At 36.9% G+C, this 57,188-nt stretch carries 61 protein-coding genes and 1 pseudogene (1 of these 62 running past the window's edge); 44 read left to right on the top strand and 18 right to left on the bottom strand.

Annotated elements, in window-relative coordinates; translation table 11 throughout:
• From nuoK to cpu_RS11145, 7 genes are all read left to right on the top strand, one after another.
• Positions 1-47 carry the 3' end of an NADH-quinone oxidoreductase subunit NuoK gene (gene nuoK, locus cpu_RS11175; protein WP_075860053.1) on the top strand. It extends 262 nt beyond the left edge of the window, so only the last 47 of its 309 coding nucleotides appear in the window; the start codon falls outside the window, past its left edge; it ends in the stop codon at positions 45-47.
• A 23-nt stretch (positions 48-70) separates the two neighbouring features.
• A complete protein-coding gene (nuoL, locus tag cpu_RS11170) occupies positions 71-2,002 on the top strand; it encodes an NADH-quinone oxidoreductase subunit L (protein WP_075860052.1) in 1,932 nt (643 codons plus the stop codon).
• The gene (locus cpu_RS11165; protein WP_075860051.1) at positions 2,002-3,522 is read left to right on the top strand and encodes a complex I subunit 4 family protein; all 1,521 of its coding nucleotides are present in this window, start codon (positions 2,002-2,004) and stop codon (positions 3,520-3,522) included. Before nuoL ends, cpu_RS11165 begins: the two co-directional genes overlap by 1 nt.
• On the top strand, positions 3,523-4,953 hold the full coding sequence (locus tag cpu_RS11160; RefSeq protein ID WP_075860050.1) for an NADH-quinone oxidoreductase subunit N: 1,431 nt from the start codon (positions 3,523-3,525) through the stop codon (positions 4,951-4,953). It begins immediately after the preceding gene.
• A 46-nt stretch (positions 4,954-4,999) separates the two neighbouring features.
• Positions 5,000-5,356 carry a YraN family protein gene (locus tag cpu_RS11155; RefSeq protein WP_075860049.1) on the top strand — a complete coding sequence of 119 codons (357 nt, stop codon included), beginning with the start codon at positions 5,000-5,002 and terminating at the stop codon, positions 5,354-5,356.
• 200 nt (positions 5,357-5,556) lie between these two features.
• Entirely contained in the window at positions 5,557-6,243 is a 687-nt protein-coding gene (locus tag cpu_RS11150; RefSeq protein WP_075860048.1) for a response regulator transcription factor, read from the top strand.
• Positions 6,236-7,702, top strand: a complete 1,467-nt coding sequence (locus cpu_RS11145; RefSeq protein ID WP_075860047.1) for a sensor histidine kinase — start codon at positions 6,236-6,238, stop codon at positions 7,700-7,702. Before cpu_RS11150 ends, cpu_RS11145 begins: the two co-directional genes overlap by 8 nt.
• Here the strand turns inward: cpu_RS11145 and cpu_RS11140 are convergent.
• Genes cpu_RS11140 through cpu_RS11130 form a run of 3 tightly spaced genes read right to left on the bottom strand, consistent with a single transcriptional unit; the run spans position 7,656 to position 10,712 of the window.
• Positions 7,656-8,606, bottom strand: a complete 951-nt coding sequence (locus cpu_RS11140) for an acyl-CoA dehydratase activase (protein WP_075860046.1) — start codon at positions 8,604-8,606, stop codon at positions 7,656-7,658. The genes cpu_RS11145 and cpu_RS11140 overlap by 47 nt on opposite strands.
• A complete protein-coding gene (locus cpu_RS11135) occupies positions 8,584-9,723 on the bottom strand; it encodes an acyl-CoA dehydratase activase-related protein (protein ID WP_075860045.1) in 1,140 nt (379 codons plus the stop codon). Before cpu_RS11135 ends, cpu_RS11140 begins: the two co-directional genes overlap by 23 nt.
• Positions 9,720-10,712: an acyl-CoA dehydratase activase-related protein gene (locus cpu_RS11130; protein WP_077177322.1), complete on the bottom strand. Its 993-nt coding sequence runs from the start codon at positions 10,710-10,712 to the stop codon at positions 9,720-9,722. Before cpu_RS11130 ends, cpu_RS11135 begins: the two co-directional genes overlap by 4 nt.
• Before the next feature lie 218 nt (positions 10,713-10,930).
• Between cpu_RS11130 and cpu_RS11125 the strand changes: the two genes are divergently transcribed.
• The 3 genes from cpu_RS11125 (at position 10,931) to cpu_RS11115 (ending at position 12,316) form a co-directional block, all read left to right on the top strand.
• Entirely contained in the window at positions 10,931-11,116 is a 186-nt protein-coding gene (locus cpu_RS11125; protein ID WP_075860044.1) for a hypothetical protein, read from the top strand.
• A 73-nt stretch (positions 11,117-11,189) separates the two neighbouring features.
• Entirely contained in the window at positions 11,190-11,774 is a 585-nt protein-coding gene (locus cpu_RS11120) for a DUF3786 domain-containing protein (protein WP_075860043.1), read from the top strand.
• 11 nt (positions 11,775-11,785) lie between these two features.
• A complete protein-coding gene (locus cpu_RS11115) occupies positions 11,786-12,316 on the top strand; it encodes an NUDIX domain-containing protein (RefSeq protein WP_075860042.1) in 531 nt (176 codons plus the stop codon).
• Here the strand turns inward: cpu_RS11115 and cpu_RS11110 are convergent.
• Entirely contained in the window at positions 12,300-12,929 is a 630-nt protein-coding gene (locus cpu_RS11110; protein ID WP_159434007.1) for a septum site-determining protein MinC, read from the bottom strand. The genes cpu_RS11115 and cpu_RS11110 overlap by 17 nt on opposite strands.
• 85 nt (positions 12,930-13,014) lie before the next feature.
• Between cpu_RS11110 and cpu_RS11105 the strand changes: the two genes are divergently transcribed.
• Positions 13,015-14,082, top strand: coding sequence for a GerAB/ArcD/ProY family transporter (locus cpu_RS11105; protein WP_075860040.1), 1,068 nt, complete (start codon positions 13,015-13,017; stop codon positions 14,080-14,082).
• Here the strand turns inward: cpu_RS11105 and cpu_RS11100 are convergent.
• Positions 14,077-14,856: an NAD(P)-binding protein gene (locus cpu_RS11100; RefSeq protein ID WP_075860039.1), complete on the bottom strand. Its 780-nt coding sequence runs from the start codon at positions 14,854-14,856 to the stop codon at positions 14,077-14,079. The two genes, cpu_RS11105 and cpu_RS11100, sit on opposite strands and share 6 nt — an antisense overlap.
• Positions 14,853-15,920 (bottom strand): NAD(P)/FAD-dependent oxidoreductase, encoded by a 1,068-nt coding sequence (locus cpu_RS11095; RefSeq protein ID WP_075860038.1) that lies wholly within the window; start codon positions 15,918-15,920, stop codon positions 14,853-14,855. Before cpu_RS11095 ends, cpu_RS11100 begins: the two co-directional genes overlap by 4 nt.
• A 27-nt stretch (positions 15,921-15,947) precedes the next feature.
• Between cpu_RS11095 and cpu_RS11090 the strand changes: the two genes are divergently transcribed.
• Complete coding sequence (locus cpu_RS11090; protein WP_075860037.1) at positions 15,948-16,388, top strand: hypothetical protein; 441 nt, start codon at positions 15,948-15,950, stop codon at positions 16,386-16,388.
• Here the strand turns inward: cpu_RS11090 and cpu_RS11085 are convergent.
• Both cpu_RS11085 and cpu_RS11080 read right to left on the bottom strand, forming a co-directional pair.
• Complete coding sequence (locus cpu_RS11085) at positions 16,365-16,589, bottom strand: hypothetical protein (RefSeq protein ID WP_075860036.1); 225 nt, start codon at positions 16,587-16,589, stop codon at positions 16,365-16,367. The genes cpu_RS11090 and cpu_RS11085 overlap by 24 nt on opposite strands.
• A complete protein-coding gene (locus tag cpu_RS11080; RefSeq protein ID WP_075860035.1) occupies positions 16,580-16,807 on the bottom strand; it encodes a hypothetical protein in 228 nt (75 codons plus the stop codon). The genes cpu_RS11085 and cpu_RS11080 overlap by 10 nt, the downstream gene beginning before the upstream one ends.
• Positions 16,808-16,897: 90 nt before the next feature.
• Here cpu_RS11080 and miaB point away from each other — a divergent pair, with 90 nt between their 5' ends.
• Genes miaB through hfq form a run of 6 tightly spaced genes read left to right on the top strand, consistent with a single transcriptional unit; the run spans position 16,898 to position 24,490 of the window.
• Positions 16,898-18,217 carry a tRNA (N6-isopentenyl adenosine(37)-C2)-methylthiotransferase MiaB gene (gene miaB / locus cpu_RS11075; protein ID WP_075860034.1) on the top strand — a complete coding sequence of 440 codons (1,320 nt, stop codon included), beginning with the start codon at positions 16,898-16,900 and terminating at the stop codon, positions 18,215-18,217.
• A gap of 1 nt (position 18,218) precedes the next feature.
• Positions 18,219-20,744, top strand: a complete 2,526-nt coding sequence (mutS, locus tag cpu_RS11070) for a DNA mismatch repair protein MutS (protein ID WP_075860033.1) — start codon at positions 18,219-18,221, stop codon at positions 20,742-20,744.
• 1 nt (position 20,745) lies between these two features.
• On the top strand, positions 20,746-22,470 hold the full coding sequence (mutL, locus tag cpu_RS11065; RefSeq protein ID WP_075860032.1) for a DNA mismatch repair endonuclease MutL: 1,725 nt from the start codon (positions 20,746-20,748) through the stop codon (positions 22,468-22,470).
• A gap of 18 nt (positions 22,471-22,488) precedes the next feature.
• On the top strand, positions 22,489-23,262 hold the full coding sequence (locus tag cpu_RS11060) for a class I SAM-dependent methyltransferase (RefSeq protein WP_075860031.1): 774 nt from the start codon (positions 22,489-22,491) through the stop codon (positions 23,260-23,262).
• The gene (miaA, locus tag cpu_RS11055; RefSeq protein ID WP_075860030.1) at positions 23,259-24,194 is read left to right on the top strand and encodes a tRNA (adenosine(37)-N6)-dimethylallyltransferase MiaA; all 936 of its coding nucleotides are present in this window, start codon (positions 23,259-23,261) and stop codon (positions 24,192-24,194) included. The genes cpu_RS11060 and miaA overlap by 4 nt, the downstream gene beginning before the upstream one ends.
• Before the next feature lie 38 nt (positions 24,195-24,232).
• A complete protein-coding gene (hfq, locus tag cpu_RS11050) occupies positions 24,233-24,490 on the top strand; it encodes an RNA chaperone Hfq (protein WP_075860029.1) in 258 nt (85 codons plus the stop codon).
• On the opposite strand, the gene cpu_RS11045 is transcribed toward hfq, so the two are convergent.
• A complete protein-coding gene (locus cpu_RS11045; protein WP_075860028.1) occupies positions 24,487-25,827 on the bottom strand; it encodes a divergent polysaccharide deacetylase family protein in 1,341 nt (446 codons plus the stop codon). The genes hfq and cpu_RS11045 overlap by 4 nt on opposite strands.
• A gap of 74 nt (positions 25,828-25,901) precedes the next feature.
• On the opposite strand from cpu_RS11045, the gene spoVK reads away from it, so the two are divergent.
• The 12 genes from spoVK (at position 25,902) to cpu_RS10985 (ending at position 35,591) form a co-directional block, all read left to right on the top strand.
• Complete coding sequence (gene spoVK / locus cpu_RS11040) at positions 25,902-26,810, top strand: stage V sporulation protein K (RefSeq protein WP_075860027.1); 909 nt, start codon at positions 25,902-25,904, stop codon at positions 26,808-26,810.
• A gap of 18 nt (positions 26,811-26,828) precedes the next feature.
• Positions 26,829-28,043: a methionine gamma-lyase family protein gene (locus cpu_RS11035; protein WP_075860026.1), complete on the top strand. Its 1,215-nt coding sequence runs from the start codon at positions 26,829-26,831 to the stop codon at positions 28,041-28,043.
• A 92-nt stretch (positions 28,044-28,135) separates the two neighbouring features.
• The gene (locus cpu_RS11030) at positions 28,136-29,053 is read left to right on the top strand and encodes a hypothetical protein (RefSeq protein WP_075860025.1); all 918 of its coding nucleotides are present in this window, start codon (positions 28,136-28,138) and stop codon (positions 29,051-29,053) included.
• Between the two features lie 4 nt (positions 29,054-29,057).
• Entirely contained in the window at positions 29,058-29,471 is a 414-nt protein-coding gene (locus cpu_RS11025; RefSeq protein WP_075860024.1) for a cytochrome c maturation protein CcmE, read from the top strand.
• A gap of 19 nt (positions 29,472-29,490) precedes the next feature.
• Positions 29,491-31,485 (top strand): heme lyase CcmF/NrfE family subunit, encoded by a 1,995-nt coding sequence (locus tag cpu_RS11020; protein ID WP_075860023.1) that lies wholly within the window; start codon positions 29,491-29,493, stop codon positions 31,483-31,485.
• Positions 31,486-31,487: 2 nt separating this feature from the next.
• Positions 31,488-31,865 (top strand): hypothetical protein, encoded by a 378-nt coding sequence (locus tag cpu_RS11015; RefSeq protein WP_075860022.1) that lies wholly within the window; start codon positions 31,488-31,490, stop codon positions 31,863-31,865.
• Positions 31,866-32,840, top strand: coding sequence for an SHOCT domain-containing protein (locus cpu_RS11010; protein WP_075860021.1), 975 nt, complete (start codon positions 31,866-31,868; stop codon positions 32,838-32,840).
• A 9-nt stretch (positions 32,841-32,849) separates the two neighbouring features.
• A complete protein-coding gene (gene ccmA, locus cpu_RS11005) occupies positions 32,850-33,551 on the top strand; it encodes a heme ABC exporter ATP-binding protein CcmA (protein ID WP_075860020.1) in 702 nt (233 codons plus the stop codon).
• Positions 33,548-34,225 (top strand): heme exporter protein CcmB, encoded by a 678-nt coding sequence (locus cpu_RS11000; RefSeq protein ID WP_075860019.1) that lies wholly within the window; start codon positions 33,548-33,550, stop codon positions 34,223-34,225. The genes ccmA and cpu_RS11000 overlap by 4 nt, the downstream gene beginning before the upstream one ends.
• A 2-nt stretch (positions 34,226-34,227) precedes the next feature.
• A complete protein-coding gene (locus cpu_RS10995; protein ID WP_075860018.1) occupies positions 34,228-34,923 on the top strand; it encodes a cytochrome c biogenesis protein in 696 nt (231 codons plus the stop codon).
• A gap of 11 nt (positions 34,924-34,934) precedes the next feature.
• Entirely contained in the window at positions 34,935-35,078 is a 144-nt protein-coding gene (locus tag cpu_RS10990; RefSeq protein WP_077177320.1) for a CcmD family protein, read from the top strand.
• A 3-nt stretch (positions 35,079-35,081) separates the two neighbouring features.
• On the top strand, positions 35,082-35,591 hold the full coding sequence (locus cpu_RS10985; RefSeq protein WP_075860017.1) for a hypothetical protein: 510 nt from the start codon (positions 35,082-35,084) through the stop codon (positions 35,589-35,591).
• A gap of 23 nt (positions 35,592-35,614) precedes the next feature.
• On the opposite strand, the gene lexA is transcribed toward cpu_RS10985, so the two are convergent.
• Positions 35,615-36,235 (bottom strand): transcriptional repressor LexA, encoded by a 621-nt coding sequence (lexA, locus tag cpu_RS10980; protein ID WP_439951477.1) that lies wholly within the window; start codon positions 36,233-36,235, stop codon positions 35,615-35,617.
• A 135-nt stretch (positions 36,236-36,370) separates the two neighbouring features.
• On the opposite strand from lexA, the gene cpu_RS10975 reads away from it, so the two are divergent.
• From cpu_RS10975 to cpu_RS10910, 14 genes are all read left to right on the top strand, one after another.
• On the top strand, positions 36,371-37,885 hold the full coding sequence (locus cpu_RS10975) for a sigma-54 interaction domain-containing protein (RefSeq protein WP_234970245.1): 1,515 nt from the start codon (positions 36,371-36,373) through the stop codon (positions 37,883-37,885).
• 110 nt (positions 37,886-37,995) lie between these two features.
• Positions 37,996-38,838 (top strand): fumarate hydratase, encoded by an 843-nt coding sequence (locus cpu_RS10970; RefSeq protein WP_075860015.1) that lies wholly within the window; start codon positions 37,996-37,998, stop codon positions 38,836-38,838.
• 9 nt (positions 38,839-38,847) lie between these two features.
• Positions 38,848-39,399 (top strand): Fe-S-containing hydro-lyase, encoded by a 552-nt coding sequence (locus cpu_RS10965; protein WP_439951480.1) that lies wholly within the window; start codon positions 38,848-38,850, stop codon positions 39,397-39,399.
• 21 nt (positions 39,400-39,420) lie between these two features.
• Positions 39,421-41,139 carry a succinate dehydrogenase/fumarate reductase flavoprotein subunit gene (locus cpu_RS10960; RefSeq protein WP_075860013.1) on the top strand — a complete coding sequence of 573 codons (1,719 nt, stop codon included), beginning with the start codon at positions 39,421-39,423 and terminating at the stop codon, positions 41,137-41,139.
• A gap of 16 nt (positions 41,140-41,155) precedes the next feature.
• Positions 41,156-41,575 carry a succinate dehydrogenase, cytochrome b556 subunit gene (sdhC, locus tag cpu_RS10955; RefSeq protein WP_075860012.1) on the top strand — a complete coding sequence of 140 codons (420 nt, stop codon included), beginning with the start codon at positions 41,156-41,158 and terminating at the stop codon, positions 41,573-41,575.
• Positions 41,576-41,590: 15 nt separating this feature from the next.
• Complete coding sequence (locus cpu_RS10950; protein WP_075860011.1) at positions 41,591-41,935, top strand: succinate dehydrogenase/fumarate reductase transmembrane subunit; 345 nt, start codon at positions 41,591-41,593, stop codon at positions 41,933-41,935.
• A gap of 6 nt (positions 41,936-41,941) precedes the next feature.
• Positions 41,942-42,733: a succinate dehydrogenase iron-sulfur subunit gene (locus cpu_RS10945; protein WP_075860010.1), complete on the top strand. Its 792-nt coding sequence runs from the start codon at positions 41,942-41,944 to the stop codon at positions 42,731-42,733.
• A 23-nt stretch (positions 42,734-42,756) separates the two neighbouring features.
• Complete coding sequence (locus cpu_RS10940) at positions 42,757-43,995, top strand: NAD(P)-dependent malic enzyme (protein WP_075860009.1); 1,239 nt, start codon at positions 42,757-42,759, stop codon at positions 43,993-43,995.
• 114 nt (positions 43,996-44,109) lie between these two features.
• Complete coding sequence (locus cpu_RS10935; RefSeq protein WP_075860008.1) at positions 44,110-45,666, top strand: ATP-binding protein; 1,557 nt, start codon at positions 44,110-44,112, stop codon at positions 45,664-45,666.
• A complete protein-coding gene (locus cpu_RS10930; RefSeq protein ID WP_234970244.1) occupies positions 45,656-46,321 on the top strand; it encodes a response regulator in 666 nt (221 codons plus the stop codon). Before cpu_RS10935 ends, cpu_RS10930 begins: the two co-directional genes overlap by 11 nt.
• Before the next feature lie 113 nt (positions 46,322-46,434).
• Positions 46,435-47,733 carry a dicarboxylate/amino acid:cation symporter gene (locus cpu_RS10925; RefSeq protein ID WP_075860007.1) on the top strand — a complete coding sequence of 433 codons (1,299 nt, stop codon included), beginning with the start codon at positions 46,435-46,437 and terminating at the stop codon, positions 47,731-47,733.
• Positions 47,734-47,858: 125 nt separating this feature from the next.
• On the top strand, positions 47,859-48,875 hold the full coding sequence (locus tag cpu_RS10920; RefSeq protein WP_159434006.1) for a TRAP transporter substrate-binding protein: 1,017 nt from the start codon (positions 47,859-47,861) through the stop codon (positions 48,873-48,875).
• Between the two features lie 63 nt (positions 48,876-48,938).
• Entirely contained in the window at positions 48,939-50,141 is a 1,203-nt protein-coding gene (locus tag cpu_RS10915; RefSeq protein ID WP_075860006.1) for a Coenzyme F420 hydrogenase/dehydrogenase, beta subunit C-terminal domain, read from the top strand.
• A 74-nt stretch (positions 50,142-50,215) separates the two neighbouring features.
• Positions 50,216-50,686, top strand: a complete 471-nt coding sequence (locus cpu_RS10910; RefSeq protein WP_075860005.1) for a cytochrome c-type biogenesis protein — start codon at positions 50,216-50,218, stop codon at positions 50,684-50,686.
• 97 nt (positions 50,687-50,783) lie between these two features.
• On the opposite strand, the gene lepB is transcribed toward cpu_RS10910, so the two are convergent.
• The 8 genes and pseudogenes from lepB to cpu_RS14365 all read right to left on the bottom strand — a co-directional run.
• On the bottom strand, positions 50,784-51,344 hold the full coding sequence (gene lepB, locus cpu_RS10905) for a signal peptidase I (protein ID WP_075860004.1): 561 nt from the start codon (positions 51,342-51,344) through the stop codon (positions 50,784-50,786).
• Between the two features lie 32 nt (positions 51,345-51,376).
• Positions 51,377-53,098, bottom strand: a complete 1,722-nt coding sequence (locus tag cpu_RS10900) for a sigma-54 interaction domain-containing protein (RefSeq protein WP_075860003.1) — start codon at positions 53,096-53,098, stop codon at positions 51,377-51,379.
• Between the two features lie 2 nt (positions 53,099-53,100).
• Complete coding sequence (gene ppaX, locus cpu_RS10895; protein ID WP_075860002.1) at positions 53,101-53,739, bottom strand: pyrophosphatase PpaX; 639 nt, start codon at positions 53,737-53,739, stop codon at positions 53,101-53,103.
• 13 nt (positions 53,740-53,752) lie between these two features.
• Positions 53,753-54,631, bottom strand: a complete 879-nt coding sequence (locus cpu_RS10890; RefSeq protein ID WP_075860001.1) for a radical SAM protein — start codon at positions 54,629-54,631, stop codon at positions 53,753-53,755.
• Between the two features lies 1 nt (position 54,632).
• Positions 54,633-55,064 carry a 2-thiouracil desulfurase family protein gene (locus tag cpu_RS10885; RefSeq protein WP_439951479.1) on the bottom strand — a complete coding sequence of 144 codons (432 nt, stop codon included), beginning with the start codon at positions 55,062-55,064 and terminating at the stop codon, positions 54,633-54,635.
• A gap of 79 nt (positions 55,065-55,143) precedes the next feature.
• Positions 55,144-56,325 carry an acetyl-CoA C-acetyltransferase gene (locus cpu_RS10880; RefSeq protein WP_075860000.1) on the bottom strand — a complete coding sequence of 394 codons (1,182 nt, stop codon included), beginning with the start codon at positions 56,323-56,325 and terminating at the stop codon, positions 55,144-55,146.
• Between the two features lie 162 nt (positions 56,326-56,487).
• Positions 56,488-57,015, bottom strand: a complete 528-nt coding sequence (locus cpu_RS13850; protein WP_234970243.1) for an electron transfer flavoprotein subunit alpha/FixB family protein — start codon at positions 57,013-57,015, stop codon at positions 56,488-56,490.
• A pseudogene (locus cpu_RS14365) lies at positions 56,948-57,188 on the bottom strand (hypothetical protein); the annotation flags it as partial. The gene cpu_RS13850 and the pseudogene cpu_RS14365, both read right to left, overlap by 68 nt.

The following is a 57,188-nucleotide window of genomic DNA, read 5'->3' as shown; positions in this document are numbered from 1 at the left end:
ATAAAGAAACTATATCTTTAGATGATTTTAATTTCTTAAAATGGTAGCCTTTTAGAGGGTAGGTGAAAATATGGTAGAGTTTGCAATGCACAACGCGTGGTTGATTCCACTCCTCCCAGCATTATCGTTTGCGGTTATTGCCATTTTACTCTGGCCCTGGCCCAAAGCAAGTTCGACTTTTTCCATATTAATGATTCTAACCTCCTTTGTTTTAGCTTTAGCAGTAGTTTATGGAGTTTATACGCAACCGGAACTTATTGAAAAATCGATGATTTATTCTACCCGTTGGTTTTCAATGCCTGGGCTTAGGATAGATGTTGGAATAATGCTGGACCCGACTTCGGCAATGATGCTGTGGGTGGTAACTTTAGTGGCGTCATTGGTGCAAATTTATTCTCTGGGCTATATGGAAGGAGATCCGGGCTTTTCAAGTTTTTATGCTTATCTTTCCTTATTTGCCGCTTCAATGTTAGGGCTTGTTCTTTCGAGTAATTTATTACAGATGTTTGTGTTCTGGGAACTAGTTGGCCTTTGTTCCTATTTGTTAATTGGTTTTTGGTTTTATAAAGATTCTGCCCGGGAAGCTGCAAAAAAGGCTTTTATTACAACCCGGGTTGGGGACTTTGGTTTATTGATTGGACTTTTGTCTTTACAAATTATATTTGGAACTTTAAACATCAATGAACTTGCCGAAAAAGCAGCTCACTTTCAAGATTATGTTTCCGCTGGAACTTTAACCTTAGTTTTAGTGGTATTATTTTTAGGGCCTATCGGAAAGTCCGGACAGTTTCCCTTACATGTGTGGCTTCCCGATGCTATGGAAGGCCCTACCCCGGTCAGTGCATTAATTCACGCTGCAACTATGGTTGTGGCAGGGGTTTATCTGGTAGGTCGGATTCTCTTCCTCTTTAAAGCTGTGCCCACAGCTATGCATGTGGTAGCAATAATTGGTGGATTTACTGCTTTCTTTGCAGCAACTATCGCTCTGACCCAAACGGAAATGAAACGAATCTTAGCTTATTCAACCATAAGTCAGCTGGGTTATATGATGTTAGCGTTAGGGGCAGCTAGCTTAACAGCTTCAATGTTCCACCTGATGACCCATGCTTACTTTAAAGCTTTAATGTTTTTAGGAGCAGGTTCCGTGCTCCATGCTTTACACGATAAGGCACATATCCACGAAATGGGTGGTCTTTACAAGAAAATGCCCTGGACTACCTGGACCTTTGTTATTGGAGCCTTAGCTATAGCTGGCATACCACCTTTTGCTGGTTTTTGGAGTAAAGATGAAATTTTGCTGGTAGTTAAGGAAGCAGCCCACGAAGCTCCAGGTATTTACACACCTTTATTCTGGTTAGCCCTAATAACTGCCTTTTTAACGGCCTTTTACATGTTCAGGCAAGTTTTCACGGCTTTTTTTGGGCCCGAGAAACCGGAAAATCATCCTCATGAGGCTCCTTGGAATATGCGTCTACCTTTAATTGTTCTGGCTTTCTTTTCCATCGTTGGTGGCTGGGTTGGTCTTCCCTGGTTGGAAAGAGGGTTTGGTTACTGGGTCAGAATGGGTGAATATCACCATGCAGAACCGGACTACATCTTAATGGGAGTTTCAGTTTTGGTGGCCTTGGCTGGTATTTGTCTTGCTTACCTGATGTATCTGAAAAAAGCTATTGATCCTGATAAAGTGGCTGAGAGAGCCGGAATACTTTATAAACTTTCCTATAACAAGTATTACATTGACGAAATTTATTTATGGTTTAACCAAATGGTTGTAGATGGCTTAGGCAAGCTTTTATACTGGTTTGACCTATATATTGTGGATGGAATTGTTAATGGTATTGGTGCTTTAACCCGGGGGTCTGGAGCAGTGTTACGTTTTACCACTACCGGAAGCCTCCAGAATTATGCCTTAGTTATTTTCCTGGCGATTTTGGTAATTACCCTTTATTTTGCCTTTGGTGATGCCTCCTATGCATCGCTATTTTTAGGAGGTGGTAAATAATGCATTTCCCGTTATTAACAACGACGCTTTTTGCCCCGGTAATTGGTGCTCTGGTAATAGCTTTTATTCCCAAAGACGAGCATAAAACCATTAAAGCTGTTGCGGCTTTTGCTATGTTTATTTCACTATCCTTATCCCTTTATGCGTTCTTTGGTTATGATATTGCCAAAGGTGGTTTTCAGTTTGTGGAAAAATACAACTGGATTCCTGATTTAGGGGTACAGTATTACTTGGGCGTTGACGGCTTAAGCTTGCCGATGCTAGTATTAACTAATCTTTTGGGCTTTGCAGCAATTTTTGCATCGTGGAACGTCAATAATCGTCCCAAAGACTTCTTTATACTATTTTTACTTCTGATAACTGGGGTAATGGGTACTTTCATTGCCCAAGACCTGTTTATATTCTTATTATTCTATGAAGTAGTGGTTATACCAATTTATATTATGGTAGTAATCTGGGGAAGTTCAAAAAGGGTTACAAAAGAATACGCTGGTATGAAACTTACCATTTACTTATTAATTGGTAGTGCGTTCTTGCTCTTTGGTTTAATTTCCCTTTATGTGAAGAGCATCGACCTGTTGGGCTACCCAACAATGAATATTGAGGCTCTATCAAAGGTGGTCTTTCCCAAAGAGTTTCAAATCACTATTTTCCCCTTTTTACTGTTTGGTTTTGGTTCGCTTCTTTCGATGTGGCCGTTCCACTCCTGGTCTCCAGACGGTTATGCTGGGGCACCAACGGCGGTTTCGATGATCCACGCTGGGGTCTTAAAAAAGATTGGTGGCTACGGCTTAATTAGAATTGGGCTTTTCTTACTTCCGGATGGGGCAAAATACTGGGCACCAATTATTGCTATTCTTGCTACTATAAACGTTGCCTACGCAGCTTTAGTGGCTTTGGCCCAAAAAGATTTGAAGTATGTGGTTGGTTATTCCTCGGTTAGCCATATGGGGTACGTGCTTTTAGGTATTGCTTCCCTCAATATTATTGGGATTAACGGAGCAGTTGCTAACATGTTTGCCCATGGTGTAATGGCAGCTTTATTCTTTTCGATGATTGGATTTGTTTATGAAAAAACTCATACCCGTTATATTCCAGATTTAGGCGGGCTTGCTCATCAAACTCCGAAATTAGCAATAGGTCTTGTAATGGCTGGGATGGCATCTCTTGGCCTTCCGGGATTAATTAGCTTTGTTCCTGAATTTACAGTGTTTGTTGGTATATGGAAAAGTGATGTAATTGTTCCCAAGGTTCTTGCAGTAATTGCTATCGCTGGGGTTATTATCACTGCCCTCTACGTGTTGCGGGCGCTGGCGTATTCCTTATTTGGTCCGCGGCGGGAAGAATATGACCACCTGAAGGATATTCGGGGTGCAGAACTTGTTCCTTTGGTGGTTTTAGGTTTTGTCTTAATAGCTGGTGGCGTGCTACCGTTTTTAATCATGGATATGGTTAATAGCGGAGTCGCTCCTATCCTGGCCAAGTTAGGTGCAACAATGGCGATAGGGGGGAAGTTTTAAATGAGCGTTAATATAAATTATCTCTTACTTGTTCCTGAAATTTTAGTTTTATCACTGGGAATACTTCTCTTTGTGTTAGCGTTAATTACCCCCCGGAATTTACAAAAAGGTATCGGTTATTTATCGACTATTGGACTTTTAGGTATTTTGCTGTATATGCCTGTTGCCTGGAAATATACGGGAATGGCCATTGAAGGCATGTATCAGGTTGATAAAGTTTCCCTGTTTTTTAAGGCCTTAGCCTTATTATCCGGGGTGTTTGTAACAGCCATTGCCCCAAGGTATATGGAAAAAATAGGATATTACAGTGAGTTTTTCGTCTTTGCTGTATTCACAGTTTTAGGTATGATGGTTTTGGTGTCCGCTACTGATTTCCTGACGCTATACCTTGGCCTTGAGCTTATGACTATTTCCTTTATAATTCTCGCTTCCTACAAACGAGACTCGGCTATTGGGGCTGAAGCGGGAATTAAATATCTCATTTTGGCGGGAGTATCGTCAGCAGTTCTGCTTTATGGTTTGTCCCTTTTCTACGGTCTCACCAAAACTCTAAACATAGCTGATATTGCCTTAATGGTTAAAACTAATGGTGTAACCCCAGCCTTTGTTTTGGGGATGGTTTTGGTACTGGCTGGATTTGCCTTTAAAATTTCTGCAGTACCTTTTCATATGTGGGCACCGGACGTTTATCAAGGAGCTCCAACCCCTGTTACTGCCTTTTTAGCAACTGGGTCTAAAGCAGCATCCTTTGCTATCTTCATACGGTTTTTCTACTTAGCATTCCCTGGAATACGGGAACATTGGGTTGGACTTTTGGCAACCCTGGCTGCTCTTACCATGGTGGTTGGAAACTTGGTAGCGATTCCACAGACTAATTTAAAGCGCATGCTTGCCTATTCAAGTATTGCTCAGGCAGGGTATATTTTGGTGGGTTTTTTAGCTGTAGATTTTGCCGGTATTAAAGCAATGATGTTTTATTTAGCTGTCTATCTTATAGCCACTATTGGGGCTTTTACGGTTGTAACGGTTTATGAAAATGTAACAGGAAAAGAAGAAATTCGGGAATTTGCTGGCCTTGCCCAACGTTCACCGATTATGGCAGCGGTCTTAGTTGTTTCGCTCCTTTCTATGGCTGGGATACCACCACTAGCAGGGTTTGCCGGAAAGTTTTATTTATTCTTCCCGATAATTAAGAACTGGGGCTGGCTTGCTTTGCTGGCGTTAGTTATGAGTATGGTATCAGTGTATTATTATTTGCGGGTAGTATTAGTGGTGTTTCGGGATGAACCGGAAGATAAAACTCCAATACCACTCTCAAATTCAATTTATTTTACATTGATCATTACAATGGTTGCTACCATTATCCTGGGATTTTACCCAACTCCGTTGGCAAAAATAGCCCAGGAAGCGGCCAAATTGTTTATTAAGTAAACGGAAAGCCTTTTGGCTTTCCGTTTATTACATTTTGGAGGGAAAAATGAATCGAAGAGAGTTAGGTCAAAAGTGGGAAGAGTTAGCCGAACAGTATTTGGAAAGAAAAGGTTATCAAATTCTCAACAGAAATTATCAAATTCGCGGTGGGGAAATAGATATCATTGCCCAAGAGGGAGAGTTTTTGGTATTTATTGAGGTAAGATATCGTTCGGATATTTCTTATGGTACACCATCGGAAACGGTAAGTAAGAAAAAAAAAGCTGCTTTAAAAAAAGCAATTAAAGTTTACATTCACCAAAATTATCTTTATCATTTACAACCTCGAGTAGATTTAATTGGGATAGAGCGAACGGCAAAGGGTTTTTTGCTAAATCATTACCAAAATGTTATAGACTTTTAGTCTTAATGAAAAAAACAGGTGGATGGTAAATTGGAAAAACTAAAAACAGGAATTTTTAGCTAGAAATTTTATTTATGATTTGATAAAATAAACAAAAATCTAAAGCACATTTAAATATTATCCTGTTTGCCTAACTCGCTTTCGCGAGGTTTTTTTTATGCTATAATGAAAGAAAAGTAGAATTTTACGGGAGGATGGCAATGAAAAAAATTTTGCTGGTTGATGATGAAGAAAAAATCCGGAATGTATTAAAACTTTACCTAGAAAAAGAAGGGTTTACAGTTATCGAAGCTCAGGATGGAGAAGTGGCTTTAAAACGCTTTTCCGAGAGCAATGTAGACTTAATTATTCTTGACTTGATGCTTCCGGGACTTGATGGTATGGAGGTAGCAAAAGAAATACGTAAAAAATCCATGGTTCCAATCATCATGTTAACTGCCCGGGGAGAGGAAATTGATAAAATTTTAGGATTAGAACTGGGGGCAGATGATTATGTGGTTAAACCCTTCAGTCCCAGGGAAGTAATTGCCAGAATTAAAGCGGTACTAAGACGAACAATTACTAACCCTGAAATGGAGCCAAATTCAGCCCTCAAGTTTGGGATTTTAGAAATTTATCCCGAGGCCCGGGAAATAAGAGTTAACGGGGAGGAAATATTGGTAACTCCATTAGAATTTGAGCTCCTACTATATTTGGTTAACAATCGCGGAAAAGCACTTTCCCGGGAACAGCTTTTGACCAATGTTTGGGGCTATGATTATTTTGGTGAGGCGCGAACAGTAGATACTCACATAACCCGCTTAAGGGAAAAACTAAAAGATGCAGCTTCGTATATTAAAACTGTCTGGGGAGTAGGGTATAAGTTTGAGGTGAAAAATAGTGACTAATTCTCTAAAGCTAAAATTCTGGCTGGCTTTAGTATTGCTGGTGGTCGCAGCCACCAGCTCTATTTTATGGGCAACCACTATTTATATGGGACAAAAGTATTTTGCTCAGCAGCAAGAAAGTTTGTTTCGGGCTGGTGAAAAACTAAGCGAGTATGTGGTAGCCGAACGAGATTTAGGGAAAATATACCATCAAATGGAAATCATGGGAAGCTATTTAAATGCCAATATATCACTGGTGGATCCTCAAGGGAGAATCTTAATTTGTAGTGGGCGCGAGGGTATTCCCAGGAGCAGTTGCCAGATGTGGGCAGCAGATATGATTCCTCAGGAGTTGGTTAAAAATTTACTAGCGGGAAAAAAGGTAGCGGTTAGAGTAGAAAGCAAATTATTAAAACAGGATGTTTTATTTACAGGTGTGCCGGTGGTGTTTCAAGGGCGGGTATTATTTGCAATATTACTGCAAGCACCGGTTAGGGAAATTAGTGGTAACTTTTTTGAGTTGATAAAAATTAATATTTTATCTACAATTATTGGGGTTATTTTGGCTACAATACTGGCCTTCTGGTTATCGATCTCAATTACCAAACCTCTTATTCAAATAAAAACTGCGGCGCAAAAAATTGCAAACAAAGATTTTAGCCACCGTATATCCTATCAAGGTAAGGATGAGTTGGGAGATATAGCTCAAACTATAAATCAAATGGCTGCTCAATTAGAAAAATATATTGATGCTTATCAAAAAAGAGAGCAAAATCGTCGGGAATTTTTGGCTAATGTTTCTCATGAGTTGCGAACTCCTTTAACAATTATCCAGGGATACACCGAGGCTCTTCTGGATGGAATGGCAGATGATGCGAAAATAAGTGAAGAATATTTAAAAAATATTCTTATAGAAGCGGAAAGACTAAAAACTATGGCTAATGAACTTTTGGATTTAGCCAGCATTGAAGAGGGAAGAGAGAAGTTAAAATTAGAAAACATTGATTTAGCCGAATTTGCCGAGGAGTGCATCAATACCTTTAAAAATCAATTTTCCGAAAAAGGAATTAATCTCGAGCTCGAAATAAGAGTAAGAGAAGGAAAAGTTATAGGTGATAGAAATAAACTATTTCGAGTAATAGAAAATCTTTTAAGCAATGCCTTAAAGTATACCCCTTCCGGGGGTAAGGTAAAATTAGCAGTTCTCGAAAGGGAAAAAGATTTTCAAATAATTACCTCTGATACAGGTCCTGGAATCCCGGAGAAGGATTTAGGAAAAATATTTGAAAGGTTTTATAAAGTAGATAAAGCCCGAAGTAGCAAGGGCTTCGGGCTGGGATTGGCAATAACTAAATCAATTGTGGAAGCTCACGGAGGGAAGATTTACGCCCAAAATAATCCTGAAGGAGGGGCTAATTTTATGGTGATCTTACCTAAATTACCTCCCAGCGGGGACAACGGCCTCCCCAACGGCCAATAACCTTGCCTTCTTCGGAAATTTCCGCAATTTCACAGTGGTTTGGGCAGTGGTTACATTCAAAACTACGGGTTTCATAGTTAAAATCGGCGACCATAAAACCTTTAAAGTTTGTCTTTTGACCGTTGGTGGCTTCACGAGCTAAAATTGCGGCACCAATTGCTCCCATAACATTAAAATGTTTTGGAACTATAATATCCTGTCCTAACGCCCTGGCGAAAGCCTCTCGGATTCCCCGGTTGGCAGCAACACCGCCCTGAAAGACAATAGGGGGTAAGATTTCTTTGTTTTTGCCAACGTTGTTTAAATAGTTTCTTACTAAGGCTTCACATAAGCCATTGATAATGTCTTCAATTTTATATCCTAATTGCTGTTTATGGATCATATCCGATTCGGCAAAAACAGTGCAGCGGCCGGCAATGCGCACGGAAACGGTGGATTTTAAGGCTAAATCTCCAAACTTTTCAATAGGAATATTTAAACGCGAAGCCTGTTGATCTAAAAAGGAACCGGTTCCGGCAGCACAAACAGTATTCATTGCAAAATCAGTTACAACACCGTCCCGAATAATAATTATTTTTGAATCTTGTCCTCCTATTTCAATTATTGTTTGAACCTCGGGGACAAAAGTAGTGGTAGCTATGGCATGGGCGGTAATCTCATTTTTTATGATATCGGCACCGACAATAACTCCAGCTAAATAGCGACCGCTACCGGTGGTACCTACTCCTTTAATGGTTACTTTATCTTCATATTTTTCCTTAAGGAGCTGCATTCCTTCCTTTATTACCTGGATAGGTTGCCCTTTGGTTCTTAGATATAAGCTTTCATAAACATTGTTGTCTTCGTCTATTAAAACAAGATTGGTACTAACCGAACCAACGTCAATTCCAAGATAAAGTTCCATTTAATTTGCCTCCCTTTTCAGCTTTTTCTAATTTGTGGAGTTTTTTTCTTTTTAAAAGGTCAATAAAAGCTTCTAAACGAGTTTCCATACCGGCTTTCCCCGTTTGTTCATCTAAGAAAAAGGTTAAGATGGGAAAGTTATTTTCCTGACTAATCCTGGTCAAAATTGTCCGGGCTACAATTTCAGGAATGCAAGTAAAAGGAGCAAGCTGGATTAATCCATCAAACCCTTGTTTAATATAAAGAATGGCATTTCCAATAGAATCTTGTCCGTGACCGCCAATTAATTCCGGTAGATAAGGTTTTGCTGCATCCTTGACACTTAATAAATCTTCGCTTTTTCCTGGCATCGTGTTGTCCCGAGTCCAGCCGGTTAAAAACATGGAACGTTTTACTTCTGCTCCTAAATGGCCAATGGTTTCTTCAATTTCAAAGTTACTGCTGGGTTCCAATAAAACGTAAATTTCGCCTACCATGCCAACTTTAACGACTAATCTATTTAAATCTACCGGAACTTTTTCTAATTCTTTTAAGGCTTCATATTCGGCTTCTGCAATTTCTTTTTCGGAATAGGCATTTATAATATACTGTAAAACTTCTTTGTATCTAGCCGAGACACTTCCTTTAGTAAGCTCCCGGGGTCTTAAAAATAAAGCTTTTTGCTCTACGGTATCTAAAGCTTTTATTTTTCGCCAGTTTCTTTTAATAGTTTTATAAATATACCATAATGAATAATTTTTATAATTTAAGTGTTGTACAGTTTTATAAAAACCCTTTAAATCGACCAAAGGAGGTTCTAAAACAATCATTTCAAACTGGTAGCCCAATTTTTTCAAAATTTTTTCATGTAAGCTTGCATACAAGCCTGCACGACAAGGTCCCACTCCTCCACTGGTAACAATACGGTCTACTCCCTTGGGTAATGTCTCAAGATAAGTACCAAGAACAATTTTGTAAGGGAGACAGGAAAATTCCGGGGCGTATTTAACTCCTAAGTCCAGAGTACGTTTTGACGGTTTTACAGGCATGACTACTTCATAACCAAGGTCTTCTAATAATCCCCGAAAAGCGTGGACATAGTTTCCCATGTAAGGAAAAGTTATTCTTAGAGTTTTCATTGGCTCACCTCGGAACGGGTTTTACGTTTTATCATATCGAGAAAAGCTTCAACCCGAGTTAATAATCCAGCTTCTCCGGTATGTTCATCAATTGTAAGGGTTAAATAAGGAATTTGTCTTTCTCCAGCATCTATTTCCATAATCCGGTCCACTATAAAATCCGGACCACAACCAAAAGCGGTTAAATGAATTATGCCCTTTAAATCTGGGACGTTTTTAAGATAATATTGAAAACTACTTAAAACTCGGTCACTAAAAGTCCAGAAGACACGCTTTTTGTTGGTAAAAGGAGCGTATTGCTTTCTAACTGCTAAAGGTACTTGTTCGGCGGTTAAAATTTGAACTTCGTTTTGATTAAAAAATTCAAGAACCTTGAAATTGATATAATTATCATATACCAGGTAGGGGTAACCTAAAAGGGCGATTTTAAAAGGTGACTTAACCGAAAAATGTTTGGGTTTTTTTACATTTACTTCGTTTATTGGTAAATAACCTTTGGCTAAAAGGTTTTCATAGAGTTGTTGTCGCTTTAAGCCTTCTTGATAAGCTTTTACGCCTTTTAACTTGGAAAAACCTAATTTAGTTGCTAATTTTAAGGAAGCTATTAATAAACCGTCATGAAAAGTTCTGTTATCCACTCGAATATCGATAATTGGTGGAAGGTCATCATATGAATATTTAATCATATCTGGCAGTCCAAGAAATTTAGGGCAATAAACTGTTTTTTTATTTAAATTTACTATTCGGGGAATGAAAAGATAATCTACTTTCTTTTTTAAACTGGCTATATGACCAAAAAAAAGTTTAATAGGAAGACATGCTTCTGCTAAAGCATCTTTAACCCCTTGGTCTAATATTTCTTTAGTAGTAGGAGGGGAGAGGATGGTTTTAAGGCCCAAAGTATCAAAATAACCGCTCCAAAAAGGAAAATAGGCGTAGTAATTTAAGGTTCTAGCTATGCCAACGGTAGGTGCTGCCATATTTACCATTCCTTCCTGCGACAAGTTATAAAACAAATTTATCCCATAAATTTTTAATATACGCTATTATCATAAAAAATCCTGCTTTAAAACACCTGGTACATTAAACAACTTTATTTTAAATTAATAAAATATTTAAAAAAATTTAACCAATTTGGCAGGAATTTTAGTTAAAATGTCTAATAGAAAAAGAAAAAGTGAAGACTTTCACAGAGAGGTGCAGTCTAATGAAAAAATCTGATAAACTAAAAACCCTCAGAACCAGGCTCTTAGATAACTGGCTTTATGCGGGGAAGGAAGAAAGATTAAATCTCCTTGTTAAAATCATGGATATTGAGGAAGAAATGGGAATGAGCTATATTTCACAAAAAAAGAAACAAACGGACGTGGCTAGAAAAGTAAGGGCTATTTAACCACCAGGAGGTGGTTTTTTTATTTATTGAGGTATTATGTTATAATTAAAGAAAAAACAGGGGCGGGGGGAGAATGGGTACACCATATCAGTTAGACCGGACACTGGAATTTGCTAAACAAAAGTTTGCCGAACTCGATCCTAAACTTATGGCTCAAAATGCAGGAGCTATTTTACTGCAAAACCAAATTATTTTACCTTATTTTAATGATATGGTAAAAGTAAATTGGCCAGATGCTGATTTTTTTCAAGAACTATCTTTACAGGAAAAAATTTTAGTATTACATTATTTGACTACGGCAATTGATTTACCCCCTTTAGGAAAGTGGGTAGGTTTTTCCGAATTAAAGGACGGCTTATTATATTTAGAACCTTTTAGGAAAAGAACAACTAATCTCTTAGTAAAAGTTTATGGAAAGGAACCGGAAAAACTTGCTCAAAAGGCCAAGGCTTTGGGTGCAAAGTTTTCTGATAAAGGAGATGTGTCTTTTCAACTTAAAATTTTACCTAAGATTGAACTTTTTATTGTTTTTTGGGCAGAAGATGAAGAGTTTGCAGCAAATGCCAATATATTATTTGATGCGCGAGCGCGTCTTTATTTGGAAATTGAGGATTTAGTTCAACTTGCCTCGATTGTAGTGTTAAAGCTTATAAAATAGGGAGGAATTATATGGAAAAAACCATTTCTTCCAAATGTATATTTCAAGGGAATATTTTAACGCTTGTGAAAGATGAGGTGCTTTTAGAAAACGGCAAGATTTCTAACCGGGAAGTGGTATTCCATCCTGGAGCAGTTACAATCATTCCAGTCTTTGGCGATAAGATTATCTTTGTTGAACAATATCGTTATCCTGTAAGGGAAAGCCTTTTAGAACTACCAGCCGGAAAATTAGAAAAAAACGAGGCACCGGAACTTACCGCTAAAAGAGAACTCTTTGAAGAAACCGGTTTTGAAGCTAAAACTCTTAAACATTTAAAAACTTTTTATACTACTCCGGGCTTTTCCAATGAAATTATGCATCTTTTTCTAGCTTTTGATTTAAATAAAAAAAATCCTCGTCCGGACGAGGATGAGATAGTCAAAAATGTCTTTGTGGAGATTGGTAAAATAGAAGAGCTTTTGCTTACTGACAAAATCAAAGATGCTAAAACTATAATAGGACTTTTCTGGTTTTTAAATTTTGTTAATATTTCTCGATGATTACATGCCCTTCTTCTACAATTGCTTTTTCGGGATAGGGACGATTACCCGGGGAGTCTTGGGCTCGGGTGAAATATTTACCGATGCGAATTTGTGCTGGCACCAGGTTTAGAGCTATAACCTGGGCTTTTTCATTATCCGGGTATCCTGCATGGGCTATACCTCGTAGGCTTCCCCAAACGATAATGTTACCTTGGGCTGAAATTTCAGCTCCTGGATTTACATCTCCGAAAATTAACAAAGATTTCTCACTATGATAAGTTTGGCCATTACGAAAATTCCTAACTAATATTTCGCATTCCTTTCCTTCGACTGCTTCAATGGAATTTAGCATAGCTTTTAACATATCTCTGGTTTTATCAATTGGAAGGGTTAATGGCTCTTGTTCTAAAATTAAACCGTACTGGCTACAGATTGTTTCCAATTCATCTTTTTCAGCAGAGGTTAAACTTATATTTTGACCAGGTATTATTGTAAACTTTGCTCCTCGAAAAAAGCCTTTAGCTTTTTCCATTTTTTCAATTAATGAGGATTTTAACAATGAAAAATCTTGACTATTTAGCATTACCAGTAGGCCTTTAGGGGTACCTTTAATTTGCACTGGTTCAGGCATTAAAATCACCTCGTTATCCAAATTTCGACGTAAAAATGCAAAAATCCTCCTGGATCTGGTTAAAATATGCCAGGAGGGAGTTAAAATGAAAATTACTGGACTGCAATTAATATATATACAATTTACCTTGATTTTATCGGTAGTTGATATTTTTTTACCCAGCATAATTGCTAAAGAAGCGGGACCCGATGCTTGGATTTCTATAATCTTGGCTTTTATTTTTAGTATTTTTTTAGCCTGGATTTATTCCAATATAGCAAATAAAATATATCCTGATAACCTCACAAGTTACCTGATAAAAAAAGGAATAATCGGTAAAATTATTCTTGGATTATATTGGTATCTTTATTTTATTTTAATTATCACTGTTTTAAGAGAATTTATGGAATTAATCCGGGTTTTTCTACCTGAAACTCCACTTTTTATGATTGGTATTCTTATGCAGATTACCGTCTTATACGGCTTATTTTCCGGAACTGAGACTATGGCTAAAGCAACTGAAATTTTAGCCCCGCTAGGGATTCTTGCCCTGGTTATTGTTGCAGGATATGCCCTATTTAAAGCTGACTTTGGTTACTTTAAACCATTTTTAGCAAAAGGTATTAAACCGGCAATAAAAGGAAGTATTGAAATAATCAATTTTTTTGGCGATACTTTATTGTTATGGTTTTTTGCGGTGAACTTATATGAAAAGCCTGAAAAGTTATTTCGTCTTTTAGTTTTAGGTTATTTTATCATATCAATTGCCCTCTTTGGTGGGGTATTAGGGATTGCGGTGTTTGGTGTAAAAACTACGGCTAAAATGGAGTTAGTTGCTTTGGAAATGGTAAGGATAGTAAACATTGCTGATTTTTTAAAGCATCTTGATAGTGTGATGCTTGGAGTTTGGGCGATTGGGGGTGTATTAAAATTAACTTTCTTGTATTTGAGTTTAACAGAAATTCTTAAAGCTCTAATGGATATAAAAAAAATAAAAATTAATTCACTGCCTATTGGAGTTTGGGCTTTAATCTCAGCTATTTATGGTTTTAAAAATTTAGGAGAATACTTTAGCTATTTGGGAGAGTTAACCTATTTCACTTTAATTTTTTCAATTCTAGTTCCTTTTGTTTTATTGCTTATTATCTCCTTACCCAAAGGAAAAAAATTATAATATCGATTTTAATGCCTTCAGGACTGAAGTTATAGCAAAATAATCATTGCGGTACCATTTTGGGGAAGAAATTACTGATGATCCTACAAAAAATATATTGTGATAATTCATAGGTTTTGCTGTGCCAAAATTTTGAGCCCAGTCACTTATTTCAATAAAATGAACGTTTAAGCTTTCTTTTACAATTAATAAATCCCAATAAAACGGAACGGCTTTGGCGGTTATTCCGGCAACTCCTAAAATTAAGACTCCGCTTTTTTGGTCGAAGGGTAAATTAAAAACAAAACCCTGGTGATTACCGGAAAGAGTTTTAAAAAAACTTTTTGGTGCTTTGCCAACGATCGTATAAAATCCTGTCCGAAGCTGCATGCTACCAGAGTCTTGCCATAACCCTAATTTACGCGCATTTAGGGGATTACCGGTGGCATTAATTACTAAATCAAATTTGGTTTTTAAAGTAAAAACATCGGGTTTTGAGAATAGTTTTATTTTTGCAGGTGTTAATTTAGAAAAAATACGATTTTCTATTCCCGGACCGACATTTCCGTGCCAGATAGCATAAAAATGTTTATTGATATCAACGGGTCTTTCTAAAAGGTTTTTAATTTCTTGCGGAAGTTTTTTATAATCCTTTTTTAGCATAAGGGCTGGATAGGAAAAGCTTTTGCCCATAATTCTTTTTTCTTCAAAAAGGGTATAATCAATATTTTGCTGTTCTAATAAATAAGCGGTTATTAATCCAGAAAAACCTCCTCCTAAAATTGCTACCTTCACCGGGTTAACCCCGCTTTCTTTAAAATTTTGCTTAAGATTTTAACCACGTCAACTGGGGTATGATAAAAAAGAAAGTTTACTGGCCCAAAGGCTATTAACTGAACAACATAATCAAGCATATCATTATTAAGTTTATTAATTCCAGCTCGAAGTGTATCAGATTGACGTACTGCTTGCCTAATAGGTTCTAAGAGTTCATTAAATGAAATATTTTCTTTAATTGCTTTAGCGGCTAATAGTCCAGATATGATAGCATAAAAAATTCCAAAACCTAAAAATGGCTCAATTAACCCCCCAGCTCCTCCTGTAAAGTAAATGTTACCTAATTGGTTTGTCGTGAGGTAACCTACAATATGGTTTACCGTAAATGTTTCAATAATCTTATAGGGTAGCTTTTCTTTTTGCCAAAGTACCTTCCAGTAAAAATCTAGCTGATTTTCCGAAATATCTTTAACCACAAGGCATAAAGAGGCATTTTTTGAATTAAAAGGAGTTAAATAGGCATACCCGTTTTTAGCATAATCGGTATCAATCCACATTATTAATTCTTCCGGGTCAAAATTTCCAGAAACGTTTGAGCCAATTACCCAGCCGTCAAATAATTTATGAAAAATACCATAAGAACGAGCGATTTGAGGAGTACCACTAGCAACTACTACGTGGGAGAATTGATGTTTTAAGTCTTCGGGGTCAACAGGGGATTTAAATCTTACTTCCCCTTTTATTTGGGATAACATTTGATTTTCTAAAGAATTTTTAAGATGTCCCCTTAACCAAAAATAACCGAGATAATTCCCGTGAACTACTGCCTTATTTTTGGGAGAAAGCATTAATATTTTTGTTATTTTTCTATGGGGTACAAGAGGTAAACCATGTTTTGCTTGAAAATAGCTAACAATATCTTTAATGGGGCGGTTAATTATTTCCAAATTTGCTGCAACATGAGGCGTTGGATCCCCGGATTGATAACGGCGTTCAAAGACTACATAAGGAATTTTGTATTTATCTAATTGGTAGGCAGTGGCAAGTCCTGCAACTCCGGCACCAATTATCGCAACCTTCATTAAAATCCCTCATTTCCGGAGGTAGTAATGTTTTGGTATATCTATTTTTTGTTTAACTTACTTTTAATAATAATATTTTTAAGAAAACGCCAAAAAATTAATATATTACCGGGAATTTTTGCCTTGCTGTTAATGTTCATGGTAGATACGGCGGCAGTTAAATTAAAACTTTATGTTTTTTATGGAAAACCTCAGTTTTATAACTTACCGCTATTTTACCTCTTAAGTGGATTTTTATTAGGAATTATTTACTGGGGTTTTAAACCGAGTATTAAATGGCTTTGGTTATATATTCCTGTTATTTCATTGCTATTTACTGGTGTGGAAAGCTTAGCTCAGCTTTTTAAAGTATATCGACATTTAAACTGGAAATATAGTTATAGTTTTATTTTGAATATCTTTGCATTAGTAGAAGTCACAGCTTTAGTTTATTATTGGAAATATTTATTTTCTAAAAAGGGCAATTAATTTTCTAACCACTGGCGGTGTCGCTAGTTTTTCTTCTACTAAAGTTTCCAGGAGAAAAATTTGGCGTAAGGTTTCCGCTTGTAACTCGGAAAAAAGACTTCTGAGTTCGGGATGTCTTACTTTAATCGTCTGTTCAGCAAAAAAAAGGTAATTTTTTCTTTCGGCGTCTAAGGCAATTATTAAAAGGTCTTTTAGTTCCATTCTATCCCTCGCTTTACTTTAAAGTTATAAGCATTAGCAATTTCCAAAAGGTCTTTAATTTGTTTTTGCTTTCCCTCAAGGCCTTTAAGGGCTGCCTCTTTTACCACTTTTTCCGATTTTATGGCAATAAGACTCTGATAAATACGGAAGGTTAATTCTAAATTGCGGATACCTTCACTTAGGGCTGTGGTTATATACTCTTCCTGCAGGTCACTCATCCAATCTCTCCTTTCATGAGATTACCTTTATTTTAGGATTTTCCTTTGATATACTTTTTATGAGAAAAAGTAGAATGGAGGCAGCAAAAAATGGTAAAAAAATACTATATAATAACCCATGGTTGCCAAATGAACGTTCATGATTCAGAAACCATTGCAGGAATCTTAGAAAGCTTAGGCTTTGTTCCTAGTTCTGAAGAAAAAACAGCCGATTTAATTATCATAAATACCTGTAGCGTTCGGGAAACTGCAGAAAATAAAGTTTTTACTAAGATAGGCGAGCTTAGAAAATTAAAACGGGAAAATCCAGATTTGGTGATAGGAGTTGGAGGTTGTATTCCGCAACAAGAAAAGGTTGCCAAACAGTTAATGGCAAGATTTCCTCATTTGGATTTTGTGTTTGGTACCCACAATTTGCCGGAACTTCCTAAAATTCTGGAGAAAGTTTTTGAAAAACACGAAAGGGTTTTGGAAGTGTGGCAATCGGAAGGCCAAATTGTGGAAGGGGTTCCGGTAAAAAGAGAACCGGGGGTACGAGCTTGGGTTACGATAATGTATGGCTGTAATAATTTTTGCACTTACTGTATTGTTCCTTATGTCCGCGGCCGGGAAAGAAGCCGAAAAAAGGAAGATATTATTGAAGAAATACGGCAATTGGTTTTAGAGGGTTATAGGGAAGTAACTTTACTTGGACAAAACGTTAATTCCTATGGTAAAGATTTAACCGGTAAACCAATGTTTGCCGAATTGCTTGCGGATATTGACAAGATTGAAGGACTCTGGCGGGTTCGTTTTACTACTTCTCACCCTCGAGATTTAACCGATGATGTTATAGATGTCATGGCTTCTTCAGAAAAGATATGTGAGCATATTCATCTTCCAGTACAAGCTGGTTCAAACCGGATTTTAAAGGCCATGCATCGGGGTTATACCAGGGAATATTATTTAGATTTAGTACAAAAGATTCGAGCGAAAATAGCTAATGTAAGTTTTACCACCGATATTATTGTTGGCTTTCCCGGGGAAACAGAAGATGATTTTAGACAAACCTTGGATTTGGTGAGACAGGTACGGTATGATAGTGCTTTTACTTTTGTCTATAATAAGCGCTCTGGAACACCGGCAGCCGAAATGGCAAATCAAGTTCCGGAAGACGTAAAAAGTCGAAGAATTCAAGAACTTATTGAGTTACAAAATGCAATTAGTTTAGAGTTAAATAAAAAGGAAGAAGGTAAAATTTTTGAAGTATTAGTGGAAGGTAAAAGCAAAACTAATGAATCGAAGTTAGCTGGACGTACTCGAACCAATAAGCTTGTAGTGTTTAGCGGCAGTGAAGAATTTATAGGGCGGTTAATTAAGGTAAAGATCACTGAAGGAAAATTATTTCACCTGGAAGGGGAAATAGCTTAAAATGAGCTTTACGCCAATGATGAAACAATATCTTGAAATAAAAAAGCAGTATAATGATTGTCTTTTATTTTTTCGATTGGGCGATTTTTATGAGCTTTTTTTTGAGGATGCGGTTATTGCTTCCAGGGAACTAGAAATTGTTTTAACCGGTCGTGACGCCGGGCAAGAAGAAAGGGTTCCTATGTGTGGGGTTCCCTACCATTCGGCTCAAGGATATATTGCCAGACTCTTATCCCGGGGTTATAAAGTTGCTATATGTGAACAGGTGGAAGATCCCAAAAAAGCAAAGGGACTCGTGAAGCGGGAAGTGACTAAAATCTATACTCCCGGAACGGTAACCGAAGAGTTTTACCTCCAGGAGAAGACTAATAATTATATTATAGCCCTTGCGGAAAAAGATGAAATAATAGCTTTGGCGGTAGCTGAGGTTTCTACCGGTTATTTGGGAATTACGTCGGTTGATTCAGCTAAAATCGATGTTTTAGCAAGCGAGATTCGTAGACTTATGCCAGCTGAGGCGGTAGTATTAAAGAATTTTAAAAATAGTACTTTATTAAAAGAAATTAATGGTATCATAAATTACTTAGAAACTATGCCAGCGGAAGAAATCGAACTTCCTTTTAAAGGTTCTGGAGCTTCTGAGGAAGCTTATAAAATATTAATAAGTTATTTAAAAAGAATTGAACCTGCTATTTTAAGCAGCTTTGGCTCACCTGATTTTTACCAAATCGATAGTTATTTATATTTTGATGAGAGTACTCGCAACAATTTAGAAATTCTCAAAAACCGCGGTGATAACCGCTATTCCTTATTAGGAATCATTGATTTTACCCAAACAGCAATGGGAGCCCGTAAATTAAAGGAAGAGCTTACTAAGCCCCTGTTAAGTTTAAAAGCAATTATTGACCGGTTAGATGCAGTAGAAATTTTAGTAAGCGATTATGAATTAAGAGAGAATTTAATGCAAAATCTTAAAAATTTATATGATTTAGAAAGACTTTCCATAAAGTTAGTTTGTGGTACGGTTAGTCCAAAGGATTTAATTAAAATCAAACAGTCGCTTCCCCCAATATGGCAGATTAAAAATAGCTTAAAGCAAGTTAAAGCTAAATCCGTTTTATTTGCCCAAATTTATGAAAATCTTTCCGATATGCTGGAAGTATATAATTTAATTGATAAAAGTATTATCGATGATCCGCCAGTTTCGCCTAAAGATGGGGGTGTAATTAAAACTGGTTTTAATCCCAGTGTTGATGAATACCGAAAAGCACGTGAAGAAGGCCAGGAATGGATAATAAATTACGAAAAAAAGGAAAGAGAAAAAACGGGAATAAAATCCTTAAAAGTAAGTTATAACAAAGTTTTCGGTTACTTTATTGAAGTTACGAAAGCAAATTTACATTTAGTGCCCAAAGATTATCAAAGAAAACAAACAATGGTCAATGCGGAACGATTTATTACCGAGGAATTAAAACATTATGAAAATCTTATTTTAGGAGCAAGCGAAAAGCTTGCCAATTTGGAATATGAACTTTTCTGTGAGATTCGTGCGGAAATTTTAAAATATCATGAGGATTTAAAACGAGCTGCCAATGCGGTAGCATTCTTAGATTTTTTAATTTCGTTGGCAGTGGCTGCTATTGAGTATGACTTTACCAAACCAATTATTACGGAAGAGCCAGTTTTAGAAGTCAAAAATGGGCGTCACCCTGTGGTTGAAAAAAGTGTTGGGCGTGCCAATTTTGTTCCCAATGATTTGTATTTAGACACTAACGAAAACTCATTACTCCTCATTACTGGGCCCAATATGGCCGGTAAAAGTACTTATATGAGGCAAGCTGCCTTAATTGTGATTCTTGCGCAAATAGGAAGTTTTGTTCCTGCTGAATACGCGAAAGTTGGCTTAGTGGATAAAATTTTAACCCGAATTGGGGCAACGGATGATTTAGCAAAAGGACAGAGTACTTTTATGGTGGAAATGATTGAGTGTAACAATATCTTACGAAATGCGACTAAAAGAAGTTTAATCCTTTTAGATGAGGTCGGCCGAGGAACTTCGACCTATGATGGGATAAGTATTGCAGAAGCAATTATTGAATATATCCAAAAAAAGGTTAAGGCGAGAACTCTCTTTTCAACCCATTACCATGAATTAACCAGCTTAGAAGGAGAAATGCCCGGAGTAAAAAATTACACAGTATTGGTCCAGGAAAAAGGGGAGGAGGTAAAATTTCTTCATAAAGTAGTGCCTGGTAAAACCGATAAAAGTTATGGAATTTATGTAGCGAAACTCGCCGGCTTGCCCCGGGAAGTGGTAGAGCGGGCTTATGAAATTTTAGCTAAATTTGAAGATAAGGGGCTAAACTTAAAAGATGAAAAACCCATACAATTAGCAATTTTTGAGGAAAAACCAGAACCGCAAGGGATTATAAAAGAATTAATTGAGCTTGACTTAATACGTATGACACCACTGGACGCTTTAAATAAACTTTTTGATTTACGGCAAAAAGCATTGGGGGAAATTTAAAATGCGGGAAATTAAAATACTTCCGGAAGAGGTAGTAAAAAAAATTGCTGCAGGAGAAGTGGTGGAACGACCGTATTCTGTAGTCAAAGAACTTCTGGAAAATAGCATCGATGCTCAAGCTAAAAACATTAATGTCTATATTGAGGAGGGAGGATTAAAAACTATTGTTGTGGAAGATGACGGTGTAGGAATTTCCCGTAATGAATTACCGAAGACTATACTTCGCCACGCTACCAGCAAAATTGAAACTTTTGATGATTTATTTCATTTAAATAGTTTTGGATTTCGCGGAGAAGCATTATATAGTATTGCAGCGGTTAGTAAATTATCGATTAAAAGTAAAATCCGGGGAGAAAACAGCGGGCAGGAACTCCTGGCCCATGCCGGGAAAATAGTGGCCCTAACAGAAGTCGGAATGCCTGATGGCACTATAATTACCGTTACTGACCTTTTTTTTAATACTCCTCCCCGAAAAAAGTTTTTAAAATCTGTTCAAACCGAAGCAGGACTTATAAAACAGTTGTTAGAAAAAATGGCGGTATTATACCCCGAAATAAAGTTTACTCTTGTAATTGATGGAAAAAAAGTTTTTAGTTCTGCAGGTATTAATGATCGACTGGGATTAATGGCGAAGTTTTGGGGTATAGAAAAAAACAATGTGGTTAACATCGAAGAGGACTTAGGGGAGGGTTACCAGGTGAAAGGAGGTGTCGTATTACCTCCTATTGGGAAATCTCACCGAAAACAACAGGTTTTTGCAGTAAATAAACGTCTAGTAAAAAGTGGTATACTAACTAAGGCGGTGGATGATGCTTACGACGGATTACTACCTAAAGGCTTAAAACCTCTTTGCTTCATTGAAGTAAATATCCCAGGAAATTTTGTGGATGTAAATGTTCATCCCCAAAAGCTAGAAGTTAAGTTTTTGGACGAACAAAAAATTTATTTGGGTTTGCGCACGGTGATTAGAAATAGATTAGTTAACATAAATTCTAAAGCAACTCAAGAACAGGAAGTGCAAAATATAAATATAGGGTATGAAACCAATACAAAAAATTATACCCAACCGGTTATTGGTTTTGCAGAAAAAGTGGTGTCTTTTTCAAGTAATTTAATAAAATCGGCATCTCTTCAAAAGGAACCAAAGGCAAGCCTAAATGAAAATAATACTTTCTTTCAGGTAATAGGGCAGTTTGCGTTAAGATATATTATTGTAGAAAAAAACGAAACTTTATTATTTATCGACCAGCACGCAGCCCATGAGCGAATTTTATATGAAAAATACCAGACCAAGTTAAATCCTTTTTATAGCCAGGTACTGGCTTTTCCAGTTAGGTTAAATCCTACTCCAGAAATTGCTGCCTTTATTGAGGAAAACTACCAAAATTTACGAGAAATAGGCTTAAATATCGAACCGTTTGGCCCTGGGGAATTTATTGTCAGAGAAGTGCCTGGGGATTTACCTCAAGAAAATTTGGGTGGCGTGTTAGAAGAGTATTTGCTGGAAATACTAGAGCAAAAAGAACAAATAACTTTCCGGGAAAAGGCTACAAAACTCTTAGCCTGCAAAAATGCGATTAAGTTTGGGGAAAGATTGACCTACAGTGAAATGACCCGTCTAGTAGAGGAGCTTTTCAACGTTAATTATCCTTATAGTTGTCCCCATGGTCGGCCAACAATTTTTGAGTTGCCAATTTCGGAGTTAAACAAAAAGTTTTTCCGCTAAAAAGGAGTTTATCAGAAAATGGAAGAAGCTATTATTACCACCAGTTTAAATCCCGATATTTATCAGGTTGAAAGAGCAAAAGAATTAGCTGAAAAATTTGGATTTTTATTTGTGGAACGAAATAAAAAAAGCCTAATAGAAGTTGCCAGGGGACTACCGGTTTTACTTGTGACAAAAAATCGCTTAGAAGTTGTATTTTCTGATAAGACAAAGTTATATTTTCATCCAGGAATGGCAAAAATTAGAATTAAAGGGATCAAAAAAGGGCAACAAGATATTATGGTAAAAGCTATGGGGTTAGCCTCAGGGATGTCTTTATTAGACTGCACTTTAGGTCTTGCACAGGATGGTATTGTTGCTCAGTATGTTATAAAAGACGGTTTAGTGGTCGGATTAGAAAAAAGTAAGATTATTTATGTACTAACGTCCGAAGGCTTGAAAGCTTATGACGAGGATCCTGATTTAATTATACCCATGCGTAAACTTAAAGCGGAATTTGGTGACTTTAATGAATATTTAACTAGTTTACCGCCAAAGAGCTTTGATGTAGTCTATTTTGATCCAATGTTTAAAAATACCACAGGAAAATCTGCTCATATTTTGAGGCTTAGAAAGATTGCTGCTAAGGATTATATTAATAAGTACGTTTTAAAAAAGGCACGAGAAATTGCCAGGGAACGGGTAGTAGTAAAGGGTAGGAAAGAAGAAATAAAAACTTTACCTTTTTTTGATAAAATTATAGCTGGAAATGATAGTGAAATAGCTTTTGGGATTATTGAGGGGCAAATATGAGAGAAAAATTAATTATTATCGTTGGACCTACGGCGGTGGGCAAATCGGCTCTGGGGATTAAACTTGCTAAAAAAATTAGCGGTGAAATTATTTCGGGCGATTCAATGCAAGTATATAAATACATGAATATTGGTACAGCAAAAGTTCTACCAGAAGAAAGGGAGGGGGTTACCCATCATTTAGTCGATATTTTAGAACCTTATGAAAACTATAGTGTTGCTTTGTTCCAACGGGAAGCCAAAAGGTTAATTACCAAGATTAATGGCCAAGGAAAAATTCCAATTATAGTTGGAGGCACGGGGTTATATATTCGCTCAGTAATTGACCCTTATGATTTTTCTGATTTTTCCTTTGACCCTAATTTTCGTAAAGAATTAGAAGAATACGCAAAAACAAATGGAATTCAATCTCTTTATTTGGAATTAGAAAAAGTTGACCCAGTGGCTGCAGCTAAAATACACCCAAATGATTTACGGCGGATTATTAGAGCCTTAGAAGTTTTTAAGAATACAGGTAAGCCTCTAAGTTATTTTTGGGAAAGGGGACGACAATTAAAGCCCCAGTATCAATTTCTTTATTATGGTCTGACAATGGAAAGAACGCTACTATACCAGCGGATAAATGAAAGGGTAGACAATATGATTGCAAAGGGTCTAATTGAGGAAGTAGAAATGCTTCTAAAAATGGGCTTTAAAGAAAGTACTGCAATGCAAGCAATTGGCTATAAAGAAATTGTGGCTTACTTAGAAGGTAAAATTTCTCTTGACGAAGCAATTTATATAATTAAAAGGGATACCCGCAGGTTTGCTAAAAGGCAACTTACCTGGTTTAGACAGGACCCCAGGATTAAGTGGTTTGATTCTGGAAAAGAAAGTTTAGAAAAAATTACCGAAGAAATTATTTATGAGGCAGGAGTAAACAATTTTTTGTAGAATTTTAATTTAAAATAAAGAGAGATGGAGGGAATACAATGACCAAAAATCAATTAAATCTGCAAGATGCTTTTTTAAATCAGGTGCGCAAGGAAAATGTGGGTGTTACAATTTTTTTAATTAATGGCTTTCAGTTAAAGGGTTTTGTAAAAGGATTTGATAATTTTACCGTTATTTTAGAAAGCGAAGGTAAGCAGCATATGATTTACAAACATGCCATTTCCACCATTGTTCCTCAAAAAGCAGTAACAACCTATCTTGCTAAAAATACCAATGATGAAAACACCCCTGCTTAGGGGTGTTTTTTAACGATATCTCTTAAGGTACAAAATTTTGCTCCCTGGGCTTGAAGCGGCGGTAGTGCCGCTTTAAGTGCTTTAACAGTGGGTATTCCGCCTTCAAAGCCAACATGTCCTATAGCAATGCCAAGGCCCTTTTCTTTTGCTATTTTTTGAAGTTGGAAAATTTGCTGTAAAATTTTTTTCTCGTCTTTGCCGTTAATTTCTAAAAAAATATCCCGTTTTAAAACTACGACACCATACTCACTACCTAAAAGAGGAAAAAGTGAGTTTGGTGTAGTTTGACTGTCGATAAATATTAAATTATTTTTTTGGCAGAAACTTAAAATAGTTTGTACCACTTTTTTGTTTTCACAGGCTTTTGAGCCGGTATGATTATTCATTCCTATAGCCCTTGTATTTTCCTTTAGAGCTTCGGTTAACAAAGTTGTAATCTCTTTTTCCGAAAGATTTACCATTACCGGTTTTGGTCCAAGCCAGGAACGTTTATATTTTTTTGGTTCCATCGGTAAATGGATTATTATATCTTTGCCAGCTTGAGCTAAAATTTTTGCTTCTTTTTGGGTATTGTTTAAAAATGGCATAACTGCAGCTGTAAAGGGAAGATCAAGCTTTAAAAATTCATGCCAATTATCACTATTATTACCAAAATCGTCAATTATAATTAATAGTTTTGGTTCGAATTTTACTCTAGAAGTAGGACCTTTGTTATTTAAACTGTTTAATATTGAAGAGGCTAATTGTTGACAAAGATTTTTTAAAAAATCATTATCGCATAACCTTTGATCATCGATAAACCCAATTTCTACTAGTACTCCAGGCGTGCTTGCTGTTAAAATTAAAAAGTCAGCTATTTGAGGTGCTTTAGAGACCTTATAGATTTCATTTAATTTATTTTGGATAAATTCTGCAGGAGCTAAGCTTTTTGGGTTTCTACCATAAAAAACCTGGCCAAAATTTTTCTTTTTAAATTCTCCGGCGTTTACATGGATTGATATGAACAAGTCGGGGTTTAAATTTTCAATATACTTTTTGCGATTAAATACGTCTTTAAAGTGACGAGCACCAGGTCCTGGATAGAGTTTTGCTAAATCAGTATCATTATCTCTGGTTAAAATGACAAGAGCCCCAGATTTTTCTAAAAATTGTTTAAGATATAATGAAGCTTTTAAATTTATTTCTTTTTCCAATAAGTTACTATGAATTGTGCCTGGGTCAATTCCTCCATGACCTGGATCAATAACTATTAATGGAGGTTGAAGATTACCGTAAGCTCCAAGTGAGGTGTTGTTAACAATTAAAATAAAAAAAATAAAAAATAAAAGTTTTTTCATATTTATAACCTCCTCTTTAATAATTTGTTTAAAAAAGGTTTATTTTATTCTCTGGTTGAAGAGGAGGAAAGCCAATGAGGGTAACGTTAATAAATTCTGTTAATATTATTGCAACAAAAAAAGAAGAAGCCACAAAAATTCCTGAAATGGACGGGTTGGACTCAATATCGGAGATTTTACAAGAATTAAACCGTATGGTCGGTTTAGCTGAAGTAAAAGAAATGGTTTTAGAGATGTATGCCCTGGCCCAAATTCATAAAAAAAGAATACAGGAAAAGCTCAAAACAAATAATTTAAGCTGGCATATGGTTTTTAAAGGAAATCCTGGTACCGGAAAAACTACTGTTGCTAGGATAATTGGTAAACTTTTTAAAGAAATTGGTTTTCTTGCTAAAGGGCATTTAGTCGAAGTGGAGCGGGCTGATTTAGTTGGCGAGTATATTGGTCACACTGCCTTAAAAACCAGGGAACAAATTAAAAAAGCTTTGGGTGGGATTTTGTTTGTGGATGAAGCATACTCCCTGGCCAGAGGTGGGGAAAAAGATTTTGGCCGTGAAGCAATTGATGTTCTCGTGAAAGGAGCTGAAGATTATAGGGAAAATTTAATCATTATCTTGGCCGGCTATTATTCTGAAATGAATCATCTTATAGAGCAAAATCCTGGACTTAAATCTCGCTTTCCAATTGAAATTACTTTTCCCGATTATACTGATGAAGAGCTTTTTTTAATTGCTGAAAAATTTTTAGAAGATTGGGAGTACCAGCTTTCTGCCGATGCAGCGTATTTTTTAAGATATAAGCTTAAATATCTTGATCAAACTACAAAAAGTAGTGGAAATGCCCGCTTAATTAGAAACATTATTGAAAAGTCGATAAGACGTCAGGCAGTGAGGCTTTTGGGAAAAAGTAAAGTAACTAAAAATGACCTATTATTTTTAGAAAAAGAAGATGTAGAAAAAGCTATTTGGGGATTAAATCTTTAACAAAGGAGAAGGAGTTTTATGTTAAATATACCTCATGAAGTAAAAAAGCAATTTGAAATAATTGATACTATAATCTATACTAATGCCAAAAAAGTACAAAGAGCTTTTGGGGAAGCACGGATAAGTCAATCGGATTTTTCGTATGTTACGGGGTATGGCTATGGGGATACTGGTAGAGAAAAAACCGAAAAGGTTTTTGCCTCTTTTTTTGGTGCCGAAGATGCCTTGGTGCGACCGCAGATTGTTTCGGGGACTCATGCAATTACTTTAGGGCTTTTTGCAATACTAAGACCTGGCGATGAACTATTGGTTTTTGGCAATCCCTATAAAACTTTTGAAGAAGTCATTGGAAAAAGAGGCAAAAATCAAGGTTCCTTAAAGGAATGGGGTATAAGCTATAAAATTCTCCCTTTTACTACAAATCTCAATGAATTAGAGATTATTTTTCAAAATAATATTTCCTCTAAAACTAAATTACTTTTTCTTCAAAAATCCAGGGGTTATGAGCTCCGACCTTCGCTTTTGAATGAGGAAATAAAACTTATCATTAAGATTGCTAAAAAGTATAACCCTAACTTAATTGTCTTTGTTGACAACTGTTATGGTGAAATGGTGGAAACCACTGAACCTATAGAAATGGGGGCTGATTTAGTTGCCGGTTCTCTAATAAAAAACCTTGGAGCCGGTATTGCTCCTACTGGCGGTTATTTGGCAGGAAAGAGAGAATTAATTGAACAGGCTGCTTATCGTTTGACTGCTCCTGGTTTGGGTAAAGAAGTCGGCCCTTCATTAGGAATAGCTAGAAATATTTTACAAGGTTTTTATTTTGCTCCTAAAGTGGTGGGGGAAGCACATAAAATTGCGGTACTTTTGGCTTATTTTTTAGAACTGGCAGGAATAGAGGTTTTACCAGGTCCTTTTGCCAAACGAGGTGATATTGTCCAAACTTTAATTTTTCATGAAAAAGATAAAATGTTAAATTTTGTTCAATCAGTACAAAAAATATCACCTATAGATAATTTTGTAACCATTGAACCTTCTTTATTACCCGGATATGATGCTCCGGTAGTAATGGCATCGGGTAGTTTTGTATCTGGTTCATCCATAGATTTATCTGCTGATGGACCCTTTGTTCCGCCCTACATTGTTTATTATCAAGGTGGTATTGCCCTAGAATATGGGATAATGTTAGTGGAAAGCCTTAGTGACAAATTTTCCATAAACTATTTTTAGCGAATAAAAAGGGTTTTGGGGTTCATTGTCGAAATAATCATAATGAAATGCTTTACTATACACCATAATACTATCGTTTGGGGAGTGGTTAAATGTCAAAGCAGCGATTCTGGCCAAGCATTTTTCTTTTGGCCGTATTTGTGATTTTTTTTATTAGTCCGGTTTTAGCCCAGGAACCGGTAGTATCACAATTTTTTGATGTAAATGTTCTTCCGGAATATGATACGCCGGGGAAAGTTTTAACGACGCTTTCCGGGATTATTCAAAATCAAGGAAACACTGACTTAAAAGAATTAACCTTTACTATTCCTAGCGATTCAAGTATTGATAAAGTTGCCTTTGTCCGCGAAACTGGGGAACTTACCTATTTACCGTTTAATTTAGAAAATAAAGGGAATCAAGCTGTTTTAAAAATAACTTTAAATCCTGTTGTCAAACCTAACAAGCAACTAAATATTTTTATTCAATTTCATTTTGGTAATTTAATTTTGACTGAAAAGAAAGTAGATGCTATACTTAATTTTCCTTTTACGGCTAAAAGGTTAAATGTCAAAATTTTAGAGCCGCAAGGTGCCGGACTTTTTAAGACCAACCTACAAAATGATTTACTAACCCAAACCCATGAAGGATTGAAACTTCACAGTTTTACTCTAGAGAATAAAAATGTTCTTTCTTTTAACTTTTCTTACTCCCGAACTGATACCACGCCAGTTATGCCTAAAGAAGATTATCAGTCGGCATTAAGCCGTTTACAAGAACAGGCGAAGGCAGAGCAAAAAACCAATGCTGCTAAATCGTCGAATAATTCTAGCCTTATCGCTGGTATAATTATAATTTTTGTGATTTTAGCTATTGGTGGAACAATTGCCTATTACCTGGTAAGATCAAAAAGTGAATCTCAAAGAGAAGCGGTTAATAAAAAAGTATTAAGAAAAATGCTAATTGAAGGGAAGATAACCGAAGAAGAGTACCGGAGACTTCTTAAAAAATCCTTAGAACAGGAGGGTTAAGAGAGTGAATCAAAGGGCAAAAGTTTTAGTGGGAAGTAGTATTATTGTTATTGCCATAGCTTTTCTTTTTATTTCGGCTTTTGCTTCCTCCGGAAAGAGCTATTCTTTGCAAGTAGATGAGGCTGTTTATAAAATCGTTTATGAAAATGCCAAAGACGAAAAAATGCGAATTGAAGGACGGGTATTACCTGGATCTGTTTCCTGGAACGCAAAATCTCTAGAATTAAAGTTTGTAATGATTCCAATAAAAGGTTCCGCAAAAAGTCAATTACCAGTAATATATAATGATGTTAAACCTGATAATTTTGAGCATCCTGAGGCGCAGATTGTTGTTGAGGGAAAATACGATGGCAATGTCTTTAAAGCAGATACCTTATTAGTTAAATGCCCTTCAAAATACGAGAAAAAACAACAATAAAATCAGGAGGCAGGTATAAATGGATAATTTATTTTTAGCAAGTGTTGGTAGTTTTGCCTTACTGCTTGGTTTTTTATTAAGCGCTTATGCCACAATAGCTGGTATAATTGCCCAACGGTCGAATAATAATACTTTAGCTGAAAGTGTTAAAGGTGCTTCTATCGCAATTGCTGTTACGACTACAATTGCAGTAGTAATAATGGAAGTATTTCTCATAAGCGGGCAATTTGCTATAGCCTATGTAGCCCATTATACAAGTTCCGATTTGCCACTTTTTTACCGTTTTTCAGCTCTTTGGGCTGGGAATGAAGGCTCTCTCTTATTATGGGCGTGGGTTTTAAGCTTATATAGTTTAGCAATTGCTTTAAACAATATAGTACCAAAAATAAAACCAATAGCTTTAACAATTCTTAATATTAACAATTTATTCTTTTTGTTTATTTTGTCTTTTGTCTCAAAACCCTTTGTAATATTAAACCCGGCTCCTGTTGAAGGAAATGGCTTAAATCCCTTATTACAAAATCCGGGCATGGTAATTCATCCAATTGCGGTGTATCTAGGTTATGTTGGTTTTGCTGTACCTTTTGCCTTTGCGATGGCGGCAGTTTTAGCCAAATATCCCGGTGATGAATGGATAAAAGTTACCCGCCGGTGGACAGTTTTAGCTTGGCTTTTTCTAAGTATTGGGAATTTAACCGGGATGGAGTGGGCTTATGTCGAACTTGGCTGGGGAGGATATTGGGCCTGGGATCCTGTGGAAAACGCATCTTTTATGCCCTGGCTTACTGGTAGTGCATTTTTACATTCAGTGATGGTTCAAGAACGGAAAGATATGTTGAAGGTCTGGAATATTTTCCTAATAAGTATTACTTATGTCTTAACTCTTTTTGGAACATTTTTAACAAGAAGTGGTATTTTATCTTCCGTTCATGCTTTTGCTGATCAGGGTTTAGGTCGATACTTCCTTGTTTTTACTGTTCTTGCTTTGTTTAGCTCTTTATATCTTTTAGTCGATCGACTATCCTTTTTAAAAGAAGGAAAAGAATTTGAGTCAGTAATTTCTAAGGAAAGTAGTTTTTTGCTTAATAACCTCTTACTGGTGGGAGCTGCTTTTGCAACTTTTTGGGGGACAACCTTTCCCTTGTTTTCTGAACTTTTTACCGGCGAAAAAGTTACCGTTGGTGCTCCTTTCTTTAATACAGTAAATATGCCGATATTCTTAGCGTTTATTTTGTTGATGGGGGTTTGTCCTTTGATTGCCTGGAGAAAGGCGTCTATTAACCACATTGTCAGAAATTTTGCCATTCCTTTGGTTATTGCCTTAGCTATTACGGTTTATTTAATTATTATTGGCATCCAGAAGCCCTGGGCTATAGCTTCTTATTTCATTAATTCTTTTGTTCTTTTAACAACTTTATATGAAATATTCAAAGGCGTTAAGACCAGAACTAAGCTAACCGGAGAAAATTTTGTAAAGGCTTTAGTGAATCTTTTTGTTAAAAATCGAAGAAGATATGGTGGCTACATTATTCATATAGGTTTGGTCTTAATTGCAATAGGGATTACCGGATCATCCCTTTACGATGTTGAAAAAAATATTACCTTGAATATTAATGATAAAGTTACAGTGAAAAACTATACCTTGGTCTTTAAAGGGTTAAGAGAAACGAAATTGAAAAACGTTGATGCGGTGATAGCAGATCTTGATGTATACATCGGGAATAAATATCTTACTCACCTAACCCCTTCGAAAAACTTTTATCCCAATGAACCCAATCCAACCAGTGAAGTAGCCATAAAAGGTTCTCTTAAAGAAGATTTATATGTAGTTTTAGCTGGTTGGGAAAATCAGGATACAGCAATTTTTAAAATAAAAGTAAATCCATTAATTGCATGGATTTGGATTGGTGGTTATTTCCTAATCTTTGGAACACTTTTTGCGCTCTGGCCAGGAAAAGGTGCAGATAGTGGCCCAAAGGTTATACCTGCAACAAGTTTAGCTAAGGAGGCTTAAAAATGGCCATTGTTCTTGATATTTTGCTTTTAGGCTTATGCGGATTCTTAGTTGCTTATCCTTTTTTTCTTAAAACTGAAACTGAAAAAACTGGTACTCATTCTCTAAAAGAAAAGCTTTTAAGAGACAAGGAAGCAGTCTTTAAAGCCTTAAGCGAAATTGAGTTTGATTTTCACATGGGAAAAATTTCTGAAAAAGATTATGAGGAACTTAAAAACCGTTATATGAAAGAGGCCAGTTTGGTAATGAATGCTTTTAACGAACTTATTGGAGAGAAAAAAGACAGGAAATCGGAACGGGTTTCAAGTATCGAACGAGATATAGAAAAAGAAATTGAAGAAGAGTTAAGGAAACTTCGAAATAAGAAGCGGAGGGATTAAATGAGGACTAAAATATGGTCAACCCTTAAATATATTATTGTAATATTTTCCATTTTAGTGTTTTCCAATTTAGTGTTTTCCAATACGGTTGCGTTGGCTGATTCTAAGCCGGTAATAAAGTTAAACCATATTTTTATAACCAAAAAAGATTCTAATGTTAACATTCAGCAAATAATCCAAATTGACGTTCCAAAGGGATATAAGGAGCAACGGGAAGGAAAGGTAATTAAAGCTTTTATTCCCTTGCCTGCTGGCTTTAATAATGTTACTATCAATGGCTTAAGTAAAGAGGAATTTGTTGAATTAAAAGATGGATTGGGGATTGTTACAATACCTGAATCACCCCTAAAATTAAGTATTAATTATTTACTCCCCTTTAATGAAAATAGCAGTATTAATTTATCTTATCCTTATGCTTGTGAAATGTTAGCGGTGTTAACTATACCCGGAGAACTTGCAGTTAAAAGTAATAGCTTAACCCCCCAAGGAGTACTGGACATTACTGGTAAATCCTTTGATGTATACGCTACCGGTAATTTAAATGAAAATACGCCTATTAGTTTTGAACTTGTTAAAGGACAAGGAAATTTACAAAAAGCGCCAGAAGTTTATAATGAAGAACCTGTAAACTTAAAGTTTCATAGTCCTGAACATATACAACGTTGGAAGAATTCCCCATTAGGGAATACAAATCCCCACCTTTGGCTTGCTTTTTTAATTTTTGTAATTGGTGGAATTGTTGTAGCTTTAATAATGTTATACCGTAATAAACAAGATACCCTCGACGAAGAAGAATTTTTAGAAAAAGTTACAAAATTAAAAGAGGAAGAAAGGGAAATTCTAGCGAAAATCGAAATTTTAGACGATAAGTATGATAAAGGAGAAGTATTAGAAGAAGAGTATAATGAATTATTAAATCACTATAAAGATCAACTTAAAAAGGTGAAAATCGAACTTAAAAAACTGTCGGAATAGGTGTTCAATATGATTGAAATGAAAGATATCACTAAAAAAATAGGCGATAAAATAATTTTAAAAAATATTAGCTTTAATATTTCTTCAGGACAATTTGTTACAGTGCTTGGACCAAATGGTGCTGGAAAAAGCACTTTGTTTAAAATTCTTGCTCTTTTAATGAAACCAACTTCTGGTACCCTGAAGATAAATGGAGTTACTGTAAATGAAAGTGGAATAGCTCTTAGGGCTAAACTGGGGGTAATTTCTCACAATTCTTTTCTTTATGATTCTCTTTCTGCCCGGGATAATTTACTATTTTATGCAAAAATGTATGGGTTAAAAAATGCTGAAAGGGCCGTAAAAGAAGTTATTCAGCAGGTGGGGTTAGAACTTAGTTACTACCAACCTGTAAAAACCTTTTCTCGGGGAATGCTGCAGCGTTTAGCAATAGCCCGTTGTTTGTTAACTAATCCCGAAATTGTACTTCTTGACGAACCATATACCGGACTTGACCAACAGGCAATAGAAATTTTAAATAAAGTTTTAAAGACTTTGAAAACGGAAAAACGTACGGTATTAATGATAACTCATAACTTTGAAGAAGGGGTGACCTTAAGTGACCGCATTTTTATTTTAAATCGGGGACAGTTGGTTTTCGATGAACCTAATACTTATGTTTTAGACACATTAAAAGAAATATACCTTAAAAAGGTTGGGGTTTTTTCATGACTTTCTTAAAAAAAGCTTTTGCCATCGTAGAAAAGGATTTAAAAGCTGAATTTCAGTCGAAAGAAATGCTAAGTGTAATGCTAGTATTCGCATTAATTGTTTTAGTGATTTTTAACTTTGCTTTTGATGTAAAAAAGCAAATAGTTCAAGATATATTTCCTGGAATGATATGGATTACCTTCTTTTTTTCGGGATTACTAGGCTTAAACCGCTCTTTCTTTATCGAAAAGCATCAAGACTGTTTGTTGGGTTTAATGTTAGCACCTGTTGATCGCAGTGTAATTTTCTTGGGAAAGATGTTGAGCAATTTTATCTTTTTAATACTTATCGAAATCTTGACTTTGCCATTATTTTTTATCTTTTTAAATATTTCCATACCGAAAAGCTTAGGTTTTTTCGTTCTAATATTGTTTTTAGGTAGTTTAGGATTTGTAGCTATTGGGACATTTTTGGCAGCGCTTTCGGTAAATACCAGGGCCAGCGATATTTTGCTTCCTGTTTTGCTCTTTCCGGTGCTGATACCGGTAGTTTTGGGCAGTGTAGCCGCAACTAAAGGTATTTTTTTAAATCTTCCTTTTACGGAGTGGAGTATTTGGTTAAAAATATTAGGAGTTTACGACCTACTCTTTATTGTTGTTCCGTTTATGCTGTTTGAAATTTTACTGGAGGTGTAGGGATGGGAAAAAACAACTGGTGGGAGTTCGTATTGGGAGGAATAGCCTATTTAAGCATTGCGGTAGCCCTTTATTTAGTATTTCTGGTGGCACCGGAAGAAAAAATAATGGGGATTGTCCAAAAAATCTTTTACTTTCATGTACCTTCAGCCTGGGTAGCCTTTTTAGCCTTTTTTGTTGTCTTTATTGGTAGTATTATGTTTCTTTTAAAGAGAGATTACTACTGGGATGCGGTGAGTTTAGCCTCAGCAGAGATTGGGGTAGTATTTACCACTATTGTCATTACCACGGGTCCTATTTGGGCAAGAACTGTTTGGAATGCGTGGTGGACGTGGGACCCAAAATTAACGACGGCGATAATTATGTGGTTTATTTATTTAGCATATGTGGTCTTAAGGCTTGCTGCTGGTGAAGAAGAAAAGACTGCTCGCTTTGCTGCAATCTTTGGTATTATCGGTTTTCTTGATGTACCGCTGGTTTTTGCTGCTGGTCGCTGGTGGCAAAAGACTTTTCACCCAATTATTTTTAATAATCCCAGTGGTGGTTTAGACCCATCGATGAAGCCTGCATTTTTTGCCAGCCTTATTGCTTTTACCTTTTTATACGCTTATTTTTTACTAAAGAGTACTAGGATTAATTTAGCCCGCAGGGAATTAAACCGCTTAAAAGATGCGGTTAACGAAAAAATTTATGGTTAGGAGGTTGAAAAATGGATAAACTGACTGCTCTTGCCTTGGCTTATTTTGTAATTTGGACGTTAATCTTTCTTTATACTTTAGTCCTTGGACAGAGGCAAAAACAAATTAATAAAGAATTAACCTTAATTAAAGATGTTTTAAATAAAAGGAGTTAAACTATGAAACGGGCTCTTCTGGTTTTTTTCTTGTTTTGGGGGTTAGTCTTGGGGGCATTTGGAGCCATAAATTTTCATGAGAATAAGGCAGAAAAACTTAACCTGGCTCCTGAAATCTTTGCAGAGATGTATCGGGTAGAAGATGTGAAGGGGGATGCGGCTATTGCTGCTGTTAATGACTTACACGGAAAAATAATTGACATTAAAGCTGCGGAAGTCATAACATATAGGAATTTCGCAGAAGACGCCCGGATTTGGATTTCTCAAGCTTATACTGTTTCTGATGCGGTGTATTTGTGCGAATTGATGGACCGGAAAATAAAGGCTAGTATTGGCAAAAGTCCCTTCAGCTATCCGGAGAGTTTTAAACAGCAAGGAATAAAAATTTATAAAACTTACGGTATGGGAAAAGTGCACTATTATTATCAAAGCAAAGATAAGGTATTCTGGTTAGAGTTGCCACCGGAACAGCACCAGGAGCTTTTGGCAAAAGCTCTTGAAATATGGAAATAAGCCAGCGAAAGCGCTGGCTTATTCTAGTATTTTCTAAAAAGACCTATTACTTTTCCTAAAATTTTGGCTTCACGATCTACTATTATCGGTTCATACTTGGAATTGGCAGGAATAAGTTTAATCGAGCCCTGGTGTAAATCCTTCCAAAATTTCTTTACGGTTACTTCCCCTTCAAGATAAGCCACAATGATATCCCCATTTTCGGCAGTTTCTTGTTTTTTAACGATAATTATATCTCCCGGCAAAATGCCTGCCTCAATCATACTATCGCCTTTAATTCGCAGAGCAAATAAATCCCCTTCTGGAAAAAGAGCTTTTGGTAACTGGAAAACTTCGTCGGGATTTTCTACTGCTAAAACTGGATGGCCAGCAGCTACATTCCCTAAAAGGGGTACCGCTCTTACTTCTTCAATGTTATAATCTAATATTTCTAAGGCTCTGGGTTTTGTAGGATTTCGCTGTAAGATTCCTTTTGCTTCTAAATTTCTTAGATGATGGTGAACCGTGGAGGGCGAGCTTAATCCAACTCCCTGGCAAATTTCCCTAATTGTTGGGGGATAACCTTTATCACTTATGTATTGCTTTATAAACGTTAAAATTTTTTTCTCCTGATGGGAAAGAACGGAATTTTTCAACCAAATCACCTCGAAACTTTGCTTTTAAATTTATTATAATATTGTTTTTATAATTTGGAAACATAAGTTCGAATATTTTTGCAGGAAAACACTTGTAACTTATAGAATTATCTTTAAAAATTTTAAAAGTAAGGTGGTTGGCAGGTGGAAGTACTATTTTTTGGGGAAGAAATACCGTCTTTTTTAACCAAAACCAAGGTTCGACAAATTCAAGATTTAGGTCAGACAATTTTAAATAGTTTTGAGTATTTTGTTACCGATAAAAAGGGCATAAGACAAATTGAAAACCTGATTATAGCCCAGAAAATGCGAGAAGAGCTATTAAAAATCTTAGATTCCCTCCAAGAAGGAATTGAAATTGCCGACGAAAAGGGGGAAATAAAATATGTAAATCAAGCTTTTACCAGAATCACTGGGATAGAAAAAGATGAAAGAATTGGCAAAAACATTTTTGAGGTATCGCCAAAGGGAGCCTTAGCCCAGGCGATAAGCACAAAACGGCCGGTTATAGGCTATAGAACTTTAGTTGGTGGTAGTATGGCCGAAGTTGTATCCAATGCAGTGCCAATTATTATTGATGGCCTGTTAGCGGGAGGAGCTGTTGTCTTTCAAGCGGTTACGGATATCTTGAAAATTAGCGAGCAACTAAGCAGAACCCAGGAAATGTTAGAAAGCTTTACGCAAAAGCTTTCCGAATTATCTGGGTGTCGCTATACTTTTAACGATATCATAGGTACCGATGAAAAACTTTTATATGCAAAAAAAATTGCCAAGAAAGCTGCCAAAAGCGATGCAACTGTTTTGCTTTTAGGTGAAAGTGGAACTGGAAAAGAGCTTTTTGCCCAGGCAATTCACATGGAAAGTAAAAGAGCTTCCAAGCCGTTTATAAAAATTAATTGTGCGGCAATTCCAGAAAATTTATTAGAAAGTGAATTATTTGGTTATGAGCGAGGTGCTTTTACTGGAGCTATTAAAACCAAAATGGGTAAATTTGAATTAGCAAATCAGGGTACAATATTTTTAGATGAAATTGGTGATATGGATTTATTATTGCAAGCAAAACTCTTACGAGTGCTGGAGGATAAACAGTTTGAAAGGGTCGGTGGTGTTGAAACCATTACCACCGATGTGCGGGTAATTGCCGCAACTAACCGTGACTTAAAGGCAATGGTAAAAGAAGGTAAATTTAGGGAAGACTTATATTTTCGTCTTAAAGTAATCGATATTGAATTACCGCCTTTAAGACTAAGGGCGAAAGAAGATATTTTATTGATTGCTAACAACATTATAAACAAGTTAAATCGACGTTTAGGTAAAAGGGTGAAAGGATTAACACCAAAAGCACAGGAACTATTTCTTAATTACCCCTGGCCAGGAAATATTCGGGAATTAGAGAACCTTTTAGAACGTACTATTATTTTAGCAGACGATCAATATTTAGATGAGCATCACTTTTATGGTTACTTTCAAGAGGTAAGTGAACAAGTAGATTCAGGCAAAGCTTACCCGATTAAAAACTTAGCTGAAATAGAAAAAGAAGTAATAAGTTTAGCTTTAGAGAAATATGGCCGGTCCCTGGCAGCTAAAAGATTAATTGCGGAAAAATTAGGTATTTCTATTGCAAGTCTCTACAATAAAATAAAAAGATATAATCTATAAATTATAAATTTAATTATAAATTCTAGAAAATAGAAATATATTTGTTTTTCAAGAACTTTCAATATATTGGCATTAAAATTGCTTAAAAAGCCCCTTGAGGAGGGATAAAAGTGAGAATTTTAGATGTTAAACAAATAGAAAGCGCCGTTAAATCGATGGTAGTTAATGCAAACCAAAAATTAAGCCCGGATGTTTTTGGGGCTTTGCAGCAAGCAGAAAAATCGGAAGAAAGTGAGGTCGGTAAAAAAATATTGCAAAGAGTAATAGAAAATGCCCAAATTGCCGCTAATGAAGAATTGCCAATTTGTCAGGATACAGGTACAGCGGTAATCTTTTTGGAGATTGGACAGGAGGTACACTTAGTTGGTGGGAATTTATATGATGCGATCAATAATGGGGTAAGAGCAGGTTATACTGAGGGGTACTTGCGAAAGTCGATAGTAAAAGATCCTCTGAATAGAGTAAATACCGGGGATAATACTCCTGCGGTAGTGCATATTGATATTGTTCCAGGTGATAAAGTAAAAATAACGGTAGCTCCTAAAGGTGGCGGCAGTGAAAATATGAGCCAGCTCAAAATGTTAAAGCCAGCCGATGGAGTAGAAGGCGTAAAGCAATTTGTTATTGATACGGTTCGTCAAGCGGGTTCTAATCCATGTCCTCCAGTAATTGTAGGAGTAGGAATTGGCGGTACTTTTGAAAAAGCTGCCCTCTTAGCAAAAAAAGCGTTATTAAGAGAAGTTGGAAGTAAGAACCCTGATCCCCTCTATCAATCCCTTGAAGCCGAGCTTTTGGAAAAGATTAATAAACTGGGAATTGGGCCCCAGGGACTAGGGGGAAGGATCACAGCATTGGCGGTGCATATTGAAACATACCCTACTCATATTGCAAGTTTACCCGTGGCAGTAAATTTAAACTGTCATGTTGCCCGGCATGAAACTGTAATTTTATAGAGGTGATGAATCATGATTAAAATTACTACTCCCTTAACCACTGAAGTTATTGAAAAATTAACAATTGGAGATGAAGTCTTACTTAATGGGATTATTTATACTGGCCGAGATGCAGCTCATAAAAAGCTGTTTGAACTGTTAGAAAAGGGAGAAGAACTGCCAGTAGACTTAAAGGGACAAATCCTTTATTATGTAGGACCAACTCCCGCCAAGCCGGGCAGGGTTATTGGTTCGGCAGGGCCAACTACCAGTGGGCGGATGGATAAATATACTCCGCGCCTTTTGGATTATGGCTTAAAAGGGATGATAGGTAAAGGACTCCGAAATAAGGAAGTGCAAGAGGCGATTGTCCGCAATAAAGCTATATACTTTGCGGCAATTGGGGGAGCCGGAGCGTTACTTTCAAAAACGATCGTTAAAAGTGAAGTGGTGGCCTATCCGGATTTAGGTCCTGAAGCTATTTACCGCTTAGAAGTAGTTGATTTTCCTGCAATTGTGGTTATTGATGCCCGGGGACAAAATTTATACGAGGTAGGTCCGGAGAAATTCCGGAAAGAATAAAAATTTACAAAAAAGAGGGGGATGGATGTGAACGTTCTAAAACATGATTTGATAATTATTGGCTCCGGACTTGCTGGACTTAGGGCAGCGTTGGAGGCTGCTTTTTTATCCAAGGGAGAATTAGATATTGCGCTTGTCAGTAAGACGCAGCTTTTAAGACCTCATTCGGTTTGTGCTGAAGGCGGAACCGGTGCAGCTCTCCGGATTGACGAAGGGGATAGTCCGGAATTGCATGCCTGGGATACGGTTAAAGGAAGTGATTTTTTAGCGGATCAGGACGCTGTTTGGCGTTTTGTCGAATTAATTCCTCAGGAAATTTTAAAGTTAGACCACTGGGGTATTCCCTGGGCCCGCCGGGAAAACGGAAAAATTGACCAAAGACCATTTGGCGGTCACTCGTTTCCGCGAGCGGTTTTTGCGGCGGATAAAACGGGCTTTTTTGAAGTCCATACTATGTACGATAATTTGCAGCGTTTTCCCAATATTCATCGTTATGACGAAGTAATGGTGACCTCGCTCATTATTGAAGAAGGGGAATACCGGGGCTTTACTGCGATAGACTTGGTGCGCGGTGAGTTTCTAGTATTTCAATCAAAAGCTATTATAATTGCCACCGGTGGAGCTTGTCGGATTTATGGTTTTACTACTTATTCCTATACCGTTACCGGTGACGGTATGGCGTTAGCATATCGAGCAGGTTTGCCTTTAAAAGATATGGAATTTGTTCAGTTTCACCCCACCGGCTTTGTACCCTCGGGTATTTTAATTACCGAAGCTGCCCGTGGGGAAGGCGGTTATTTGATAAATAATTTGGGAGAACGTTTCATGGGAAAATATGCTGAAAAAATGATGGAACTCGCTCCAAGAGACATCGTTTCTCGGTCGGAAATGCAGGAAATTGAAGCGGGTAGAGGATTTACCCGGGAAGATGGTTTGGATTACGTTTTACTGGATTTAACCCACCTCGGGAGGGAAAAAATTAATGAACGTTTACCGCTAATCCGGGAAGTGGCCATAAAATTTGCGGGGATTGATCCGATTGAAAAACCTCTTCCGGTCCGGCCCGTAGCTCATTATTCAATGGGCGGCATTCATGTCGACATTGATGGACAAACTCCGGTACCCGGGGTATATGCAGCCGGTGAAGTTGCTTGTGTTTCTTTACATGGAGCAAACCGTTTAGGTACAAATTCTACTGCTGAATGTCTGGTATGGGGAGGTATAACCGGAGGCAAAGCATATGAATACGTAAAGAAACAAAAAGCTTTTCCGCAATTACCGAAAGAAATGGTCTTGAGGGAAGAGGCCAGAATTAACGAAATATTTAATAAACCAAATAAAGAAAGCTTATATACAATAAGAAAAGAGTTAAGGGAAATCATGGATAAAAACGTTGGAGTATATCGGGATGAAAAGGGGTTAACTGCAGCCCTTAACAAGGTAAGGGAGCTAATTCAGCGGTTTAAGGATTGCGGACTGGAAGATAAGAGTAAATATTACAATACCGACTTAGTTTCGTATCTGGAAATGGAGAACATGTTGACACTGGCGGAGATCATTGTTTTGGGAGCTTTGGAAAGAAAAGAATCCCGCGGAGGTCATGCCCGTAGAGATTATCCCAACAGGGATGATGAAAACTGGTTAAAACACACGTTAGCTTATTATACTCCTCAGGGGCCACGGCTTAAATACCTGCCGGTAAAGATTACTACCTGGAAACCAGTGGAAAGAAAGTACTAAGAGGAGGGGTTTTTAGATGTATGACAATCGTTTGGGCATCAAGGGCAACTTTTATGCGGGAAAATTCGGAATTGAAAGATATTTATATACTTTACACCGGATTTCCGGGATTGGACTAATTATCTATCTTTTGCTGCATATTGTGGTAACTTCTTTTCGTCTTGGGGGTCCCGATGCATGGGCAAAGGCTATGGGAACCGTTAATAATCCAATATTTAAATTCGGGGAATTCCTGGTAGTAATAGCAGGGGTATTTCACGGCTTAAACGGTTTACGGCTTATACTTACCGAATTTGGTTACTTTATCGGCAAACCTGAACGTCAGGAGTATCCCTATAAATATTCAACTTTAAAACAGCGACCTTTAATGTATTTCCTAATGATTTTAGCGTTAGTAGGAATTGTTATAAGTATTTATGATATATATTTGGCCTAAAAAGGAGGGGTTTTGGTGAGTGAATCAAAATTGTGGTTTTTATTCATAGTAGCTGCTTTAATTTTACTGGTGTTTCTTGGAATACATCTGGGATACATGCATCTTGATAATATTTTGGGCGTAAACGACCCCTTGGATTACAATAACGTAAAAACCCGGGGACAGGATACCTTTTGGCTGGTGAGTTATCTTATTCTTTTAGTAGCTGCTTTATATCATGGAATGTATGGCTTAAGAACGATTCTTTTGGAATATTTTCCGCAAAATCTTAAATTTATTAATGGTTTAATAGGGATAATCGGCTTTTTAGCTCTCATTTTGGGTAGTTATGTTGTAATCTATTCTTACATTGGGGGGTAGGGGAAATTGAAGGTAACGTTTAAAATTTGGCGCTATGATCCTGCAAAGGATGTAAAACCGTATTTTCAAGATTATACTTTCGATGTAAAAGAAGGCATGACAGTTTTAGATTGCCTTTATTACATTAAAGAAAATATTGATGCCACGTTGGCTTTTAGAGCATCGTGCCGGATGGGTATTTGCGGTTCCTGCGCGATGTACATTAATAAAAAGCCGCGACTTGCCTGTGAAACTCAAGCTTTATCCCTCGGGACTGACGTAATAGAGATTGCTCCACTGCCTAATTATAAAAATATAAAAGATTTAGTTCCGGATTTAACTCCGCTTTTTGAAAAACATAAAAATGTCAAGCCATATATAATACCTGAAAACGAGCAGGAATTCATAAATCCTACCGGAGAATATTCCCAGACACCGGCAGAACTTGAAGAATACCTGCAATTTGCTTATTGTATAAAATGCGGTGCTTGTCTTGCGGCTTGCCCTACGGTAGGAACTACGCCGGATTTTCCCGGACCGCAAGCTTTGGCCCAAGCATATAGATATAATGCTGATAATCGCGATTTTGGGGAAAAGGAAAGAAAAGTTCAGGTCGATAATCCAAAAGGTTTATGGCGCTGCCATATGGCGGGTGCATGTGCTGAAGCCTGTCCCAAAGGAGTTGACCCTGCATTGGCTATCCAGCTTTTTAAAAGGTCGTTCTTTTTCACCGGCCGCAAACCTAAAGCCCGCTTAATTCCTTTAAATAAGGAAAAGCCTGCTCGGGGAGGAATAAAAGCTCCTGAGCCTACTGTTTAATTTAAATTAAAGGAGGTTTTAAAATGGCAGATTTTAAAGCTAAAGCTTTAGAATTACACAAGAAATTTCGCGGAAAAATTGAAGTAAAGTCGAAAGTACCTGCTAAAACTGCGGAAGACTTATCTTTAGCCTATACGCCTGGAGTTGCAGAGCCCTGTAAGTTAATTGCTGAAAATAAGGATTTGTCATATGAGTATACCAGCCGCTGGAATATGGTGGCGGTAGTGTCCGACGGTACTGCAGTTTTAGGATTAGGAGATATTGGACCTTATGCTGCCATGCCCGTTATGGAAGGTAAGGCACTTCTCTTTAAAGAATTTGCCGGGGTTGATGCCTTCCCAATTTGCCTTGATACCAAAGATCCGGATAAGATCGTTGAAGTGGTGAAGTTTTTAGAGCCGACCTTTGGAGGAATTAATTTAGAAGACATTGCCGCACCTAACTGCTTTTATATTGAGGAGCGTTTGAAAAAAGAAACTTCCATTCCGATTTTTCACGATGACCAGCACGGAACGGCGATTGTTACCCTAGCGGCTCTCCTAAATGCTTTAAAAATTGTTAATAAAGAAATTTCCAAGATTAAAGTAGTGGTAAATGGTGCAGGGGCATCGGCAACGGCAGTTTCAAAATTACTTTTAGCAAGTGGAGTTAAGAACCTAATAATGTGCGACAGCAAGGGGATCATTTACCGGGGCAGAACCGAGGGAATGAATAAATTTAAAGAAGAAATGGCCGCGAAAACAAACCCCGAGAATTTAAAGGGGATGTTAAAAGACGCTTTAATAGGGGCAGATGTGTTTATCGGACTTTCCAAAGCCAAACAAGTAACCGAAGAAATGGTAAAATTAATGAATAAAGATGCTATTGTATTTGCAATGGCTAATCCCGAGCCTGAAATTTACCCAGATGAAGCGAAAAGGGCAGGAGCCAGAATTGTGGCCACCGGTCGTTCGGATTTTCCAAATCAAGTTAACAATGTTTTAGCATTTCCCGGCGTTTTTCGGGGGGCATTGGACGTTAGGGCAACAGATATTTCGGAAAAAATGAAAATAGCGGCGAGCTATGCCATAAGTTCGCTAGTTACCGAAAATGAGCTTAGTGAAGATTATATTTTACCTAAAGCCTTTGATGAGAAAGTGGCGCCCACAGTAGCGCGGGAAGTGGCAAAAGCAGCTTTAGAAGAAGGAATAGCGAGGGTAAAAATTGATCCCGATGAGGTGTACCGCCATACAATTGAACTTTTACAAAAAAGCGACTCCTAAAAAGGAGTCGCTTTTAATATCTTGTTTAAAATCCCATATATGTAAAAAATGAAAGGAATTTTAACTTTTTTCACGAATTTTAGAATATAAAGAAAATATGATGAGGGAAGAACAATGAAACTTAAGCTTGCTACGAAAATCGAAGTATTAGCCCTTATTATTGTGGCCTTTTCGGTTCTTTTTTCGGGTTTTTTTCTTGCATACAAAGTTGCAGGAGAGTTGAAAAAAGAACTTGGTAAGAGAGCGCTTGCTATTGGACGAACGGTAGCAGAAAATTCTACTGTGAAAAAGTATTTAGGCAAACCAGAAGGCTTTAAAAAGATAGAACCGATTGCAGAACGAATTCGTCAAGTAACAAATGTGGATTATATTGTCGTATTAGATATGAAAAAAATTCGTTATTCAAGTCCTCTACCAGAAAAAGTCGGTACAAAATTTTTCGGAGGAGATGAAGAGCTAGCTTTTGCCGATAATGAATATATTTCTGAAGCTAAGGGAATCAAAGGAGTAGCGGTTAGGGCTTTTGTTCCGGTAAAAAATGAAGATTTTACCGACCAAATTGGTGTTGTAGTGGTGGGAATATTGCTGCCAACTTGGTGGGAATTATTAAAAAGCGTTCGTGGAGGCATTTATTTAGCAACTATTTGGGGTTTACTTATTGGATTAATTGGAGCTAGTTTACTGGCAAAAAAAATAAAAAATGAGATTTTGGGTTTAGAACCAGAAGAGATTGCGAGTCTAATGGAACAGCGTAATGCCCTTCTAAATACGATAAACGAAGGAATTATCGCAATTGATCGACTAGGAACAATTACACTAATAAACCCTGCAGCCCAGAAAATTTTAGTCGAAAAAAATATCACTGAGATAATTTCTGAAAGTCGCTTACTTGAAGTTATTAAAACCGGTAAGCCAATTTATAATAGGGAAATTTTTGTTGAGGAAAAACAGTTAATTTCTACCAGTTTACCTTTAAAAGTAAAAGGAGAAGTTATTGGTGCCTTTACGGTATTTAGAGAAAAAAGTGAAGTACAAAAACTTGCTGAAGAATTAACAGGAGTTAAAAAGTTTGTTGAAGCTTTAAGGGTTCAGAATCATGAAAATCTAAACCGTCTACATTCAATTGCTGGCTTAATCCAATTAGGCCGAGTTGAAGAGGCATTGGACCTGATTTTTTGTTTGACTGATGCTCAGCAAGCTCTTACCACATTTTTAACTAAAAATATTAAAGACCCAGCATTGGCTGGATTAATTTTGGGAAAAGTTGCAAGGGCTTCCGAATTAAAAGTAGAACTTAAAGTTAGCAGGCGGAGTTTTGTTGAAGCTTACCCGGTTAAACTTGATAGTACCAAAATAATAGAAATTGCTGGAAATATTTTAGAAAACTCTTTGGAAGCAGCAGCCTTAAGCGATGGAAAAAAAGTATTTTTTAAAATTCAGGCAACTCAAAATCACCTTAAGCTTTTGGTTTTAGATACCGGACCTGGCTTAATGATTGAACATGAAAAAATCTTTGAACCTGGTTTTTCAACCAAAGGGGAAAATAGAGGCTATGGACTTTACATTGTAAAGAAGCATTTATATGAAGCTGGTGGCAAAGTTCGAATAAGGTCAACAGCGAAAAGAACAGCATTTTTGGTTGAAGTACGGGGGGAGAAAAATGATGATTAAAACTGTTGTGGTAGAAGATGATCCTATGGTTTTAGAGATAAATAAGAGTTTTGTTAAGGAAGTTGAGGGATTTCAAATCATTGGAACTTTTAAAAACGGTAATGATTTGTTAGCTTTTTTGAACAGTAACTCTCCTGACCTAATAATTCTTGATATTTACTTGCCTGACATCGATGGTTTAACTCTTTTAAAAGAAGTTCGCAAAAGAAATATTTCAGTTGATGTACTGGCAATTACTGCAGCCCAACAAGGAGAAATAGTAGCAGAGCTGTTACGCTATGGCGTTGTCGACTATATTATTAAACCTTTTAAAAAAGAAAGGTTAATCGATGCCTTGTTGACTTATAAAAATAAGTACTTAAAAATTGGGCAAAAGCGAAATGTAAAGCAAGAAGATATCGATCGGTTATTTTCTCGTTCAAGTACGGGAGGAAACTTGCCAAAGGGCCTTCATGAAACAACGTTAAAAATGATTTTAAAAACTTTAGAAGATGCGGAAGAACCGCTTTCAGCTTCTGAGGTTGCCGAACGGGTTGGAATATCAAGAGTAACTGCACGGCGATATCTGGATTATTTAGAAAAAGAGGGGATGGCAGGAAAGGAAGTCCAGTACGGTAATATTGGGCGTCCGGTTAATTTTTACTATTTGCTGTGAACAAAAAGAACAAAATTAACAATATGACTATAAATGTATAAATTTTTAGAAAAATTGTTATATTGAAAATATAGAGATTATTTAGAATAACTTAATGAAAGGGGAAAAGGAGAATGGAAAAAAGAAAAAAGATTTATAATCACCTTTATTTTTGGGTAATTGTTGCAATTACTTGCGGTATTATTTTGGGACATTATTATCCTGATTTTGCTGTTAAAACGAAACCGTTTGGAGATGCTTTTATTAAATTAATTAAGATGATGGTAGCACCTATAATTTTTACCACTGTTGTCGTCGGAATTGCAAATATGGGTGATATGAAAAAAGTTGGAAGAATCGGTGTTAAGGCGTTAATTTATTTTGAAGTAGTAACTACAATTGCGCTTATTATTGGCTTAATTGTGGTAAAAGTATATAAGCCAGGTGTCGGAATAAACGCCGATGTATCAACATTGAATGCAAAGGAAGTTGCTGTTTATGCTGCTTCAGCTAAAAGTTTAAATGCGGTGGACTTTTTGCTAAATATTATTCCAACTACTGTAGTAGATGCCTTTGCAAAAGGTGAAATTTTGCAGGTACTTTTATTTTCACTTTTATTTGGTTTTGCTCTTGCGGCAATGGGAGAAAAGGGGAAACCCCTTGTAAAGTTTTTAGATGATTTATCTCATGCTTTATTCGGTGTTATTAATATTATTATGAAAGTAGCTCCTGTAGGGGCTTTTGGAGCCATGGCTTTTACAATTGGGAAATACGGAATTCATACTCTTGTATCTCTTGGTAAGCTGATGGCAGTAGTATATACTACATGTCTTTTGTTCATATTTATTGTGCTGGGAACAATTTTGAAAATTCACGGTTTTAGTATTTGGCAGGTACTAAAGTATATAAAAGAAGAAATCTTAATTGTCTTAGGTACTTCGTCTTCTGAGTCAGTGTTACCGCGGGTGATGACAAAAATGGAAGAATTAGGAGTTTCCAAATCGGTAGTTGGATTGGTTATTCCAACGGGCTATTCTTTTAACCTTGATGGAACTTCGATTTACTTAACAGCAGCGGCAATTTTTATCGCTCAGGCAACAAACGTTCACTTGAGCCTAAGTCAAGAGCTTACCATCCTCGCTATTTTGATGCTAACATCTAAAGGTGCAGCGGCTGTTACAGGTGGAGGGTTTGTTACGCTGGCAGCCACATTATCCTCGCTGGGAGGAGTAATTCCTGTAGCAGGTTTAGCACTAATTCTTGGCGTAGACCGCTTTATGTCAGAGGCACGGGCAATTACCAATTTAATTGGGAATGCGGTAGCTACACTTGTGGTCGCTAAGTGGGAGCGAGAAATAAATGAGGAAAAAGCACGGCTTATATTAAGTAATGGTACAAAGGTTGAGAATATTGAAATACCTGTAGAAAATTAAGCCAAAACTACATTTCCCGGCCAAAACCTTTAAAAATGGTTTTGGCTTTTCTATTGCTGAGCTTTAAAGTGATTAATTTGCAGGGTACAATTGTAAAAAAGGATTCAGAAAAGGAGGGAAGATGGTTGCAAAAATTTTTAATATTGATGTTTTTTTGTGCTTTTTTACTTCAAGGATGTGCACCAAAAGCCGTAGATTTTGAACAAACGAGTCCAAAAGAAAAAATTGTCTTAACCTTTTCTCACGTGGTAAGCGATGCTTCGCCCAAAGGACGGGCCGCCCGCCTGTGGGCCGATTTGGTTTATCAACGAAGTGGTGGACGGATAGAAATGAAAATTTATCCCAATGGCACTCTTTATAAAGATGGCGAGGAATTAGAAGCATTAAAAAAAGGGTATGTCCAGATTATTGCCCCTGCTACCTCAAAATTAACCGGCTTGGATATCCGCTGGGGGATTTTTGATCTTCCTTTTTTCTTTGACGATTTAGAGCAGGTGCATCAATTGGCAGATGGCCCGGTAGGAGAACTATTAAGAAAAAGTATGCGAGATAAAGGAATAGAAGTATTGGCCTTTTGGGATAATGGTTTTAAAATTCTGACAACGGACAGGCCAATAAAAAACTTAAAAGACTTTCTAGGTTTAAAAATACGTATTATGGATAGCCCTATTTTAAAAAAGCAGTTTTTACAATTAGGAGCAATTCCGGTGCCCCTATCCTTTAATGAAGTATTTGAAGCTTTAGAAAATAAAAAAGTAAATGGGAGTGAAAATACTCCATCAAATCTCTATTCCAAAAAGTTTTACCAATTGCAAAGCTATGTGACTGTATCCAATCATGGTTATCTGGGATATGCAGTTTTAATGAACAGCGATTATTTTAACAGCTTAGACCAAGAAACAAGAAAAATCCTTTTAGACACCTTAAAAGAAGTTACTTCTTGGCAACGAAAGGCAGCATTGGAACAAAATGCTGAAGATTTAGCCCGTATTCGAAATGACCAGAATATTAAGATTCATGATTTAACTCCGGAAGAAAAGGAAGAGTGGCAAGCGGTATTAAAGCCTCTTGCGTACGAAATAATTCCTTTATTTCCAAAAGATTTACAAGCTGAAATTTTAAAAACAGGAAATCTTAACTGAATAGTTTTCGGAATGTAGTAATATTAAAGCAATTCTTAAGAAAAGTGAGGGAAAATAAGAAGAATGAAAACGGGATTTCCCCAATTAGAAAATTTAGTAATTCGGCGAGGTTTATGTACGGGTTGTGGTAGCTGTGTTGGAGTATGCCCTAAGGGGGCGCTTGAAGTGACCCGGGTGTACGGCGAACCTATGCCAATTTGTACCGGTGTATGCTCCTCTTGTGGCTTTTGTTACCGTATTTGTCCGGGAAGCGATGTGCCGCTTTTGGAATTAGAAAAACATTTTTTTGGGGAGAACCGTAAATTTACATTAGCTGATCTGGGATTTTATCTGGAAAGCTATGTTGGGTATGCAGGGGATGAAGTTATACGAAAAAAGGGTGCAAGTGGTGGGGTGGTAACGGCTCTCCTGGTGCATGCTTTAGAAAAAGGAATAATTGACTGTGCCATTGTGGCTGGATTTAATAAAGAAAAACCTTGGCTTACCGAGGCCAAGTTAGTGAAAAGCAAAAAAGAAATTATAGATGCAGCCCAATCAAAATACGCCGTAGTTCCTGTCAATATGCTCTTTCGGGAAGCTGTAAAGCGCGGCTGCCAGCGCCTAGGATTGGTTGGGCTTCCCTGTCATATCCATGCGGTGCGTAAGATGCAATATTATGATGTACCGAGGGATATTTCGGGGAAAATTAAATTAACAATAGGTTTGTTTTGTGCTTCTCAGTTTTATTTCGAGGGTACTCGGCATATTTTGGTGGAGTGGTGTGGTATAAAAGATTTGGAAGTTATAGCTAGTTTGGAATACCGGGGAGGTGAATGGCCTGGCCATTTTATGGTAAAGCGTCATGATGGTGAAACCATTACTATTGACCGTCACCGGTATGTTTATCATATGTTAATGCCCAATTACAAAAGGGACCGGTGTGAAATGTGTATCGATTGGAGTAGTGAACTTGCCGACATTGCTGTAGGTGATTACTGGGCTTCGCCGACGATTGGAGATAATTTCAGCGGCACTTCAGCCCTGTTAGTAAGGTCTTTAGCAGGTGAGGAGTTAATAAAAAGTGCTGTCGAAGAAAAGGTGTTATATTTGGAAGGTCTTGAGCCGGAAAGACTTTGCAGCAGTATAGGGTTTGAAATGAAAAAACACGGAGCAGCTTTTCGCTTGGTACAGCGCCAGCAATTTGGCTGGCCAACTCCTAATTATCATATGAAGGTCGATTATACGCCTTTTTTTAGAGATCTTCATCTGGCACCTGAGAAAAAATAAGGCAAGGGTTGGTGTTTTTTTTTTTGCCAAATATACTACATAATGTGGTATAATCCATCTAAGGAGGTGAAATAATGTTTTTAAGAAGAAATTTTTTCAGCGTGATATTGGCTTTAAGCTTAGTGATTGTGGTAAACACTACAGCCTTTGCTTATGATGTAAACCTTTTTAAAGAAATTACCAACAAGATGGTCTGTTTATGTGGTTGTGGTAAACAAAAAATCTATGAGTGTGAGTGTCAGCAAGCTGAAACTATTAGGAATGAAGTTAAAAAAATGCTTGATGAAGGTAAAACTGAAAAAGAAATTCTTGATTATTATGTCAAAAGAGATGGACTTGAACGGCTTGCTGCTCCGCCAACAAAAGGATTCAATTATTTAGCCTGGATGATGCCGGGAATTGGGATTTTAGCTGGAGGACTTTTTGTAAATTATTTTCTCAGGAAAAAACAAAGGATAGAATTGCCAGCTTCTAATGAGAAGCAAGAAAATGAAACAGCAGTAAATTATTCCGAGGTAGAAGAAGAACTAAAAAAATATTTATAAAGGGCACGAAGAGTCCCTTTTTTCTTTTTTAAAAATAACTTCCTATAATAAGTATTATGTAAACTAATAAATAAAAAAGATAACCGGGAGGATCCGGTTATCTTAATACTTTCACCCGATTTAGCGGCCAATAAGTTAAGACTGCTCGGCCTTTAATATTTTTTAAAGGAACAAAGCCCCAATCGCGGCTATCATAACTTCCCTGTCGATTGTCTCCCATAACAAAAATAGAGTCTTTTGGAACTTTAAATAAGGTACCCTTTTCATGGGGCACTGTTTTTGTATATTTGGGAAGATATGTTTCTTTAAGGGGTTTACCGTTTATATAAACCGAATTATTTTTTATTTCAACAGTGTCACCGGGAAGACCAATTACCCGCTTTATAAAGGGGTAACTGGAATCAATAGGAGGATCAAAAACCACTATTTGCCCCCGTTCTAATGGATTTATTTTATACCAAAATTTTAATACCACAACCCGATCATTGGGTAAAATCGTTGGTATCATTGACCCGCTAGGAACTACGGTTAATTGGAAAATAAAAGTTTTTATAATGAAAGCCAAGATTACAGCCCAAATAGCTGCGGAAATAAATTCTTTTATTTCATTTTTCCAGGAAAATCTCTTTGAGTTTTCGTTTTCTACTCCTTCTATCATGTGCTACGCCCTTTCTTTAAGGTAATATTACTTTAAAAATGAAGATTAAAATACTTTAACCTTCGGTGAAGCCATTGTCGTGAAATTCCTAAAAGATTGGCTGCTTTTGATTTGTTTCCTTTAGTTTTTGCTAACGCTGCCATAATTAACTCTTTTTCATAAGCTTCTATTAATTCTGGAAGGCTTTGCCCAAGGGATACCTCTCCCTCCCCAAGCTCATTAGCCAGTAAATAAGGCGGTAGATATTTCTTTGCAATTACTTTTCCTTCAACTAAATTAAAGCATCTTTCTAAAACATTTTCAAGTTCACGAATATTCCCTGGCCAGGAATATTTCATAAAAATATCCATAACTTCCGGAGAAATAGTTGTTACTTTAGTTCGATATTCACGGTTGAATTTATCAATAAAATGTTTTATTAAAAGGGGTAAGTCTTCTATTCTTTCCCTAAGTGCTGGTACATATAAAGAAACTACATTTAAGCGGTAATAGAGGTCTTCGCGAAATTTTTTTTGTTTTATTAATTCCTCTAAATCCTGATTGGTGGCTGCAATAACCCGAACATTAATTTTCCGGGTTTTATTGTCTCCGAGCCTCTCCACTTCTTTTTCCTGTAAAACCCTTAAAAGTTTAGCTTGCATCGCCAGGGGCATATCGCCGATTTCATCTAAAAATATTGTACCGTTGTGGGCTAACTCAAATTTTCCTATCTGTCCACCTTTTTTTGCCCCTGTAAAAGCTCCTTCCACATAGCCGAATAATTCTGCTTCAAGGAGATTTTCTGGGATAGCAGCACAATTAACTTTAATAAAACTTCCTGGTCTTCCGCTTTCTACATGTAAAGCATGAGCTACCAATTCTTTTCCAGTACCGCTTTCTCCCCGGATTAACACTGTGGTATTATAAGGAGCAATCTTTTTAATAATTTCTTTTAAACGTATGATTGAAGGGTGATTGCCGATTATTTTACGTTCGGTAAATTGCTGGGTAGTGTATTTTGTTAACTCATTTTTATAATAAGATAATTCAGAGTTTAGCTGGTTTATTTTTTCGGCCAACGTTAAGAGGTCACTAACATCCTGGAAAATAACCTTTATAACTCCACCTAAAAGTTTGTAATCTTTAACAATGGGATATTTAAAAGCTACTACTTGACGCCCATTGATTTCAATTACTTCGGTTTTGATATCATTAACTGCTTCCGGTATTTCGCAAAAAAAAGGATTTTTGGTAATTGACTCTATTGGCGTATTTAAAATGTCACTTATTTTTAAACCAAAAAGATCGGCTATTGCTTTATTGGCATGAGTAACCTGCCTTTCTAAGTCTAAAACCATATAACCTTCCTGGCCTGCTTCTAGGATTGTTTCTAAAGTTTGTTTAAGGGCTAAAACATTTTCTAACTCATCGGCAATATTTTTAAGTTCATTTATCTCTTGGGCAACTCCTATTGCACCGATAATTTGACCATTATAGTATAAGGGTGTTCGATTAACGACATATAGATTGTCGCCAATTTTAAATTTCCTTCCAATATGTGATTCGCCGGTTTTAATTACTTTATGTAAACCACTAAAAGGCAAGACTTCATTTATATTTTTGCCAATTGCTTCCCGGGCAGGATAATTAAAAACCCTTTCGCTAGCTTTATTAAAAATAAATATTATACCATCTTGGTCAACGGCAACAATTGCATTGTGAATGGAGTCAATGATGTTTAAAAGGCTTAAATAATTTATCGGATTGATAGCCACGACTAATCCACCTCAGTAATTTTAAGTAAATCATTAAAGGAATTAATAATGTAATCGGGCTTGGTCTTTAAAAGGTCTTCCCACGGGAGCACACTCCATTTTACAGCTACTGTTTTTACTCCTGCTCCTTTTGCGCTTAACATGTCGTGCGGGCTATCTCCAACCATTAAACATTCATTAGGGCTAAGTTTAAAAAAATCTAAAGCAAGTTTTACCGGTGCTGGGTCCGGCTTATGTTTTTCGGTATCTTCCATAGCAATAATTAAATCAAAATACTGCTCTAAATCAAATAATTTAAGGCCTCTAATTGCTGTGTCTTTTAACTTGGAGGTAATTATGGCTAGTTTTTTGTTATTTTGCTTTAAAGATTTTAACGTGTCAATGGCCTCAGGAAAAGGTTTAATCATTTTATCGTGATGCAGTAAATTAAATTCGCGATAAGCAGCAATTAATTGGTCAATTGTTTTCGGATCCAAGTTTCCGAAAGAATAAATGAGTGGTTTACCAAAATGAGGATAAATATCTTCTTTAGAAATCTCTTTATTAAGAAAATTTTTGTAAACATAGCGAAAGGATTGATAGATTAACTCAAAAGTATCCAATAAAGTGCCATCTAAGTCAAAAAATATTCCTTTAAACATTTGTCTTCTCCTTTTAAAGTCTTCTTAAGTATTCTGGCCGTAAATAGAAAACTCCTTCATTATTTATGACATCATCAAGAATTTTAATTAGTTTTTCCCGGTCCTGATTTAAAGTACCTTTTAAAATTAAATAATTGGAAGCGTGATTGCTGCGAAAAACAGTGTTTGTTAAGTTTAAATTATAAAGAAACATTCTTAATTCTTTTAAAATTTCTTTAGCGGATGGCATTTGAAAACGGTTTTCTTGCACTTCTTTGGCTAATTTAGTCCCAGGAACGAGCATTAATGTTAAAGTAGCTAAAAAATGCGGATTTATTTTTGATACTACTTCAGCTGAGGCAATAGCGTGTTCTTCCCAATGTTCCCTACCACCTAATCCGGAAATTACCGTTAAAGAAAGTTCAAAATTCGCCGATTTAGCTTTATGACAGGCTGTTATTATTTCGTTAGCTGTAAAACCTTTTTGGACATTTTTTAAAATTATGTCGGAACCACTTTCAAGACCTAAGTACAAAAGGTTTAAACCATGGTCATGCAGTAGTTTTAGTTCCTCATCCTTTTTATTTAAAAGAGATTTAGGGCCTGCATAACTACTGACTTTTTTTAAGCGGGGAAAAGTATTTTTTAAAACATCCAACACTTCCAGTAAGTAATCGGTAGGAGCGCTTAAAGCATCGCCATCAGCCAAAAAAACTTTTTCCACAAAAGGATATTTTCTTTTAAAAAAAGCTATAATTTCTTTTATTTCTTTTATTGGCCGGACAGAAAACTTTTTATCTTTATACATTCCACAAAAAGTACACTTATTATAACTGCATCCGGTGGTTACTTGTAAAATGATACTATAAGCTTCACTTGGTGGTCGAAAAATATCACCAAGATAAATTTCCACCCTACTCCCTCCCTAAACTAACTTCAGTTAAAAGTTTAAAACCATGCTTAAAAAGAAAATACGCAGTAACTCCCATTCCAGGAATTAATTTTTTTTGAAAACTTCCGTCATATATGTATTTTACTCCGCAAGAAGGGCTTTTTTCCTTAAGAATTATGCCGGAGATGTTCTTTTCATAAAAACGAGCAATTTTTAATGTTTCTTTGGCTCCACGTAAAAAATTTTCAGTTACGTCTTCACCGTTAATATTTATTACTTTAAAATCAGGAAAGGAAATAATCTCAGCTGGTAAGCGTGGCGTTGGGAGTCCTCCTAATTGTTCCGGGCAAAAGGGTATGAAAACTTTATCGTTTAAAAACTTTAATACCTTCTGGTTTAAATTATTAGTACCATCATATTTGGTGTTTAGTCCTAATAAACAAGCACTAACCAGATAAATATTTATTCCCCCTTTTCTTTACACAAAATTTTACCACTTAAAACCCAAGAAAAAAAGCCGGATTTTCCGGCTTTTATACTTTTTCTACCACCATAGCAAAACCTTGACCGCCACCAATACATAAAGTTGCTAAACCATACTTGATATTACGTTTTTGCATCTCATGTAACAAAGTTACTAGTATTCGAGCCCCTGAAGCCCCAATGGGGTGACCTAAAGCAATTGCCCCACCGTTGACATTGGTTATTTCTGGATTTAACTCCAATTCTTTAATCACCGCTAAAGCTTGAGCGGCAAAAGCTTCATTAGCTTCTATTAGACCTAAATCGGCTATGGATAAATTGGCTTTTTTCAAGGCTTTTTTAGTGGCGGGTATTGGACCTAACCCCATATAGGCAGGATCAACCCCTGCCGAGCCAAAACCCCGGATAATTGCAAGAGGTTTAAGATTTAATTCTTGGGCTTTCTTGGCAGACATAACCACAACAGCTGCGGCACCATCGTTTATTCCAGAAGCATTTCCGGCGGTTACGGTACCGTCTTTTTTAAAGGCTGGTTTTAGGGCGGCTAATTTTTCTAAGGTTGTACCTCGCTTGGGAAATTCATCGGTGGAAAATACCAAAGGTTCTCCTTTTTTCTGGGGAATTGTAACCGGAACTATTTCCTCTTTAAACTTTCCTTCATCAATAGCTTTTATAGCCCTTTCCTGACTTTGCAAGGCAAATTTGTCCTGTTCTTCCCGGGTTATATTGTATTTCTCGGCAATATTTTCCGCTGTAATACCCATATGGACCTCGGTAAAAGCACACCATAAGCCATCTTTAATCATTGAGTCAATCAAAGTGTCATGGCCCATACGGTATCCCGTTCTGGCCTTGGGTAGTACATAGGGAGCTAATGTCATATTTTCCATACCGCCGGCAACTACTATTTCGGCATCTCCCGTTGCAATTGCTTGAAAGGCAAGCCCAACGGATTTTAATCCTGAACCGCAAACCTTATTTACTGTAAAGGATGGTACTTCCCGAGGAAGCCCTGCCTTAATTGCCGCCTGACGGGCAGGATTCTGACCAAGACCCGCTTGCAATACATTTCCCATGATAACTTCATCCACTAGCTGAGGTTCAAGGTTAATACGAGATAAACTTTCCTTAATGACAAGAGCTCCTAGTTCAACTGCCGGAGTTTGGGCAAGGCTGCCCAAAAAACTGCCAATAGGAGTTCTAACAGCACTTACTATTACTACCTCGTTCATTGAAATCCTCCTTTAAAAAATATTTAAAGCTTTAATTTACAATAAGCATAAATTATACCAATATTTGTTGAATATTTATTGAAAAAGGGGGGTGTAGTTATAAGCTACACCCCAGAGACAAAATAAAACTAATCTCCTCTTTCCTTTCTCTAGTTATTTTTTTTAAGATTTTAAAAGCTTTTTAAATTCTTCGGTTAAAAGGGGAACTATTTCAAACAAATCCCCGACAATGCCGTAATCGGCAACTTTAAAGATATTGGCTTCCGGGTCTTTGTTGATGGCTACTGTGACCTTGGAGCTGCCCATCCCGGCTAAGTGCTGAATGGCTCCCGATATCCCTACCGCTATATATAAGCTGGGAGATACGGTCTTACCGGTTTGGCCTACCTGATACCGGTGTTCCCGCCAGCCGGCGTCTACCGCTGCCCGGGAGGCTCCTACCGCTGCCCCCAGTACGTCCGCTAGGTCTTCTAAGAGCTTGAAGTTCTCCGGTCCTTTCATTCCCCGGCCGCCGGATACTATAATGTCCGCTTCGGTTAATTCGGGACGACCCGATACCTGCTTGACTACTTCTTTTACCACGGCTTTTAAGTCTTCCGGAGTAAAGCTAACCGCTACTTCTTCAATTGCAGCTTGCCCGCCGGTTTTCTCGGCTACCGGAAAGACGTTGGGGCGGACGGTTACAAACAAAGGATAGCTTGTGGGCTCCAACTTTGGTATAGGCTTTGCCGGCATAGATGGGCCGGATAAATAAACCGTCCTCGTAACCGGTGAGGTCGCTTACCTGCCCGGCTCTTACCCGCTGGGCTGCTCTCGGGGCAAAGTCCCTCCCCTGAGCGGAGTTGGCGATTAATACTACTTCG

It is taken from the genome of Carboxydothermus pertinax, assembly GCF_001950255.1.
GTDB classification, from domain to species: domain Bacteria; phylum Bacillota; class Z-2901; order Carboxydothermales; family Carboxydothermaceae; genus Carboxydothermus; species Carboxydothermus pertinax.
Note: the sequence above shows the minus strand (reverse complement) of the source record. Positions and strands in the feature narration are given on the sequence as shown.

Bases quoted from the DNA above. Each gene is read 5' to 3' on its own strand.
- nuoL (WP_075860052.1), top strand. From the start codon at position 71: ATGGTAGAGTTTGCAATGCACAACGCGTGGTTGATTCCACTCCTCCCA.
- cpu_RS11165 (WP_075860051.1), top strand. From the start codon at position 2,002: ATGCATTTCCCGTTATTAACAACGACGCTTTTTGCCCCGGTAATTGGT.
- cpu_RS11160 (WP_075860050.1), top strand. From the start codon at position 3,523: ATGAGCGTTAATATAAATTATCTCTTACTTGTTCCTGAAATTTTAGTT.
- cpu_RS11155 (WP_075860049.1), top strand. From the start codon at position 5,000: ATGAATCGAAGAGAGTTAGGTCAAAAGTGGGAAGAGTTAGCCGAACAG.
- cpu_RS11150 (WP_075860048.1), top strand. From the start codon at position 5,557: ATGAAAAAAATTTTGCTGGTTGATGATGAAGAAAAAATCCGGAATGTA.
- cpu_RS11140 (WP_075860046.1), bottom strand. From the start codon at position 8,606: ATGGAACTTTATCTTGGAATTGACGTTGGTTCGGTTAGTACCAATCTT.
- cpu_RS11135 (WP_075860045.1), bottom strand. From the start codon at position 9,723: ATGAAAACTCTAAGAATAACTTTTCCTTACATGGGAAACTATGTCCAC.
- cpu_RS11130 (WP_077177322.1), bottom strand. From the start codon at position 10,712: ATGGTAAATATGGCAGCACCTACCGTTGGCATAGCTAGAACCTTAAAT.
- cpu_RS11125 (WP_075860044.1), top strand. From the start codon at position 10,931: ATGAAAAAATCTGATAAACTAAAAACCCTCAGAACCAGGCTCTTAGAT.
- cpu_RS11120 (WP_075860043.1), top strand. From the start codon at position 11,190: ATGGGTACACCATATCAGTTAGACCGGACACTGGAATTTGCTAAACAA.
- cpu_RS11115 (WP_075860042.1), top strand. From the start codon at position 11,786: ATGGAAAAAACCATTTCTTCCAAATGTATATTTCAAGGGAATATTTTA.
- cpu_RS11110 (WP_159434007.1), bottom strand. From the start codon at position 12,929: ATGCCTGAACCAGTGCAAATTAAAGGTACCCCTAAAGGCCTACTGGTA.
- cpu_RS11105 (WP_075860040.1), top strand. From the start codon at position 13,015: ATGAAAATTACTGGACTGCAATTAATATATATACAATTTACCTTGATT.
- cpu_RS11095 (WP_075860038.1), bottom strand. From the start codon at position 15,920: ATGAAGGTTGCGATAATTGGTGCCGGAGTTGCAGGACTTGCCACTGCC.
- cpu_RS11090 (WP_075860037.1), top strand. From the start codon at position 15,948: ATGTTTTGGTATATCTATTTTTTGTTTAACTTACTTTTAATAATAATA.
- cpu_RS11085 (WP_075860036.1), bottom strand. From the start codon at position 16,589: ATGGAACTAAAAGACCTTTTAATAATTGCCTTAGACGCCGAAAGAAAA.
- cpu_RS11080 (WP_075860035.1), bottom strand. From the start codon at position 16,807: ATGAGTGACCTGCAGGAAGAGTATATAACCACAGCCCTAAGTGAAGGT.
- miaB (WP_075860034.1), top strand. From the start codon at position 16,898: ATGGTAAAAAAATACTATATAATAACCCATGGTTGCCAAATGAACGTT.
- mutS (WP_075860033.1), top strand. From the start codon at position 18,219: ATGAGCTTTACGCCAATGATGAAACAATATCTTGAAATAAAAAAGCAG.
- mutL (WP_075860032.1), top strand. From the start codon at position 20,746: ATGCGGGAAATTAAAATACTTCCGGAAGAGGTAGTAAAAAAAATTGCT.
- cpu_RS11060 (WP_075860031.1), top strand. From the start codon at position 22,489: ATGGAAGAAGCTATTATTACCACCAGTTTAAATCCCGATATTTATCAG.
- miaA (WP_075860030.1), top strand. From the start codon at position 23,259: ATGAGAGAAAAATTAATTATTATCGTTGGACCTACGGCGGTGGGCAAA.
- hfq (WP_075860029.1), top strand. From the start codon at position 24,233: ATGACCAAAAATCAATTAAATCTGCAAGATGCTTTTTTAAATCAGGTG.
- cpu_RS11045 (WP_075860028.1), bottom strand. From the start codon at position 25,827: ATGAAAAAACTTTTATTTTTTATTTTTTTTATTTTAATTGTTAACAAC.
- spoVK (WP_075860027.1), top strand. From the start codon at position 25,902: ATGAGGGTAACGTTAATAAATTCTGTTAATATTATTGCAACAAAAAAA.
- cpu_RS11035 (WP_075860026.1), top strand. From the start codon at position 26,829: ATGTTAAATATACCTCATGAAGTAAAAAAGCAATTTGAAATAATTGAT.
- cpu_RS11030 (WP_075860025.1), top strand. From the start codon at position 28,136: ATGTCAAAGCAGCGATTCTGGCCAAGCATTTTTCTTTTGGCCGTATTT.
- cpu_RS11020 (WP_075860023.1), top strand. From the start codon at position 29,491: ATGGATAATTTATTTTTAGCAAGTGTTGGTAGTTTTGCCTTACTGCTT.
- cpu_RS11015 (WP_075860022.1), top strand. From the start codon at position 31,488: ATGGCCATTGTTCTTGATATTTTGCTTTTAGGCTTATGCGGATTCTTA.
- cpu_RS11010 (WP_075860021.1), top strand. From the start codon at position 31,866: ATGAGGACTAAAATATGGTCAACCCTTAAATATATTATTGTAATATTT.
- ccmA (WP_075860020.1), top strand. From the start codon at position 32,850: ATGATTGAAATGAAAGATATCACTAAAAAAATAGGCGATAAAATAATT.
- cpu_RS11000 (WP_075860019.1), top strand. From the start codon at position 33,548: ATGACTTTCTTAAAAAAAGCTTTTGCCATCGTAGAAAAGGATTTAAAA.
- cpu_RS10995 (WP_075860018.1), top strand. From the start codon at position 34,228: ATGGGAAAAAACAACTGGTGGGAGTTCGTATTGGGAGGAATAGCCTAT.
- cpu_RS10990 (WP_077177320.1), top strand. From the start codon at position 34,935: ATGGATAAACTGACTGCTCTTGCCTTGGCTTATTTTGTAATTTGGACG.
- cpu_RS10985 (WP_075860017.1), top strand. From the start codon at position 35,082: ATGAAACGGGCTCTTCTGGTTTTTTTCTTGTTTTGGGGGTTAGTCTTG.
- cpu_RS10960 (WP_075860013.1), top strand. From the start codon at position 39,421: ATGGATGTGAACGTTCTAAAACATGATTTGATAATTATTGGCTCCGGA.
- sdhC (WP_075860012.1), top strand. From the start codon at position 41,156: ATGTATGACAATCGTTTGGGCATCAAGGGCAACTTTTATGCGGGAAAA.
- cpu_RS10940 (WP_075860009.1), top strand. From the start codon at position 42,757: ATGGCAGATTTTAAAGCTAAAGCTTTAGAATTACACAAGAAATTTCGC.
- cpu_RS10935 (WP_075860008.1), top strand. From the start codon at position 44,110: ATGAAACTTAAGCTTGCTACGAAAATCGAAGTATTAGCCCTTATTATT.
- cpu_RS10930 (WP_234970244.1), top strand. From the start codon at position 45,656: ATGATGATTAAAACTGTTGTGGTAGAAGATGATCCTATGGTTTTAGAG.
- cpu_RS10925 (WP_075860007.1), top strand. From the start codon at position 46,435: ATGGAAAAAAGAAAAAAGATTTATAATCACCTTTATTTTTGGGTAATT.
- cpu_RS10915 (WP_075860006.1), top strand. From the start codon at position 48,939: ATGAAAACGGGATTTCCCCAATTAGAAAATTTAGTAATTCGGCGAGGT.
- cpu_RS10910 (WP_075860005.1), top strand. From the start codon at position 50,216: ATGTTTTTAAGAAGAAATTTTTTCAGCGTGATATTGGCTTTAAGCTTA.
- lepB (WP_075860004.1), bottom strand. From the start codon at position 51,344: ATGATAGAAGGAGTAGAAAACGAAAACTCAAAGAGATTTTCCTGGAAA.
- ppaX (WP_075860002.1), bottom strand. From the start codon at position 53,739: ATGTTTAAAGGAATATTTTTTGACTTAGATGGCACTTTATTGGATACT.
- cpu_RS10880 (WP_075860000.1), bottom strand. From the start codon at position 56,325: ATGAACGAGGTAGTAATAGTAAGTGCTGTTAGAACTCCTATTGGCAGT.